47 protein-coding genes, 1 tRNA gene and 4 pseudogenes (2 of these 52 running past the window's edge) are annotated in these 57,671 nt (G+C 67.4%); 34 read left to right on the forward strand and 18 right to left on the reverse strand.

All coding sequences use genetic code 11. The annotated features are described in order from the left end of the window. From dpdH to dpdD, 5 genes are all read left to right on the forward strand, one after another. Positions 1-603 carry the 3' portion of a protein DpdH gene (gene dpdH, locus IEZ15_RS19320; RefSeq protein ID WP_189278388.1) on the forward strand. It extends 2,460 nt beyond the left edge of the window, so 603 of the gene's 3,063 nt are visible here — the last part of the coding sequence; the start codon falls outside the window, past its left edge; the stop codon is at positions 601-603. Continuing rightward, a complete protein-coding gene (locus IEZ15_RS19325; protein ID WP_189278390.1) occupies positions 600-1,280 on the forward strand; it encodes a hypothetical protein in 681 nt (226 codons plus the stop codon). Before dpdH ends, IEZ15_RS19325 begins: the two co-directional genes overlap by 4 nt. A 111-nt stretch (positions 1,281-1,391) precedes the next feature. Then, entirely contained in the window at positions 1,392-5,789 is a 4,398-nt protein-coding gene (dpdJ, locus tag IEZ15_RS19330; protein ID WP_229845969.1) for a protein DpdJ, read from the forward strand. Further along, positions 5,786-6,304 carry a phospholipase D-like domain-containing protein DpdK gene (gene dpdK / locus IEZ15_RS19335; protein ID WP_189278392.1) on the forward strand — a complete coding sequence of 173 codons (519 nt, stop codon included), beginning with the start codon at positions 5,786-5,788 and terminating at the stop codon, positions 6,302-6,304. Before dpdJ ends, dpdK begins: the two co-directional genes overlap by 4 nt. After that, positions 6,301-8,364 carry a protein DpdD gene (gene dpdD, locus IEZ15_RS19340; protein ID WP_189278394.1) on the forward strand — a complete coding sequence of 688 codons (2,064 nt, stop codon included), beginning with the start codon at positions 6,301-6,303 and terminating at the stop codon, positions 8,362-8,364. The genes dpdK and dpdD overlap by 4 nt, the downstream gene beginning before the upstream one ends. Before the next feature lie 48 nt (positions 8,365-8,412). Here dpdD and dbpB (IEZ15_RS19345) read toward each other — a convergent pair whose 3' ends face one another. From dbpB (IEZ15_RS19345) to IEZ15_RS44830, 4 genes are read right to left on the reverse strand one after another with little or no spacing between them, the layout of a single operon-like run. Further along, entirely contained in the window at positions 8,413-9,531 is a 1,119-nt protein-coding gene (gene dbpB / locus IEZ15_RS19345) for a DGQHR domain-containing protein DpdB (protein ID WP_229845970.1), read from the reverse strand. Positions 9,532-9,554: 23 nt separating this feature from the next. Beyond that, positions 9,555-10,775: a tRNA-guanine transglycosylase DpdA gene (gene dpdA, locus IEZ15_RS19350; RefSeq protein ID WP_189278396.1), complete on the reverse strand. Its 1,221-nt coding sequence runs from the start codon at positions 10,773-10,775 to the stop codon at positions 9,555-9,557. Next, positions 10,772-11,905 (reverse strand): DGQHR domain-containing protein DpdB, encoded by a 1,134-nt coding sequence (dbpB, locus tag IEZ15_RS19355; protein WP_189278398.1) that lies wholly within the window; start codon positions 11,903-11,905, stop codon positions 10,772-10,774. The genes dpdA and dbpB (IEZ15_RS19355) overlap by 4 nt, the downstream gene beginning before the upstream one ends. Continuing rightward, entirely contained in the window at positions 11,905-12,465 is a 561-nt protein-coding gene (locus tag IEZ15_RS44830) for a hypothetical protein (RefSeq protein WP_229845971.1), read from the reverse strand. Before IEZ15_RS44830 ends, dbpB (IEZ15_RS19355) begins: the two co-directional genes overlap by 1 nt. 456 nt (positions 12,466-12,921) lie before the next feature. Between IEZ15_RS44830 and queC the strand changes: the two genes are divergently transcribed. From queC to IEZ15_RS19405, 10 genes are all read left to right on the forward strand, one after another. Beyond that, a complete protein-coding gene (gene queC, locus IEZ15_RS19365) occupies positions 12,922-13,617 on the forward strand; it encodes a 7-cyano-7-deazaguanine synthase QueC (protein WP_189278402.1) in 696 nt (231 codons plus the stop codon). Between the two features lie 2 nt (positions 13,618-13,619). After that, positions 13,620-14,255 (forward strand): 7-carboxy-7-deazaguanine synthase, encoded by a 636-nt coding sequence (gene queE, locus IEZ15_RS19370; protein ID WP_189278404.1) that lies wholly within the window; start codon positions 13,620-13,622, stop codon positions 14,253-14,255. Next, a complete protein-coding gene (gene queD / locus IEZ15_RS19375) occupies positions 14,255-14,611 on the forward strand; it encodes a 6-carboxytetrahydropterin synthase QueD (protein WP_189278406.1) in 357 nt (118 codons plus the stop codon). Before queE ends, queD begins: the two co-directional genes overlap by 1 nt. A 3-nt stretch (positions 14,612-14,614) precedes the next feature. Next, on the forward strand, positions 14,615-15,391 hold the full coding sequence (locus IEZ15_RS19380; RefSeq protein WP_189278408.1) for a GTP cyclohydrolase I FolE2: 777 nt from the start codon (positions 14,615-14,617) through the stop codon (positions 15,389-15,391). Between the two features lie 498 nt (positions 15,392-15,889). Beyond that, positions 15,890-16,321, forward strand: a complete 432-nt coding sequence (locus IEZ15_RS19385; protein WP_189278410.1) for a hypothetical protein — start codon at positions 15,890-15,892, stop codon at positions 16,319-16,321. A gap of 392 nt (positions 16,322-16,713) precedes the next feature. Next, positions 16,714-19,488, forward strand: coding sequence for a cyclophane-containing RiPP biosynthesis TPR protein HaaT (gene haaT / locus IEZ15_RS19390; RefSeq protein ID WP_189278412.1), 2,775 nt, complete (start codon positions 16,714-16,716; stop codon positions 19,486-19,488). Positions 19,489-19,595: 107 nt separating this feature from the next. Further along, positions 19,596-19,790 (forward strand): HaaA family cyclophane-containing RiPP peptide, encoded by a 195-nt coding sequence (gene haaA / locus IEZ15_RS46770; RefSeq protein ID WP_308427424.1) that lies wholly within the window; start codon positions 19,596-19,598, stop codon positions 19,788-19,790. Positions 19,791-19,803: 13 nt separating this feature from the next. Beyond that, complete coding sequence (locus IEZ15_RS19395) at positions 19,804-20,955, forward strand: FxsB family cyclophane-forming radical SAM/SPASM peptide maturase (RefSeq protein ID WP_189278414.1); 1,152 nt, start codon at positions 19,804-19,806, stop codon at positions 20,953-20,955. 78 nt (positions 20,956-21,033) lie between these two features. After that, positions 21,034-21,507: a cyclophane-containing RiPP N-acetyltransferase HaaN gene (gene haaN / locus IEZ15_RS19400; RefSeq protein WP_189278416.1), complete on the forward strand. Its 474-nt coding sequence runs from the start codon at positions 21,034-21,036 to the stop codon at positions 21,505-21,507. A 1,347-nt stretch (positions 21,508-22,854) separates the two neighbouring features. Next, positions 22,855-23,526, forward strand: a complete 672-nt coding sequence (locus tag IEZ15_RS19405) for a hypothetical protein (RefSeq protein WP_229845973.1) — start codon at positions 22,855-22,857, stop codon at positions 23,524-23,526. 217 nt (positions 23,527-23,743) lie between these two features. Here the strand turns inward: IEZ15_RS19405 and IEZ15_RS19410 are convergent, their stop codons facing one another. Continuing rightward, positions 23,744-24,106: a helix-turn-helix domain-containing protein gene (locus tag IEZ15_RS19410; protein ID WP_229845974.1), complete on the reverse strand. Its 363-nt coding sequence runs from the start codon at positions 24,104-24,106 to the stop codon at positions 23,744-23,746. A gap of 195 nt (positions 24,107-24,301) precedes the next feature. Between IEZ15_RS19410 and IEZ15_RS19415 the strand changes: the two genes are divergently transcribed. The 4 genes from IEZ15_RS19415 to IEZ15_RS19430 all read left to right on the forward strand — a co-directional run bounded on the left by IEZ15_RS19415 (position 24,302) and on the right by IEZ15_RS19430 (position 28,097). Further along, positions 24,302-25,174 carry a hypothetical protein gene (locus IEZ15_RS19415; protein ID WP_189278421.1) on the forward strand — a complete coding sequence of 291 codons (873 nt, stop codon included), beginning with the start codon at positions 24,302-24,304 and terminating at the stop codon, positions 25,172-25,174. A gap of 218 nt (positions 25,175-25,392) precedes the next feature. Continuing rightward, a complete protein-coding gene (locus tag IEZ15_RS19420; RefSeq protein WP_189278423.1) occupies positions 25,393-26,307 on the forward strand; it encodes a site-specific integrase in 915 nt (304 codons plus the stop codon). Then, a complete protein-coding gene (locus IEZ15_RS44835; RefSeq protein ID WP_229845975.1) occupies positions 26,304-27,815 on the forward strand; it encodes a hypothetical protein in 1,512 nt (503 codons plus the stop codon). The genes IEZ15_RS19420 and IEZ15_RS44835 overlap by 4 nt, the downstream gene beginning before the upstream one ends. A gap of 206 nt (positions 27,816-28,021) precedes the next feature. Next, positions 28,022-28,097, forward strand: a tRNA-Arg gene (locus IEZ15_RS19430). 66 nt (positions 28,098-28,163) lie between these two features. Here the strand turns inward: IEZ15_RS19430 and IEZ15_RS19435 are convergent. Then, a pseudogene (locus IEZ15_RS19435) lies at positions 28,164-28,964 on the reverse strand (tyrosine-type recombinase/integrase); the annotation flags it as partial. A 9-nt stretch (positions 28,965-28,973) separates the two neighbouring features. Continuing rightward, on the reverse strand, positions 28,974-29,594 hold the full coding sequence (locus IEZ15_RS19440; RefSeq protein WP_189278425.1) for a nuclease-related domain-containing protein: 621 nt from the start codon (positions 29,592-29,594) through the stop codon (positions 28,974-28,976). 88 nt (positions 29,595-29,682) lie between these two features. Between IEZ15_RS19440 and IEZ15_RS19445 the strand changes: the two are divergent. From IEZ15_RS19445 to IEZ15_RS19455, 3 genes and pseudogenes are all read left to right on the forward strand, one after another. Beyond that, a pseudogene (locus tag IEZ15_RS19445) lies at positions 29,683-29,784 on the forward strand (GntR family transcriptional regulator); the annotation flags it as partial. Positions 29,785-30,808: 1,024 nt separating this feature from the next. Continuing rightward, positions 30,809-31,093, forward strand: a complete 285-nt coding sequence (locus IEZ15_RS19450) for a DUF7336 domain-containing protein (RefSeq protein ID WP_114245052.1) — start codon at positions 30,809-30,811, stop codon at positions 31,091-31,093. A gap of 362 nt (positions 31,094-31,455) precedes the next feature. Next, the gene (locus tag IEZ15_RS19455; RefSeq protein WP_189278426.1) at positions 31,456-32,022 is read left to right on the forward strand and encodes a YcxB family protein; all 567 of its coding nucleotides are present in this window, start codon (positions 31,456-31,458) and stop codon (positions 32,020-32,022) included. A 118-nt stretch (positions 32,023-32,140) separates the two neighbouring features. On the opposite strand, the pseudogene IEZ15_RS44840 reads toward IEZ15_RS19455, so the two are convergent. Next, positions 32,141-32,348, reverse strand: a pseudogene (locus IEZ15_RS44840) (IS630 family transposase); the annotation flags it as partial. Positions 32,349-32,491: 143 nt separating this feature from the next. Continuing rightward, a pseudogene (locus IEZ15_RS19460) lies at positions 32,492-33,704 on the reverse strand (globin domain-containing protein). A gap of 516 nt (positions 33,705-34,220) precedes the next feature. Between IEZ15_RS19460 and IEZ15_RS19465 the strand changes: the two are divergent. Then, positions 34,221-34,787 (forward strand): Uma2 family endonuclease, encoded by a 567-nt coding sequence (locus tag IEZ15_RS19465; protein ID WP_189278428.1) that lies wholly within the window; start codon positions 34,221-34,223, stop codon positions 34,785-34,787. A gap of 189 nt (positions 34,788-34,976) precedes the next feature. Further along, the gene (locus IEZ15_RS19470; protein WP_189278430.1) at positions 34,977-36,908 is read left to right on the forward strand and encodes a glycosyltransferase family 2 protein; all 1,932 of its coding nucleotides are present in this window, start codon (positions 34,977-34,979) and stop codon (positions 36,906-36,908) included. A 529-nt stretch (positions 36,909-37,437) separates the two neighbouring features. On the opposite strand, the gene IEZ15_RS19475 is transcribed toward IEZ15_RS19470, so the two are convergent. From IEZ15_RS19475 to IEZ15_RS19495, 5 genes are all read right to left on the reverse strand, one after another. Beyond that, positions 37,438-37,926: a hypothetical protein gene (locus IEZ15_RS19475; RefSeq protein ID WP_229845976.1), complete on the reverse strand. Its 489-nt coding sequence runs from the start codon at positions 37,924-37,926 to the stop codon at positions 37,438-37,440. Positions 37,927-38,410: 484 nt separating this feature from the next. Further along, positions 38,411-38,869 carry a hypothetical protein gene (locus tag IEZ15_RS19480; RefSeq protein ID WP_189278550.1) on the reverse strand — a complete coding sequence of 153 codons (459 nt, stop codon included), beginning with the start codon at positions 38,867-38,869 and terminating at the stop codon, positions 38,411-38,413. A 191-nt stretch (positions 38,870-39,060) separates the two neighbouring features. After that, the gene (locus IEZ15_RS19485) at positions 39,061-39,342 is read right to left on the reverse strand and encodes a hypothetical protein (protein ID WP_189278432.1); all 282 of its coding nucleotides are present in this window, start codon (positions 39,340-39,342) and stop codon (positions 39,061-39,063) included. A 408-nt stretch (positions 39,343-39,750) separates the two neighbouring features. Next, a complete protein-coding gene (locus tag IEZ15_RS19490; RefSeq protein WP_189278434.1) occupies positions 39,751-41,595 on the reverse strand; it encodes a DUF8823 domain-containing protein in 1,845 nt (614 codons plus the stop codon). A 170-nt stretch (positions 41,596-41,765) separates the two neighbouring features. Continuing rightward, positions 41,766-44,276 carry a serine hydrolase gene (locus IEZ15_RS19495; protein WP_229845977.1) on the reverse strand — a complete coding sequence of 837 codons (2,511 nt, stop codon included), beginning with the start codon at positions 44,274-44,276 and terminating at the stop codon, positions 41,766-41,768. 164 nt (positions 44,277-44,440) lie between these two features. Here IEZ15_RS19495 and IEZ15_RS19500 point away from each other — a divergent pair, with 164 nt between their 5' ends. The 3 genes from IEZ15_RS19500 (at position 44,441) to IEZ15_RS19510 (ending at position 46,722) form a co-directional block, all read left to right on the forward strand. Further along, complete coding sequence (locus IEZ15_RS19500; protein WP_114245059.1) at positions 44,441-45,163, forward strand: GOLPH3/VPS74 family protein; 723 nt, start codon at positions 44,441-44,443, stop codon at positions 45,161-45,163. A 258-nt stretch (positions 45,164-45,421) separates the two neighbouring features. Beyond that, on the forward strand, positions 45,422-46,291 hold the full coding sequence (locus tag IEZ15_RS19505; protein WP_114245060.1) for a helix-turn-helix domain-containing protein: 870 nt from the start codon (positions 45,422-45,424) through the stop codon (positions 46,289-46,291). Positions 46,292-46,515: 224 nt separating this feature from the next. Beyond that, positions 46,516-46,722: a DUF397 domain-containing protein gene (locus tag IEZ15_RS19510; protein ID WP_189278436.1), complete on the forward strand. Its 207-nt coding sequence runs from the start codon at positions 46,516-46,518 to the stop codon at positions 46,720-46,722. Between the two features lie 177 nt (positions 46,723-46,899). Here the strand turns inward: IEZ15_RS19510 and IEZ15_RS19515 are convergent, their stop codons facing one another. After that, positions 46,900-47,739 (reverse strand): hypothetical protein, encoded by an 840-nt coding sequence (locus tag IEZ15_RS19515; RefSeq protein ID WP_189278438.1) that lies wholly within the window; start codon positions 47,737-47,739, stop codon positions 46,900-46,902. Positions 47,740-47,819: 80 nt separating this feature from the next. Between IEZ15_RS19515 and IEZ15_RS19520 the strand changes: the two genes are divergently transcribed. Both IEZ15_RS19520 and IEZ15_RS19525 read left to right on the forward strand, forming a co-directional pair. After that, positions 47,820-48,602 carry an SDR family oxidoreductase gene (locus tag IEZ15_RS19520; protein ID WP_189278440.1) on the forward strand — a complete coding sequence of 261 codons (783 nt, stop codon included), beginning with the start codon at positions 47,820-47,822 and terminating at the stop codon, positions 48,600-48,602. A 386-nt stretch (positions 48,603-48,988) separates the two neighbouring features. Continuing rightward, positions 48,989-50,560: a sodium:solute symporter family protein gene (locus tag IEZ15_RS19525; protein ID WP_189278442.1), complete on the forward strand. Its 1,572-nt coding sequence runs from the start codon at positions 48,989-48,991 to the stop codon at positions 50,558-50,560. Between the two features lie 145 nt (positions 50,561-50,705). Here IEZ15_RS19525 and IEZ15_RS19530 read toward each other — a convergent pair whose 3' ends face one another. Further along, positions 50,706-51,821: an ADP-ribosylglycohydrolase family protein gene (locus tag IEZ15_RS19530; protein ID WP_189278444.1), complete on the reverse strand. Its 1,116-nt coding sequence runs from the start codon at positions 51,819-51,821 to the stop codon at positions 50,706-50,708. 116 nt (positions 51,822-51,937) lie between these two features. Continuing rightward, positions 51,938-52,321, reverse strand: coding sequence for a hypothetical protein (locus IEZ15_RS19535; RefSeq protein ID WP_373302585.1), 384 nt, complete (start codon positions 52,319-52,321; stop codon positions 51,938-51,940). A 145-nt stretch (positions 52,322-52,466) separates the two neighbouring features. Between IEZ15_RS19535 and IEZ15_RS19540 the strand changes: the two genes are divergently transcribed. Together IEZ15_RS19540 and IEZ15_RS19545 are read left to right on the forward strand one after the other, a co-directional pair. After that, positions 52,467-53,291: a helix-turn-helix domain-containing protein gene (locus IEZ15_RS19540; RefSeq protein WP_189278446.1), complete on the forward strand. Its 825-nt coding sequence runs from the start codon at positions 52,467-52,469 to the stop codon at positions 53,289-53,291. Continuing rightward, the gene (locus IEZ15_RS19545; protein ID WP_189278447.1) at positions 53,288-53,488 is read left to right on the forward strand and encodes a DUF397 domain-containing protein; all 201 of its coding nucleotides are present in this window, start codon (positions 53,288-53,290) and stop codon (positions 53,486-53,488) included. The genes IEZ15_RS19540 and IEZ15_RS19545 overlap by 4 nt, the downstream gene beginning before the upstream one ends. 260 nt (positions 53,489-53,748) lie before the next feature. Here IEZ15_RS19545 and IEZ15_RS19550 read toward each other — a convergent pair whose 3' ends face one another. Continuing rightward, positions 53,749-54,540 (reverse strand): DUF2785 domain-containing protein, encoded by a 792-nt coding sequence (locus IEZ15_RS19550; RefSeq protein ID WP_189278449.1) that lies wholly within the window; start codon positions 54,538-54,540, stop codon positions 53,749-53,751. A 471-nt stretch (positions 54,541-55,011) separates the two neighbouring features. Between IEZ15_RS19550 and IEZ15_RS19555 the strand changes: the two genes are divergently transcribed. The 3 genes from IEZ15_RS19555 to IEZ15_RS19565 all read left to right on the forward strand — a co-directional run. Continuing rightward, positions 55,012-55,596 carry a helix-turn-helix domain-containing protein gene (locus IEZ15_RS19555; RefSeq protein WP_229845978.1) on the forward strand — a complete coding sequence of 195 codons (585 nt, stop codon included), beginning with the start codon at positions 55,012-55,014 and terminating at the stop codon, positions 55,594-55,596. After that, entirely contained in the window at positions 55,593-56,870 is a 1,278-nt protein-coding gene (locus IEZ15_RS19560; RefSeq protein ID WP_189278453.1) for an MFS transporter, read from the forward strand. The genes IEZ15_RS19555 and IEZ15_RS19560 overlap by 4 nt, the downstream gene beginning before the upstream one ends. Before the next feature lie 344 nt (positions 56,871-57,214). Then, positions 57,215-57,671, forward strand: the 5' portion of a protein-coding gene (locus tag IEZ15_RS19565; RefSeq protein WP_189278455.1) for a DUF6973 domain-containing protein. The gene runs 50 nt beyond the window's last position; the window shows 457 of its 507 coding nt (coding positions 1-457); the start codon lies at positions 57,215-57,217; its stop codon lies beyond the right edge, outside the window.

Consider the following 57,671-nt stretch of genomic DNA (forward strand, 5'->3'; position numbering starts at 1 on the left):
GCGGCCCGGGCACGGCCCCTGCTGCGTCGTGCCGCCGAGCAATGGGTTTTGGATGACCTCGAGTTGCCCAGGTGGGCGCAGGAGGCTGCGCAGCCGCTGACAGGGTGGCGCGTACTGGTGCCCGCTCAGCATGCTCAGTTGGCTTCTCTCCTGCAGGAACTACGACAGTGGTTCCCGCGGGGAGAGCGCTCGACTGACATGCTGAGCCAACTGGATGCCTCGCTGCGAGTGGCGGCAGAGTTGGGCCTGGAAGGCGGCAACCAGGTTCCAGCAATTCGCCAACTGTTTAAGAAGATCGAGGACGCTGATTGGGCCAGTTTGACGGCCCTGGAACGGGACCTGACCAAGCTCACCCTCGACCTTGAGGTGCCTGCCGCGATATCCGCCGCGCTGCAGGGCGTCGTCCCGATCAGGGATCCCCACCTGGCAGACATGCATCAACTGCTTCAGCAGGCGGATGCGTTCCTTGGTGATGCGTTGCAGGCGGCCGAAGCGCGCGGGCAGACAGCCGCTAGCACCGCCAGTCAGCAAATGGAAGGGTTGATGGACGCCTGGCAGCAAATCGCTCAGGACGCCCAGGTGGCTTCGGAGGGCGAGGCATGAGCACATCGGTTCTGGACAAGGCGCGCGCTCTTCAAAATCAGGCGCGGCACATTGCCGAAGCGCAGAAGGATGCCGCCCAGCAGGAGCGCGTGGTGCGGCGCATCGAAGAGGTACGCAGCGCGCTGGAGAAGGCCACCGGGCAGGTGGAAGTTGCTGCGCTCCTCAAGGAGCGCACGGGGCAGTCGGTAAACCTGGCGTCCCTGGTGAGCGCGTATGAGCGTTTTGAGAACAAATCGCGTGGTGGCCTTCCGGCCGACCGGGTGTTCACGGAAGCCCAAAAAGCCCTCGCGGCCTGCACCAAGGAGTTCGCTTCCGTGATCCGGGAGGCCTGGGTGGTATGGGCGCGGGTATGTGTGAGCGGTGTGTCATCGGTGCGTTTCGCGGCCCTGGCTCCGGCGGAACGCCGTGAGGCGGAGGCATTGCTGCAGGACATGCGCCGGCATGCCGAGCGCAAGACCGTCGACGGTACTGTGATCCGTGCCTTTTATACCGCTTACGCGGATGTGGCGCGCCTTTTGGAGCACGCGCCCAGCGATGTGCCAGCGGAACTCGCCCAGTTGATTGAGCGGATCGACGGAGGTGGGCTGACGCTACGCGACCTGAGCACGGGTGACATTGCGTTGCTACGTGAATACGATCAGGACGCTTGGATCTCTGTCACCCGGAAGGCGGATTGACGGTCGGTGGCTTCGCAAACGGTTCCCAGTCGCGCTCTGCTTGGACGTGCGCTCACGGTGCTTGAAGATCTCGAGTTGCCGTTGCTGTCCTGGGGGGTGACGGAGGGGGCCTTGACGCACGATGAGGTGGTGCGCGCGCTGTGGAAGCTGGCCGAAGAGGCCCCTGAGGCTGCTCAGATGGGGGGCGAGGGACTGCTGGAAAGCCTGGTGCAGCGGCATCTGCTATTCCGCTTGCCCAGCGGTCCCGAACGCTACCGCACGCGTCTGGCAGAGGGTGTGCGGCTGACCGCGACCTTGCGCCAGTCTTTTGCCCCGCGGGGTTTTCGGCCCGGGTCGTCGCAACTCCCGGAGCGGTGGTGGGAGCAGGGCCGGCGTTTGGTGGCGGACTACCGTCTGCACGTGGCCGAACGCCGTTATCCCAAGCGGAACATACTCGCCGCCGACGCGATAGCCGAGATGGCCCAGGTGCCCGGGTGGACGAACCTGCACGCCGAGGTGGCGCGCAGCCAGATCGGCAGCTACTCCCTGTCCCGGTTTCAAGTCGACGCTACCAAAGCGGTGCTGCAGGGCCTGCAAGCTGCCGACTCACGCGGCATCGTGGTCAGTGCCGGCACCGGCAGTGGCAAAACGCTGGCGTTCTATCTGCCCGACTTTGCGGCCCTGGCGCACGATCAGCGCCGCAACGCGGTGCATACCCTGGCGCTGTATCCGCGGGTGGAGTTGTTGCGGGACCAGTTGCAAGACGCAGTGGCAGGAAATCTCCGGCTGATGCAGCAAGGCTTGAGCGCGCCGCGCATCGGCGTGCTGTATGCCAAGACCCCGTGGGAGGCGACAAATCTTACTCAGCCTGACGCCAAACGCGGGGGTGCAGCCTGGCCGGTGTTGGGGAATGGATTCGTCTGCCCCTACCTGGAGTGCCCCTCGTGTGATGGCGGCCAGTTGGTGTGGTCTCGTCGCGACATCGAGCAGCAGCGGGAAGTGCTGCAGTGTGCGCAGTGTCGACGCCAGTTGCCGGCGGGGATGGTGGCGCTGACGCGGCAGTCGCTGCGCCAGGACGCTCCAAAGTTGCTCTTCACCACTACCGAGATGCTCAACCGGGCCAGTTCCGGATCGGCGCTGGGGCGGGTGCTGGGCTGGGTGCCGGGGGCGGGGCCGCGGGTGGTGCTGCTGGACGAAGTACACACGCACTCCGGCTCGACCGGCGCGCAGACCGCCTTGTTGTTGCGGCGATGGCGCCATGCCCGGCGCACCCCGGTGACGTTTGTGGGGCTGAGTGCCACGCTGCGCCATGCCGATCAGTTCATGGCGCAACTGACTGGTCTGGCGCCGGAGAAGGTCACCTTGATCGAGCCGCATCCGGCCGATATGGAGAGCGAGGGACGCGAGTACGCGCTGGCGCTGCGGGGCGATCCCGTCTCGGGCGTGAGTTTGCTGTCGGTGGCGATCCAGACCGCCATGCTGCAGGGTCGACTCCTTGACCACAACACCCCTTTGCAGCAGTCCCTTCACGGCAGCCGGGGCTTTTTGTTCACCGATGACCTGGACGTCACCAACCGGTTGTACGACGACTTGCGGGATGCCGAAGGCGGCCAGAAAGGTCGGCAAGGGCAGCGCAGGCCCCTCAAGCCGGTGTTGGCGGCGCTACGCAGTCCGGACCTGCCCGCACAGGATGTCCGGTATGCGTTGGGCCAGTCGTGGAACCTTCCCGAACGGATCGGGCATCACCTCAGCCAAGACCTGACTCAGAGGCCGCTAACGATCGGGCGGACCTCATCGCAGGACGCCGGTGTGGATGCAGAGGCCCATCTGGTCGTGGCGACGGCGTCACTCGAGGTGGGCTTCAACGATCCCCGCGTCGGATTGGTACTGCAGCACAAGGCCCCCCATGACGCTGCTTCCTTCCTTCAACGACGTGGGCGTGCCGGGCGTGAGCGTGGCACGCGGCCATTGACGGTGGTGACGCTGTCCGACTTCGGGCGGGACCGGTTGGCCTACCAGGGCTACGACGCGCTGTTCTCCCCCGAGGTTGCCGCGCGGACTCTGCCGTTGGGTAACCGCCACATCGTCAAAATTCAGGGTGCGCAGGCGCTGGTGGACTGGCTGGGCATCCGGTTGCGTCAGCGCAGGATCGAGGTGGATGCGCGGCATCTTCTGACCGGGATGGCTACTCCGACGCCGGGTGAGAAGTATTCGCGGGCCCGGGACCAGATACGGGTTGATCTTGCTGCTTTGCTGGACGGCGACGATAGGTTGCTAGCCGAACTGACCGTGCACCTGCAGCGGTCATTGGCACTGGATGACGACGGTGTGCTGGCGCTGCTGTGGGAACAGCCGCGGTCGCTGATGCTCGCGGTCGCGCCGACCATCCTGCGGCGCCTTCAGGTGGGCGACGATGCTGTGCACAACGATGCCGGAGCAGCTTCGTCCGCATTCTTGCCGGAGTTCATCACTCGCTCGCTGTTCGATCCACTGAATCTGCCCGAGGTGGAGTTCGAACTTCCCTTCCCCACCGACGGCGAGGAACGGTTGCCGGTGGGACGGGCGCTAGCGGAAGCAGTCCCCGGCCGGGTCAGCCGCCGCTACGGCTACCAAAGCGACCGTCACCGCACCTGGCTGGCGGTGCCAGCTGGCACGAGTGACGCCACCATCGATTTGAAGAAGATCGTCAAGCTCGATTTTCCGCAGGGCCGGTGGAACAGCGGCCGAGGAGATGTGGGGACGCTGCTAGTCACGCGTCCCCACACGTTGATCCTTGCCGCACCTGATGAAGATGTGGCCAGCCACTCCCAAGGGCGTCCAGTGTGGGCGAGCGAGTTTGTACGCAACTGGTCGGGCGGCCCCATCGAGGCCACCGTGCCGGAGTTGGCTGCCTGGCAAGGCCGCATTGCGCGGGTGGGCTTTGCCACGCACGCGTCGGGCAACCCCATCGAAGTGCGGCGCATGACCTACGGTGCCGAATGCGATGTCGCGCGTGGCACGCCGGTGAAACGGGAACGGGTGTCGGTCCGTTACACCCTGGATGGCGAAGCCGCCGCTATGGGGTTTGCCTCCATTGTCGACGCGCTCCAGGTCGGGGTTACGGCTTTGGATGTCACTGCGCCACGGATCGTGGAGCATCTTCACTCACGGCAGTGGCGGACGAAGGCGTTCACCCGCATCGTCGCTGAGGATCCGCGTATCAGCGCGCACGCCAATGTGTTCCAGCGGGGTTGGCTGGCGCTGGTCTACCTGGCCGCATTCGCCGTGCGGGGGCTACACAAGGAGACACCGGAGGCAATCCATGCGGCTCTGACCGGTGGGGCGTGGCGTGAGCAGGTGGAGCAGGTCATCCAGATGCTGTACCGGCAAGACCCGACAGCCGGTGGTCCACAAGCAACGGGTGGCGGAGCTGCCGACAGGGTGACAGCAGATCTGGAAGCGCTCAGCCAGCAGCCAGATGTGGCGCAGGCCATGGATGAGGCGGGTGCACTGCTGTTTTCTGCGGAGGTTGCGTCGGCCACCAGCGATCTGGCCCGTCGCACCTACCGTGACACGCTGGCCGCGGCCATTCTGGAGGCTGTGTTGCGTATATGCCCCGATGCCCAGGACGGTGACGTGACGCTCGATGTGGTGGCCGGCAGCGACGACATCGACACGATCTGGATCAGTGAGACGTCGGAAGGTGGCCTGGGCATCATTGAGGCTCTGGCCTACCGCTACGGCGAAGATCCGGCCCGCTTTTGGACGCTGGTGGCGTCTGCGTTGCGGCCCAACGCCCATGAGTACACCGATCGGCGGCTGACGGACCTGCTGCGGCATGTCATGGATGAGGAGCCGGGCGGGGAGTTGGCCCACGCAATGGGACAGGTGCGGGCTGCGCAGTCGGCAGGCAAAGCGACGAAGGCGCTAGAGCAGGTCCGCACGGCATGGTCGGGGTTGGATGGCGCGCCTCGACATGCTGATGTGGCGGCGTTGGCGACGCGGTTGCTGCGTCCGGGCTCGGATCGGATGACGGATGCCTCCGCATGGGCGCTGATTCAAGCCTGGGATGGTCTGGAAGAGGCCCTCGGTATCGAGGTCGATGCCCGGGTGGTGGCGTATGCGGCGGGGGCCGGTGGGTTGCCGCTGCCGCGGCCTTTGACGTCGGATCAGGCGTTCAGCATGCTGTGGCCGCGTGGTGATCAGGCCCGCAACCATCACCTGGAGTCGTATCAGCCCTACCGGGACAGTGAGCGGCCGGCCGTACTGGATCGGCTGCTGGTAGCGGCGGTGCATGCGCAGGATGTGCCGCGGATCGACGGCACGGCCAAGGACTGGGTTGAGCAGTATCAGAAGATGCTGGCCCAGGTCAGGGAAGTAGATGTGGTGCTGCCTCTGAACCGGCCGGAGGCGCTGCGTACGGTGATGCTGCAGGTGCCGCTCGTAAACGTGGACCGCGACGTGATGAGCCTGTTTGGAGAAGTTACTCAAGTGAGCCGCGATCCCGAGCACGTGCTGGTGCGATGCGTCATCAAGGAGTCGGAGCAGTGATCACGCCGCGGACTCTGCGCACCAATGCGCGCAGCGCGTTGCGCGCGGACTCGCTGATCCGCACGGCGTTGTTGGCGCAGTTGGCCGGTGGGCAGGGCGAGCTGTGGCTGGTGTCGGCGTGGATCAGCGATGTGGAGTTGGTAGACAACTCCGATGGCTCCTTCGACTATCTGCTCGGCGAGGACCCGCCAGAGCGCTGCCGTTTGTCGGATCTGCTGGTGCTGCTGGCACGGGCCGGGATGACAGTGCGTGTGGTGACTCGGCCGACCATGGCCAATGATGCCTTCGTGCAACGCTTGCACGCGGGGGCGGACTCCACCTGTGACTTGCGGGTGGTCGAAGACGACGACGTTCATGAAAAGTGTTTGGTGGGTCCGGGATGGATCTTCCAGGGCTCGATGAACTTCACTCGCAACGGCCTGGCCCGTAACAAGGAACAGATCACGTATGCCGTGGACGAGCGCGCCGCTGCGCAGGCTCTGGTGGAGTTTCAGCACGAGTGGGAGCAGGCGTGAAGAGCGCTAAGGAGACCCAGACAGGCCAGGACGGGACGCTTAAGGCGTTCGTCGATCTGTTTCTCAATCCGGTGCACAACGCCGCGGGCAAGCATCCGGAATGGTGCGCGGTGTTCCGGGACAGTGCCCTCCAGGCCCAACGGGCACCCCTGGTGCTGCCGCGCCTGTGGGATGCAACAACTGAGTCCGCCTATTACGTGATCGCCCGGCGGCCGAACGAGGCAGCCGTGGTACGTGATCTTCTGGTGGCTTTCGCCGGCCCGTCCATTGTGAAGGTCGGCTATGACGTTCCCATAGACCTGGATGACGCTGATGTGATCGAGGCGGCTATTGCCGCCCGTTACGGGCTTGCCAGCACGTTCAAGCTGCGGGCTCCGCGCGACAAGCGCAAGGAGTTGCACGGGGCGCTGACGCGGATGCTGGCGTTGGTGGAGCACAGTCCGCAGCGCGCGTGGTCGGCGCCCAAGCCGTTGGGCCGGTTGCTGACGGATTTTGAATCAGCGCTGGTGGGCGGTGCTCCTCAGGTGGTCACGGAGATTTTGGAACAGATAGGCCGGCAGGGCGGTCTGTCGGTGGCCAACCTCAAACATCTTCAGATCAAGCGGCTGGCGGTGCTGGGCCGGGCTCAGGAGTTGCTTAACCTGCCGGGGTTGCGAGAGATCCTGTTGCAGGACCCTCCCCGGGCCGTGAAGGACATGGTCCTCAGCGCCATCTATTCCACCTGCATCGAGCCTGCGTTGGCCGAGGGATCTTTGGAGGAGGCCTGTGCGGCGCTGGCGCAGCCGCAGGTGCCGATAGCGTTGCTGGCCGAAGAAAATCCGGTGCACTTCAGTGATGCAGCCGCAGCGGCCCTACTGGTCGGGTTGCTGGCACGCGGGCAGGAAACGGAGTTGGCCCGCGCCACTTCGGCCTTGGATGCGGTGCAGCGGTCGTCGGCGGTGCCGGCCGGCATGGACTCCTACCGCGCGACTGCTTCTGGCACCACTGCAGAAGAGGCAGACCTGGCAGCGGATGCCAGCGCCGCACGCTCCGCCCGCACAGCAGAAGCACCCCACACCGGTGGCGTGGCGTGGCTGCCGGCATCGTGGGAAGAACTGCTCGCAGCCGTGGCCGACGCAGACAAGGCCGCGCTGCAGGTCTGCCGGGACATGGAGGCCGGCGGCAGCACCGAGTTGCCCTTGGCTGCAGATGCCAGCGTGGATGCGACTTTGGCCGACCTGCTGTCCGGTTTGAGTGATGCGGGCTACGAGAACGTGTGGCGGTACGCCCTGTCTCCGTTCTTGCAGGAGGTCGCCCGCAGCGCTACCTCCCTACCGTTGACTCTGTCGCAGATCACCGCCAGCAGTATCGGCCAGCGGCGCGATCCAGCGAATTTGGCTGTGCTTGATCTGCTGCTGGAATTGTTCTTGCGTACGTCGCCGTCCGCGGACGACTACGACGAGTTCCTTGAGTATCTGACCATGCGGGTGCAGGAGTGGGTTGCCTCGGAGACCGCCAGCCAGACACTGGACTTCGTCGACCGGTTGGCCGCCTTCGCCACCCCGGATCCGCAAATCCGCGCGCAGGCCGCACTGGAGTTGCTTGCCCCGCTGAATCGGCACGCCCAGCGACTCGACGAAGCGTGCCTGGCCTCGGCGCATTCCCTGTCCGATGAGTTGGAGTTGGGCCTTGTCTGGCCCGCCTGGCAGGCGGAGTCCAGCAGCGAGAGCGCCGTCACCATCTTGCCGGCGCATGTGCTGGTGTATGGCATGGATGCAGGCGTGCTGGAGCGCGTGCAGCAGTGGATGGCGGATCACTACCCTCAAGTAAAGATGTCGCTGTCCGGGGACAAGGTGGGCTCCAGCCGACTGCGGGAGGTAGCGCGCCATGCGGACTTCAGCCTGCTGATCACGCAGTGCGCCACCCATGCCGCCACCAATTTCATCAGCCAGCATGCGCAAGCGGTGGTGTATCCGAGGGGGGCCGGGTCGGTATCCGTGGTGCGTGCCATCGTGGATGCGCTGCAGGATCGCTCCGCCCAACTGGCAGCTGCCGAGGACGGGCGCAAGCACGGCAGATGAGGGGCATTCACCGTGTCCGATCCAGGCACGGTGAACCCAGTCGGCCGGTCAGCCCCGTACGGTGCGCACCAGCAGGTCGGTGAGCAGGCGGATGTCGTTGGGGGTGTTTTGCAGGCCGTTCCAGCGGCGCTGTTCGCCGTCGGGGAAGCGCCACATGCCAGAGGTCCAGGCGGTGACCGGCATCAGGCTGAGGATGGCGTTGCGGACGCGGTCGCAGTCGACGTCTTCGGCCGCCATGCCGTCGGTGAGGCTGTCCATGACGAAGCCCATGGCTTGGATGCCTGCTCCGTGGGTGAGGCGGGACTGGCGGGGCGGGAGTTTCCAGGCGTCGCTGAAGGTTTCCTGCACGATGGTCCAAAAGGAGCGCAGGTGCAGGAGCATGCGTTCGACGTCGCCGGAGCCGTCTTCGGGGTTGCGGTACTGGTACAGGGCCCCTTCGAAGAGGCTGTGCTCCAGCATGCGCAGCAGGCTGGTGTCCTTGATGTTGCCGTGGGGGGAGGTGGGACTGGCGACGCGGCCGTAGAAGGGCCCCTTGCCGTCGGTGTTGAGGCGGGTCATCAACTGGGCCGGCAGGCGCTTGCGGGCGTAGGAGGGAGGGAGGTGTCCGCTGGTTTCGGGCAGCAGTTCGTGGATGAGGCCCTTGGGGAGCGGTTTGGTGGAGTTGACCAGGATGAACTGGGAACGCTGGTCTTGTTGATCGTCGGCGATGAATCCGACGGCGGCGACGGGGAATTCGGCCAGGTCCGCGTCGCGGATGGCGGCGCTGCGCTGCTGACCGTCCACAATCAGGGCGGGCTTTCCCTCATCGGGAAGGGATTCGTCGACGGGGATGACCAATTCTCCCGGGACGGAGTAGTCGACGCCGGCAGCTCGGCGTGCTCCGGTCTCGAACCTGACGGACTCGTCGAACGCCAGGACCAGGGCGTTGGGGAGCATGGCGTTGTCGGACTCGAGGTAGCGGCGGATGCCCCGGATGTGGCTGAGGACTTCGGGCCGCTGGTAGCCCTGCAGGCTGCTGCTGTCGTCCCGCCGGACGCGGGAGACGGCGGCGAACCTGTGGATCTTCTTTCCGTCGACAGCGAAGCAGTAGATTTTTCTGTCTCCCTGACGCACTTCAAGTGCGGGGAGCCTGAGTTCATAGCGGTCGGCCATCGCATCTCCTGACATGGTTAAAAAGTAGAGGGCGGATTTTACCCGAAGGTGAGTGATCGCATTTTCGCTTCGAGCACGGTCAAATTATGGAATCCGCGACGCTTGTTTCGCTCACTCCCCCGGAATATCACGATCTCAATTCCGTGCTTCTTGCACAGGGCGCAGGGGCAGATGCGCCAAGGCGCATCGCTCAGGGTGCGCTCGTACACTTCGAGGTAGCTTTTCTTTTTCGGCCCGAGTACGAGGGATTCGTAGGTTCCGAGGGCAGTCAGAACCTCCTCTTTGGAGGTTTCCTCGCGATCGAATTCGCGCAGGGCGCGCAGGCTGGCTCGCTCGGCGGTGATTGCTTCTGCCTGCGAAACGTTCCCGGACAGGATGAGCCGCTTGAGTGCGGGGTTTCCGTCGACCTGGGGGACTCTGATCGCCGTGTAGGAGTCGGTAGCCGAGTGGTAGTTGTTGCGGTCATCCATGAAGGCCTGACGGAAAGCGGAGGTACTGTCGAAGCTGGTCACGCCGTGGCGGGCGAACTGTTCCATGCTGTCCACCCGGTTGATGCCGAGGAGATGCAGTTCCGTTTCCGGGGAGCGGATGTCGTCGATGGCGCGCAGGCAGGCGAGGATTTCGTGTGATTTGAGGGGGACCATGCCACCCAGTGCGATGCGCCGGTAACCCATCTTCTGCAACTGCTTCACGCTGTGCGCGTAGCTTTGCGGGCCCCAACCCTGCGCTGCACCGACCGGTTCGAAGCGCGCGCCTGATTTTTGTGTTGCGGTGATAAATTCTTCGGCGAGTTCCAAGGAGATTTGCTGCCGGGTGATCCAGGCGTCCTCGGGTTGTGTATCGGACTCTTCGGGAATGTATCCGAAGATGATGTGGTCAATGCTGATGCCCGCATCGAATCCGCAGCGGCCGTAGAAGTCCATGACTTCGTCCACCTCGTAGGGCGGGCGCTCTTCGTCGATGTAGTTGAAGGCGCCGCAGTCGCCGATGGTGGCGCAGGCTTCGGGGAGGCGGAAAAAGGTCCTCACGCCCAAGCGGTAGAAACGCTCACGCTGCGGGGTGGAGTACTTTCCCGCCCCCTTCACGGACCCGTCGACAACCGCCTTGCTGACGAGGATCCCGTCGTAGGGGATCGGCGTCACGGCCTGGTGAGCGTAGACGTCGTCGCGTTGGCGTACTCGGTAGGGCGAGTACTCGTCGTTGACGAAGTCGTAGGTGGGACTCACCAGGTCCTGGCTGTCAGGGAAATAGAATTTCACGCGGCCTTTGCCTTTTCCTGCACATAGATACGGAGGAGGTAGTTCGAGAGCGTGCTGATGTGGCGCGGGTTGTTCTGAAGTTCGTTCCAGGGGGTATTCAGGTCCGGCCAGCGCCCTTCGGTCCAGCGGCAGTGCGGAACGATCAGGGCGAGTTCGGCCTGTGCCTGCTCGAGCGCGTGGGGGGAGTGGGGGTGGATGGCCATCATCACGCGGTCCATGAGGCGTCCCATAGAACGGATACCCACGCCGTGCATCAGCCGACTGCGGGTCGCAGGCAGGCCCCATGCTTCGGGGAAGGTGTCGCGGACGGCGCTCCAGTAGATGACGAGGATCTGCCGGATGGTGGCGGTGTCGACGGTGCCGTTGGACAGGTTCTTGTAGGGGAAGAAGACGCCCGAGGGGGAATTGAGGGATTCCTGGATGGCCGTGGTGAGGCTGTTGTCGGTGACGACGGCCTCCACTTTTTGTTCGGCAGTGGTGGAGGGGCGGCGCACCAGTCCGCGGAAGGGTGAGTCTTTGTCGTGGTTGAGGGCTTCGACCAGGACGGAGGGCAGTTTGCGAGCGGACAGTTTGGTCGGCAGGACCGTGCCGACCTCGGGAAGCAACTCGGTGACGAGGTTGGTCGGCAGCGGGGAGACCGTGTTCACGCGCAGGAACTGGTCTCGCTGGGTTTCCAGGTCTTCGGCGACAAAGCCGGCAATGGTCACGGCCAGGCGGGAGTTGCTGGTGCGGGCCAGAGCGAGGCTGCGCTGCTGGCCATCGACGATCCAGGCCGGACGGGGGGCATCGGGGGAATCCGGCAGAGGGATCTCCAGCGTCCCGGAGGTGCACAGGCCGTCGCTGCTGCTCGGGCCGGGGCTGGACTTGAACCGCACGCTGGAGGGCAGGGCGAGGATCAGTCCATTGGGGAAGAGGACCTCATCACCGTCAAGGTACTCCAGGATCTGCTTGACGTGCTGCTTCTTCTCGGGGCGCTGATAGCCGATGAGTTTGCCCGCTTCGTCCCGAGAGATCCGCGCCACGTCGGCGACCTGGCGCACCTCTTCGGCCGCCAACGTGAACACATACAGCGGGATCGTGGGGTGCTGCTCGATCCGCAGGGCCCGACGCTTAAGCACAGTGAAAGTCATCAGCGGCCAATCGTTGATGTGTACAGGTCTGCGAAGCGCTTCTGTTCACAGGCCATCCCCTTGTCTCTGAAGAGACGCAGTAGACGAGTGCGGGAGGAGTCGGGGTGGAGGGCCTTCATCTCTTTGATGAAGGCGATCACCAGCTCGTCCGACATAGGTGTGCGGGCGTAACGTTCGGGCCGGGCCGCCTGAGAGGCCCAGGCATCCCAACGCGCCTGTGCCTCAGGGCTGATGAGGCGGCCCGGCGTGCAGTGCTCGAGCCAGGAGGCTGCCATGCGGGTGTTCAAGCTGGTGAGGGTTCCGCCGAGGGCCTGCCGCAGGGCGGCATTGGCCGGCACACGCAGCACCCCGTCCAGATCGCAGGCCCCCCCGATCAGCACCACCTCGGCGTCGGCGGCCGCGAGCCCGCGCAAGTCCCGCTGCATGGCCTGGGCGTAGGTCTCTGACAGCACCACCAGTGCCCGTCCGGCGGCCGCGGCGATCTTAGACAGATCGCTGGTGCCATCCAGGTGTTGCAGGTGATCCCACCACCGGGATGCCTCAGGACTGGAGAAAGCCACGGAATCTGCGTGGCGTGGTACGAAAGTCGCTGCATACGACGGCGCCAGGCTGGAGACTTGCCGTAGGCCCAGGCCGGCCGAGGCTACATAGAGGCGAGGGACAAACCCTGCTCGAACTGCGGCGTCGGTGAGAGCGAGCGCACGCCGCCACTGATCCCCCTGGTAGAGGTCTTGCAGTTTCGCCTGCCGGCCCTGGACTGCCTGCAGGCGACGTGCCCATTCCGCGGCTCGCTGCGGCAGGTCGCCGGTGGGCAGGGTGCGGGCTTGCAGGTCCGCGGGGGGCGGTGAGGCCTTCCGGTCCGTGCACGTGACCACGATGGGCAACTCGTTCACTGCGACTCGACCCCTGGCTTCCGTAACTCGATTTTTGTTGTGGTTACTGTAGCCGGTAGTTAGGGGGGTAGGCTGCACCTGCCTCAACTGAGGAAACTGGACTGCAGATAGGGGAGTGACAGCATGGACCGTCCCGCGATCGTGTTGCTGAGCGGCGGCCTGGACTCGACCACGGTGCTGGCCATCGCCAAGGACCAGGGATTCACTCCCTACGCACTCAGCTTCCGCTACGGCCAGCGGCACAGCATCGAGTTGGAGGCGGCTCAGCGCGTGGCGCAGACCCAAGGCGTGGCCCGGCACGTCATTGCCGACATCGATCTGCGGGTCTTCGGCGGCTCTGCCCTGACCTCCGACATCGAGGTGCCCAAGCACGAGACGCTGGAGGACGTCGAGGAGGGTGGGGTGCCGATCACGTATGTGCCGGCCCGCAACACGATCTTCCTCTCATTCGCGCTGGCGTTCGCCGAGACGGTCGGTGCCAGCGACATCTTCACCGGGGTCACAGCCGTGGACTACAGCGGCTACCCCGACTGCCGCCCCGAGTACATGGAGGCCTTCGCTACCATGGCCAACCTGGCCACCCGAGCCGGGGTGGAAGGAACCTCCCAGATCACCCTGCATTCCCCCCTGATCGCGCTGTCCAAGGCCGACATCGTGCGCGAGGGCCTGCGACTGGGCGTGGACTACTCCCTTACTTCCTCCTGCTACGACCCCGACGAGCAGGGGCGGGCCTGCGGTAAGTGCGACACCTGCCTGCTGCGCCTGAAGGGCTTCGCTGAAGCCGGCGTGAAGGACCCCGTCCGGTATCAGAGCGTCTGAGCATGACCTATCTGATCAAGGAAATCTTCTACACCCTGCAGGGAGAAGGCAGCCACGCAGGGCGTCCGGCGGTCTTCTGCCGCTTCTCCCGCTGCAACCTGTGGACGGGCCGGGAACAGGACAGGGCCCGCGCCATCTGCCAGTTCTGCGACACCGACTTCGTCGGCACCGACGGTGAAGGTGGCGGCCGCTTTCGCACCCCGCAGGACCTGGCCGATGCCGTGGAGGCCGCCTGGCCCACGACCGATCGAGCCCACCGGTTCGTGGTGTGCACCGGCGGAGAGCCCCTGCTGCAACTGGATGAGGAAGCCATCGAGGCTCTGCACGAGCGCGGCTTCGAAGTCGCAGTGGAAACCAACGGCACTCGCCCGGCCCCACGAGGAATCGACTGGCTGTGCGTCAGCCCCAAGATCGGCTCCACCCTGGTCCTCACCCAGGGCGACGAACTGAAACTGGTCTACCCGCAGGCCGGCGGTGACCCCGCCCAGTTCGAAGAACTGGACTTCCGGCACTTCAGGCTGCAACCGCTGGATGACGCTCACCGTGAAGCCCATACCCGTGCCACCGTCGAATACTGCATGAAGAACCCGCGCTGGACTCTCTCCCTCCAGACGCACAAGTATCTGGGAATTCAGTAATGGAAATCTTTCGCGAGTTCACCTTCGAAGCAGCACACCGCCTGCCGCGCGTACCTGAGGGCCACAAGTGTGCCCGCCTCCACGGCCACTCCTACAAGGTGATCGTGCACGTCGAAGCCCCCGTCGATGCAGAACTGGGCTGGGTGATGGACTTCGGCGACATCAAGCGGGCCTTCAAGGCCATCGATGCTCAACTCGACCACTACTACCTGAACGACATCGAAGGCCTGGACAACCCCACCAGCGAGAACCTGACCCGCTGGATCTGGGACCGGCTGATCGGCGAACTTCCCGCGCTGTCCGCGATCACCGTGCGGGAAACCTGCACCTCCGGTTGCACCTATCGAGGCGTGTAAGGCATGCACGACATCCAAAACGAACCCGACCGCCGCGGCATTGCCATCGACGAGGTGGGTATCAGCGGCCTGCGTTACCCCCTCACCTTCGACGACGGCTACACACGACAGCAGGGCATTGCTGACATCAGCGCCACCGTCGGCCTGCAAGCCGACCGGCGCGGCACCCACATGAGCCGCATGATCGCGCTCGTGCACGAGGAAGTCTCCACGCTGACCCCGCAGGAGTTCCCCATCGCCCTCAAGCGTGGCCTCGCCCTGCTCGATGCACCGGCTCTCACCCTCACTCTGTCCCTGCCCATCGCCACCGCTGTCACCGCCCCCGCCAGCCAGCGGGAATCCTGGCAGACCCACGACGTCACCGTCACCGGCCGCATCACCGCTTCCGGATGCACTGTCACCACCTCGGTGACCACGCACGTCACCAGCCTGTGCCCCTGCTCCAAAGCCATCTCCGACTACGGCGCCCACAACCAGCGCAGCGAGATCACCCTGGAGATCACCGGCACCAACGACACCCCTTATCCCCTGCCCGTCCACGAGATCATCCAACTGCTGCGCGCCACTGGCTCCGCTCCCGTCATCCCACTTATCAAGCGGCCTGATGAACGCGTCGTCACCATGCAGGCTTACGACCACCCCGTCTTTGTCGAAGACATCATCCGGGACATAAGCCTCACCTGCCGGGGTAAAGGACTCACCCACACCGTCACGGCGAAGAACCTGGAAAGCATCCACAGCCACGACGCCATCGCCACCCTCACCTACAACCACTGCTGACCCGCCACAGGCGGCCCCGACCGCCACCACGAAACGATCAATGTGGCGACTGCCCGCCCGGGTCGCACCAACCAACGGTCCGGTCACCGCCAAGGCGAGAAGCCAACCCCCGTGCACGAATCCAGCCCGAGCAGCACCCCTCGCGCGTCCGAACATGCCCGGCCCGCGCCAACCTCTCACGTCCCGCCGCGTGCCGTGTGCGTGCCCGCACACGGCACGCGGCGGGGCCGCCGACAGGCGCCAGGCGCTTGCGCTACATGAATCGCTCCGGCTCAGATGAAGGCTCAATCGGGGGCCTGCCCGGCGATCGCATGTTGACCACATTGGTGGTCAACCTTGGCCGCCCTTCTACCGGGTCGCTCAGGGTGGCACACCTCAGCCCGGCCCTCCCTGCATGACAGCTCACCCGTCCGATGCGTAAATATTGCTACTCAAGCAGCACCCCCTCAAGATTGAGGCATGCCGTCCTCCACTGCCCCTTGGGTCCCATGGCCCCGCTTGGACCGTCGCACCTACCTCCTCCTGCTGGACGACCAGCGTCGGCTCCTTCTGTGCGGCGGATGCTGCGGCGGCTGGACCGTCCCCCAGGTGCGCATGACAGCCAGCGCCAGCTTCCTGGAGTCAGCCACCCGGTTCCTGCAGGAGCGATTCAAAGTGGCGGCTCCACGCTATGGATCGGTGTATGGCATCCGCCAGTCGCGCAACGGTGAAGACTGGGAGTTCGACCGAGCCACGGCTACGCGGGTCTTCATCGTCCGCATCAGCGACGGCGAAGGATCGGCGATTGAGAAGCAGTCGGTCACACACGCCCGATGGAGTATCGAGGAACTGCGAAGGCGAAGAAGAGAGATCTCCCCAGAGGGGATCGTCTTACTGGTCACCGGTTACGTCGAAGGATGGATTCCCGATGGCCCCATCACTCTCCACTGAGAGTGGCGCCGCAGCGCCAGCCGACACGCCCTGGTCAGCGATCTGCTTACCTACGGGCCATCACGAGGATCCCATCTGTGTGACCGGCGAGATCGGGCCCTGGGCAGATAGCGGCGGCGCACCCTGCATCGAGTTCGATGACCACGGGCATCCTAGCTCCGGAGCATTCAGCGCATTGGGCGTCTTCTTCCTCTGAGGCAGGCGGCCTGAAACAGGACGTCTATTGGCGTAGAGGCGGCCTTGACCAAGGTCCTCCATAGCTGATGCGCTTGGGGAGTTAGGGCGTCGGACTCGGGGGGCTTCGTGATCAGGGCTGTTCTAGGTTCGATGTGTCGTGCCCGTGGTAGCAAGACGGATTCGGTCTTTCCGCTCGGTGGACGGGCGGCCCGCGCATGAGGCTCCGGCGGGGGATCACGATCGGCGTCGTGGCAGCCGGGGGTGCCGTGACAACGATGCTCGTGGGACTCGTCACGAACGCGGTGTCCGAGTCGGAGTGGCCAGGCTGGTTGGGGTGGTTACAGCGGCATGCCTGGTTCTCGTTCGCAGTGCTGGGCGGGGCCACGGTCGGGCTGACCATGCTGCTCGCCGCGCTGTCGGAGACCCGCACGCCCCTGCGGTCCCCTGAGCCGCATCAGCCGGGGAACGGGTCGGATCCTCCAGGGGCCGCCTTGGTGCTGCAGTCGCTGCCACGCGACACCGCGGCGTTCACCGACCGGAGCGCCGAACTCGAGGCGCTGGTCCGGTCCGTGAGAATCTCGCAGGAGAGCGGCTCGGCGCTGCCCGTGCATGTGATCGACGGAATGCCGGGGGTCGGCAAAACAACGTTCGCCGTGCACGCCGGCCATGTGCTGTCGGAACGATTCCCGGACGGGCAGCTGTTCGTGAACCTCAACGGGCACACGACGGGGCGCGCGCCGGTGCAGGCCACCGAGGCGCTGGCTTCGTTGCTGGCCGCGACCGGGGTGCCTGTGCAGCGGATTCCCGTCGGCGACGACGTGGGCGCGGTCGCCGAGGCGCGGGCGGCCATGTGGCGGAGTCGGCTCGCGGACAAGAAGGCGCTACTCATCCTCGACAACGCGGCCAGCTATCGCCAGTTTGAGCCTCTGCTCCCGGGCGGGAGCGGCTGTCTCGTGCTGGTGACCAGCCGGAAGCGGCTGGCGGCGTACGAGGAGGTGGTCCTGCCGGTGGCGGCGTTGCCGCCGGAGCACTCGGTCGACCTCTTCGTACGCCTCAGCGGGCGGTCGGCGGACTCGCTCGACCATGCCGTGCTCGCGGAGCTGGTGGGGCTGTGCGGGTATTTGCCGCTGGGGGTTTCGTTGCTTGCAGCGCGGCTGCGCCATCATCCGTCGTGGAGCGCCGAGGACCTGCGGGCGCGGCTGGTGGCGGCACGGGACCGACTGGGAGAACTCCGGGCCGGGGAGCGCGCAGTCGCCGCGACGTTCGACCTGTCCTACCGGGACCTCGCGCCGGAGCGGCAGCGCTTCTTCCAGCGTCTCGGCTTCTACCCTGGTACCGACCTCGACACCTATGCCGGTGCCGCGCTCGGTTCAGTCTCGGTGGCCGCGGCGCGCGAGCAGCTCGACGCGCTCTACGACGCCCATCTAATCGACGAACACCCTGGAAGCCGATACCGGCTTCATGACCTCTTACGCGACTACGCCCGCGGTCTCGCCGACGAGGGAGGCACCATGGAACAAGTTCAGGCAGTTCAGCGCGTATGCACCTACTACTTGGCCGCCCTCTCTGTCGCGAACGGACACATCCTTCGCGGTGGCGCCGCCACACCGACGCCACCAGGCGCCGCCGCGCAGGTGGAGACGCCACCCATGGAGTCCCGTACCGCGGCCCTGGGCTGGCTGGAGAACGAGCGTGCGAACGTCCTTGCCTGCATCCGGCGAGCGAACAATCTCGCGCTGCATGAACTGGTCATCTGTATGGCCGCGGCCATGGCCCCCTTCCTACGGCAGGCCGGCCCCTGGGACCAGGCCGTCAGCCTTCACCGCACGGCCGCAGAGGCCGCCCGGCACACCGGCGACCGGCACGCGCTGGCGGACGCGCTCGCCGAGGTCGGAGTCGTACGGCGCTTCATGGCCGCCTACCCTGAGGCGATCGAGGCCCTGAACGAGGCAGTGACGGAGTACGAGGCAGTCGGCGAGCGACGCGGCAAGGCGGACGCTCTGAACCAGGCGGGCATCGTCTCTTACATGATCGCGGACAACGACGCCGCGGCCCGCGCCCAGACCGAGGCCCTCGCCCTCTACCGAGACATCGGCGACCGGCTCGGCCAGGCGAACGCGCTCGCGGACCTCGGCATGGTGCGTCGACAGACAAGCCAGTTCGACGTGGCGATGGAGGAGCAGACCGAGGCCCTGTCGATCTATCGCGAGCTGGGCGACCGCTACGGAGAGGCCAACTCGCTGCGGGACCTGGGCATCGTGCACTGCCTCATGGGTGAGTATGAGCTGGCCACGCGTCGGCACCGTCAGGCGTTCGACATCTATCAGGAGCTCGACGACCGGGTCCACCAGGCGTACGCCCTCAACGAGATCGGCGTCGTACGGCGGCTGACCGGCGACCTGCCCGGGGCGCGGGAGGCCCATGCCCAGGCGCTGGAGCACTACACCGAGCTCGGCGAGCGGTTCGGGCGCGCGAACAGCGTCCGCCACCTCGGGGTGCTGGACCGCATGGAAGGCAACGTCATTGAGGCGATCCGTGTGTTGGAGGACGCCCTGGGTTCGTACCGTGATCTCGGTAGCCGTGGCGGCGAGGCCGCCACGCTGGGCGAGTTGGGTGTGGCGCACGGAATCGTCGCGGAGCAGGACCACGCTGTCGAGGCGTTCCAGCAGAGCCTGGAGATTTTGCAGGAGCTCGGCGACCGGTGCGGGGAGGCTGAGGTCCTGAACCACTGGGGGATGCTGCTGCACGCTTCTGGTGACTGGGCCGCCTCGCGGGGATATTTCGAGCAGGCGCTGGGGTTGGCTCGGGACATCCGCTGTCCGTTGGAGCAGGCGCGGGCACTGGAAGGGATCGGACGCTGCGACTGGATGGCAGACGGACCCGCGCAGGCTGAGGGCTCGCTGAGCGAAGCACTCGCCGTGTACCGGCAGTTGGGCGCGAACGGGGCCGCCGACACTCTCGAGCGGCTGCTTGCGTCGCAGGCGGGGTGAGCCGAGCTTGTGGCCGGATTGGGTATGCCATCGTAGGTAGTGGGACTGCTACGTTGCGGGCCGATCTGCCGACTCAACCGCCGTCGCACTGTTACGAGGAGCGTTGAATGCTGTCACGCACGTCCGTTCCCACGCCGCACGCCCCGGTGACGCCCGTGGCCCCGGAACCCACGCAGAGCTCGGTTGTCCTGGACCGCGTCGCCGCCCGTGTACGGCAGCGACTGGCAGCCGAGCGGACCGCGGCGAACGGTACAGGCGAAGGTGGTCACCAGGCTTCACTGATCTGGACCTGGCCCCTGTGAGCTCTCCCGCTCGATGACGCCGCGCGAGAACATCGCTCCCTTTCGGTCCTTCATTCTCAAGGTCGCCAATCGCTGCAACATCGACTGCGACTACTGCTACGTCTTCAACTCCGCGGACCAGGCGTGGCAGCGTCTACCCGCCCGGATGAGTGTGGATGTTGCCCAGGCTGCCGGGCGGAGGATCGGTGAGCACGCCGTGGCGCACGGCCTGCCGGGCGCGCATGTCGTTCTGCACGGTGGAGAGCCCCTACTCGCCGGCCCCCGACACATGGCTGACCTGCTCGGCGTCGTACGGGAAAGTGTTCCGGCCGGTGTGGAGGTACGTTTCGAGCTCCAGACCAACGGGACGCTTCTCACGGAGCCGTGGCTGGACCTCTTCGAGCGGTACGAGGTTGTCGTGGGCGTCAGCCTCGACGGGCCGCCGTCCGCGAACGATCGACATCGGCTGACCCATGCCTCCCGGTCGAGCGCCGCCTCGGCCGTACGCGGCATCGACCTCCTGCGGTCCCGACCCCACCTGTTCGCAGGAGTGCTCGCCGTTGTGGACCTGGCCAACGACCCGGTCGAGGTCCACGACTACCTGGCGTCGTTCGAGCCTCCGGTGATCGACTTCGGTCTGCCGCACGGGACGCACGACGAGCCACCGCACCGCGGCGATCCGAGCGTGCCCGAGTACGGGGTGTGGATGAGCCGCGTCTACGACGCCTGGCTTGCCCGGCCCGAAGACAGGCACGGCATACGGATGCTGGAGGACATCGTGGCGCTCAGCTCCGGCGTGCGCGGCTCGGTGGAATCCCTGGGTCTGGCCCCGCCAACGGGTGTCGTGATCGAGTCCGACGGCACGATCGAGGGCGTGGACACCCTGCGGTCCGTCGAGGAAGGCGCCTCCTGGCTGGGGCTCGACGTCTTCAGGCAGTCCTTCGACGAGGTCCTTCACCATCCAAAGCTCCTGCACCGGCAGTACGGGAAGGTCGCGCTCGCTGAACAGTGCCAGAGCTGCCCTCTGGTGGAGGTGTGCGGCGGAGGCTACCTCCCGCATCGCTTCAGCACCGCCCGTGGCTACCAGAATCCCTCCGTCTACTGCGCAGACCTGGAGTACCTCATCCGGCATGTCCAGGGCTCCCTACGCCGGCACGGCTGGGACCCGGCGGCCCCACCCCCGTAGCCATGAGCCGTGCCGCCACGGCAGGATCATGCGTTGGAATGAGCGAGTGAAGCGATGGAAGAGCGACAGGAGATGTCGATGACCGTGACGATCCGACCCGCCGACAGGCGGGACATCGTGGCCGTAGCCGAACTGATCGAGGAGATCGAGCGGTTCTACGGATCGGCCGAGATCCAGCCGCTCGAGGAACGCCACTCCCAGGTGGAGGAGGCGCTCTTCGGCTCGCCGCCGCTGGCGTCCGCGCTCCTGGTCGAGGACGGGGCCGGCAACCTCGTCGGGCTCGCCGCCTACTCGTTCCTCTGGCCGGCGGCCGGCTCCTCCCACTCCCTGTTTCTGAAGGAGCTCTACGTCCGCGACACCCTCCGCCGCCAGGGCGTCGGCGCCCGCCTCATGGACGAGCTCCGTGCCCTGGCCGCCGCACGCCCCGGGTGCAGCCGTGTCGAGTGGATGACGGACCGCGACAACCCGAACGCGCGTGCCTTCTACAAGTCGCTGGGATTCGCGGAGTTCGATGGGAAGATCGTCTACCGGGTGGACACCAATACGGGCTGAGGGCGGGGTGCGGCTGTGCAGGAAGAACGGTGCGACCGGTGTGAATGCATCGTCGGGCTGGGATGCGCCTGCTTGCCAAACGGGGTCGTATCGGAAAGACGTGCTGTACCGCAGCACAGGCAGGAGTGGCGGCGCTTCCTCGCGGACACGATCCTGATCTCGCCGACGCGGTACGCGCACCTGCCCGGGGCCTGCGCCCACCTGACCGAGGAGTTGGTGACGGCCCCGCGCTGGGGCTGGATCCCCGAACCGCCGCACGGGCTCTGGGACCGGTTGAGCAGTAGCCACCCGGCGACCGCGACAGAGGGGAACACCACACGGCAGGCGGTACGACGGTGCGAGGAGTGTCAGTCGGCATTCGTGATGTAAGCCGCCGTGGGCGCGGTCGCGCGTGACCGACCTGGGCTCGCCAGGTGACCGCGCACAGGGCTGCAGCCGGACGCTGCAGCCCTGCGGGTTTGGGTGTGGACAGGCCTTTGCTTTCCGGTCGGTGGTCCGCGCCGTGCAGCCGCCTTTGCCCTGGTAACGGCCTTGCCGTTGGCGGCGGTAGCGGCCCTGGTGGCAAGCGCCGGTTCAGGCCAGCTATCGGGCTTGCGAAGCAGAGTTCCAGGCCGTGTCTCGGCTGGCGGCTACCCCTCCCTTCAGCAGGCGCATCACATGGAGGGTCCTGTACGTGGCGAGGAACGCGCTCGGAGTATCAACCCGGCAACCAGGGCACCTCGCGCCCTTGTCCTTGCCCAGGTTCACGCCGGGCGGGACATAGACACTGGAGCCCAGGGGCCCGTAGAGAGCGCGGGATGACTGACCGTAAGTCATGTAGGGCTTGCGCCCCTCACGATGCAACACGAATTCTGTCTGTCACCTACGTACCCCTCTTGCCCCTCTATAGGGTGAAGGGAAGAATCAGGGCGCTGAGGGGTCGGAAGATGAAGTGGGAATGAGCCTCTCAGGACCCACGCGTGGTTGCTCACGATTGTTGAGCCCAGGTGGTGTTCAACCCTTCAGGATGTGAGCACCTGTCACTACTGCCCTGCGGCAGGAGCCAGCTAGCCGAGCGAGCCCTCCGGTGGCTGTCTCCTATCCCGCCTAGGGAATCCGGGCTGGGCCGTTCTCCTGAGTGCCTCTCACAGACTGAGCTGTGGTCGGGTTCTCAAGTACCCGCACACAGGAGTCGCGTCAAGTTTTAGGGGCCGTCACACGAGGTCAGAGCTACCGTGCTCCGACGATTTTCCGGGGCCTGAGGCATCACGCTCCCGGCCTCTCTGACGCGCCCTGGGCTGCTGGCGGATCCCTCGATAACTATCAAAGCGGGCGGGACTGTGCTGTCGAGGCCCTATGGTGATCGCCATGCAGCCCACCGACAGTGGCGCCGCGTCCGCCAATCCCAGCTGGGTCGCGGTGGATATGGGTGCCCTGATTCACCAGTGCGATGCCGAGTTGGCTCAGCACGACGCCATGCTCGACCGACTGACGTCGGGAGTCGCCGCGCTGGAAGCTGAGAAGCAAGCGGTGCGCTCCGCGCGCCAGCAGGTGGTGCTCACTCGCGAGGAGGCGCTGCGCGTTCAGGAGGTGCTCCACGCGGCGGCCCGGGCTGGAGCCGCTCTTCGTAGCGGGCAGCGCGAGGGCGGGTCCAGTTTCAAGGACGTGCCGGATCCTGACGAATGCAAGGGGACCGACGCCTGCGCCGATGAGGCTGCGGACAGTTCGGATGCGGCGGCCACGTCGGCTGAAGAAGGCAGCCACACCGGCAAGGCTTCGACAGCGTTTGACGCATCGAAGCTCGGCCCTCGCGGCATGCAGGCCCTGCAGATCATCAACAGTGAGCCCACGCTGCAGTGGACCGGGAAGCTGCTCGCGGTACGGCTGGAAGGCCAGGAGGTCGAGGCCGACGGGAAGGCGCACAATCGCGCGCGGACGCTCATGGACGACCTGGCAAAGAAGCAGCTCGTGGCGAAGATGTACTCGGATGATGGTCGTCGCTGCTACTTCGTCGCGGCCGCGGCAACGGAGGCCGCCTAGAGGCACCCCAAGGCGACCGCCTCCCGCGCTGGCATGGTTCCTAGGCCGACGCATCAACGCGGGAGGCGGTCTGACGACTCTGGGCCGTACCCCCCACGCTACCGGGCAATTCCCGGGCGAGGGGCAAGTTCGGCCTGCGTTCCCTCGATCGAGAGGCCGACCCTCGCATGACAGGCGCATCATCGGACTTTTCCCGGCTATCCGACCCGGCCGGCTACTACTCCTCGCCGCTTCGCCGATGCGAGGGAATGGGCTGGTGACGGGCACCGTCATCGCCTGCGGGCCAATCGGTGTGACGCGGCCAGAGCATCTCGTCGAGCGTCTCCTCGATGCTTGCGAGCGTAAACATGTCGGGCCAAACGGTTCCGGCAAGGATGTTGGAAATAACTTGCCGGTTGACGCCGGACGCAGTCGCCAGCGCGTTGGCCGACAAGCCGCGCCGCTCCATCGCCTCCGCCAGGGCCCGGGCTACGGCCTGCCCGACCTGTGCCTGCCGGGCGTTGTCCATCACTGCGTACGGCCAGTGGCCGGACACGGCATAGTCGCGCGGCTTCTTTCCACGTCTCGTTCCTCCGGGCATGCGACCAGTGTGACGGACGGGATGCCGACTTGCGCACCCCGCCCAATCATGGGTTGCTATAACAATAGCAACCCATGATTGGACGCGCTTCCATCCCAGCCGGTTTGAAAGGAATTGGTATCTACAGTGTCGACTCGCCAGGCGGGAACACCGCCAGCCAACGGCCGCGCCAGGCTGAGGCCCGAAGAGCGGCTGATGCCGTCTCCCAAGCTGCGGGCGGAGCAGTACCTCCTAGTCACCGTGGCCGCCTGCTCGGCAGTCAACCCGGTAGGGGCCGAGGAACTGGCAGCGGCGACTGGGGTCTATGCCAAGAACTGCGGACTGGTGCCGGTGTTCATCATGAACACCGGACTGCTCACCAAGGGGCACCGGCGAGCAACGTATCTGCCCAGCGAGAAGGGTCGGTACATCGCACGTGCCTTCGCGCGCGGTGAAGCCGAAGGGCTTGGAGCGCTGAGGACGAAGTGGAGGGGGCAATGGTTCGCGCGAACAGTCAGAGACCGTTGCCGACACGGCCCCGTCTCCCGTGAGGGCCTGGTGGCCGCCCTCATGGTGGCGGCCAAAGCCGAGCCTGGGCGCATCAAGCAGGCCCACGTTCTACTCGATCTGATGGTCGCGGTCGGTCTCGTCACGGTGGAGAAGTCCGGCGAGCTGAACTATTTCGAGGGCGCCAGTCACACAGACGCCCCGCCCACAGGCGCCCAGAGCACCGACACGCCTCACGAGGCACCGCAGACTGCCAACGAGGACGACGAGCCGAGTGCAGCCGGGGAACCGTTGCCTCAGGACGAGTGTCAGTCCGGCAGCACCCGACAGCCTGACTCCGAGGGCGTGCAAGACGGTGACGAGCAGTCGCAGACGGAGGTACCTCGCCCGCGTACTGAGGCCCCCGGCGGCCAGCCGCCTGGGGGAACGGGCCCCGATCAGGATCTCTTGTCACTTCTGCTGCCACCGGTTCTGCTGGCGGACTTGACTCATCTGACTTCGGCGGAGGTCCTCGAACTCCACAGTCATCTGACGGCCGTCACGGCCCTCACCGCCAAACTCCGGGGCCATCGCGTCACCTAGGCCCCGGGACACAAAAACAGTCCGGCAGCGCCAGCTTCCTTGGCCGGTGCGGCGCTGCCGGACTCCCACCTCCACCCGACGACCCGCCCGGCAGCGCCGTGCAGGAAGGGGCTTCGGCATGTCCTCACACAAGGCGAGGAACAACCACCGTAGCGCGATCGATCGCGGGCCCGCCCACGTTCGCGCGAGTTCCGGCCCTCTTCAGGGGGTGGTCCGGCATGGCTAGGCCCACCATCCGCCGGGTGCTGCTCGAAGTCAGCCGTCAGTGGCTGCAGCAGGCAGCCGACGGCGACATGGCCATCGAGACAGTCGACCTCTACATCCAGATCAGTGAACGGTTCGACGTCTTCGCCGACGCCCAGGGTATCCACCGAATGGATGATGTCACCGGACAACTGACCGACTCGTTCATGGACGCGCCCGGCCGCGACCGCCACGACGACATCACCCTCGTTCCGAAAGACGGCACACGGCGGCAGCGCCGCTCCGCCCTCGCCTCCCTCTTCGCGCACGCCCGGGCCCTCGGCATGACCCAGGCCGTGCCCCTGCTCGACTCCCCTCCCATCCCGCGGCCGCCTCGCAGCACAGGCGCCGAACTGACCGACGCGGAAATCGAGGAACTCCAGTTCCACTCCGAACGCGGCATGCCTGCGACCCGGCATGCTGCCCTGCTGGCCCTGCTGCTGTCAGGCCTCGGCAGCGCCGAGACCGCTCAGGCGACCCCCGGCGACCTGGACCTCGCACTAGCCACCGTGACCACCGAAGGCAGCACACGCACCACCCCCAGAACCTGCCCGCTCAGCCCCTGGGCCGTCCGCGCCCTCCGTCTGCGCACCGACTACCTAGCCGAGCACCGGCCGGGCCGGCGCCGCCTCGTCACCAGCGACTCCTCCACCCCGTACGCGGCGCAGGCCAGCGTCGGTGCTGGCTTCAACGACATCGCACGGCTCTCGGGCCTCGCCACCACCGCCCGCAGGGTCGAACCCCGCGACATCACCCGCTACGTCGCCCGCCAGGTGCTGCTGCAGACCGGCCAGATCTCCGAAGTCGCCCGAAGGCTCGGTCTCTCGTCCCTAGACAACGCCGCCGACCTCGCCGGACTGGCCTGGAAGATCGGCGGAGATCCGCGATGACACCCCACAGGGCCACGCGCCCCAAGCGCACGTCCAAGACCACCCGCAAGCCCAAGAACACCCCGCCGCCGTACATCTACGGAACGATCCCCGACGACACCTTCGGAGCAAAGAGCGACCCACCAGAACCGCACGGGCCGCAAGCCCCGCACCTGATCACCGACCGCCGTTTCGCCTTTCTGATCAACAACCCGGACCTCTACACCGCGGCCGATACCCTGCCCGGGCCCCGACCGGTCGGCCGACCCCCGCACCATCCCCCCATCATCTACCTGATCTTCCTGTGCTCGATCTCCGTCTTCGGCTCCGCACGCGCGACCGCTGCCCACTTCCAGGACGAGGACTGGTGGAATCGCATCCGCTCAGCGATCCGCACACACCTGGGCGACGAGGCCGCAGATGCACTGCGGTCCGCCGGCCCCACCCGCAGCAACTGGAATCACTACTTCCGGCGGTACCTCAAGCCCGCTCACGACAAAATCCGTGACATCAGCAGCGACCTGTGGGTCGAACAGGCCCTGGCGCACGGGATGCTCTGCGAAACCACCAAGAGAACCAGCCGTGTCCGTCCCGAGCGCCAGCAGGTCATCCACGGCGACGCCACCGTCGCAAGGCCCCCCTCCGGGCACTCCAGACACGAGACGCACGACAAAAGGACCGGTGAGATCCGCCGGCACCGCGTGGACGAAGACGCCGGCATCTGCGTCGAAGGAGGCGGCAAGCAGGTCTACGGCAACAAGTTCCTCTCCACCGCCGTACGCCTGGCCTCCACCCCCCACAGCCGCGTGATCCTCGCCCTGGAATCCATCCGCCACAAATCTGTAAAGGAAGACCCAGACCGCGAATCGGAAGGTGTCGCCCTGGTCGCCATGGTCAAGCGCATCCTCAAGCGCGCCCGCGGCACCAAGGCCGTCACCTACGACGCCGCCCTACGCGGCAAGCACCGCGCACCCCTCATCGCCGAAGGCCTCGTCGTGTTCACCCCACAGCACGACGGGCTCACGCCCCAGTCGCTCCTGCGGTACAAGGACAAGGACTGCACCTGCTCCCACGACCTCTACATCGCCGAGGGCAGAGTGTGCGAGCGCCGCTTCATCGACGGCAACGAGACGCTCTACACACCTCTGCCCGTCGAAGAACTCGAGTGCCGTGACGGAAAGAACGGCACCCGCTTCTACCACCGAATCACCATCCCCTGCCCCGCCAAGACACACCACCTCCGGATCCGCGTCGACGAGACCGACGAGGACAGGCAGGTCGACCCGAAGACGAAGAAGCAGCGCTTCAACCGCACCGAGCATCTCCGCCAGGTACCTCCCCGCACCCCCGCCGGCCGCCGCCTGAAGGGCTTTCGCCAGGACAGCGAGGCCGTCCACTCCCGCTTCGACCAGGCCTACCCCCATGAGCGAGTCCCGGCATATGGCGCCCGGGGAGCCTTGTTGATCTACCTCGGCTACGCCTGGCTGAACAACTCGATCACCCGAGCACTCAACGCACTCCACTCCTGAACACCCTCCGCAGGCCGCCCCACCCCAGCACCCGGCCCCAGGACAAGATCCCCAGCCCGCCACACACCCCGTACATCGAGCACGCCACCCGCTACACTGGCGGCGGCGAGCAGACCCTCACAGGTCGATCACCAACCTGTCCAAAACATGTCAAGAATCGGCTCCATGCATTGCGCCGTTTTAGACACATTTTTGTACAGATCCCCGCCTTCGTAGCTCAGGGGATAGAGCACCGCTCTCCTAAAGCGGGTGTCGCAGGTTCGAATCCTGCCGGGGGCACCAGGGGAAAGGCCCGGACCGATCATGGTCCGGGCCTTTTTGACGGCACCATTTGACGGCAGTCGCGCCTCAGGCGTCCGGCAAGCGGCGCTTGAGCAGGCGGTCCATGTGACTGATCGCCTCCCGCTGGGTGTCGTGGACGACGTGGGTGTAGACATCCATCGTGATGCTGATCTGGCTGTGGCCGAGGATCTCCATGATGACCCTCGGCGCGACGCCGGCCGCCGTCAGCAGCGTGGCGCAGCCGTGCCGGGCATCGTGCAGCCGGACCACCCGCAGACCGGCACCGGCAGCGACCCACGTGAACGAGCGGTAGACGTTCCGCGGCTCCACCGGCCGACCGTTCCTCGTCGCGAAGATGTAGCCGCCCTCGGACCAGACGACGCCCGTATCGGCGAACGTCTCCCGCTGCCTCACCGGTGCCAGCGCAGCGGTGCGACGCACAGGGCGGGCATCGGGACGACCTTGCGGCGCCGACTCTTGGGGTCGTCGTCGTAGAGCGTGCCCCGGCGACGCTGGGTCTGGTGGCGGACGTGCAGCACCCGGTTGTCCAGGTCCACGTCGGACCAGCGCAGGCCCACCAGTTCGCCACGCCGGAGGCCCATGCAGATGGCCAGCATGAACGCGGCGTACAGCGGGTCTCGGCGCGCGGCCTCAAGGAAGGACAGGGTCTTTCAGGGACCACGGGTTGATCTCGCGCTGTTTCACGCGCGGCGGCTCGACCAGTGATGCGACGTTCCGGGCGATCAACTCCTCTCGGACCGCAGCCGTGAGCGCGGTCCGCAGCACCCGGTGCGCTTCCTTCGCCGTCGCGGCTGTCTGGGCGGTCTGTACCCGGGTGATGAACCGGCGCACGTCGGCGACGCTCAGCGGCGATCCCTATCGTGGCAACCAGGTCTCGGGCCGACGAGCCACGTTGAAGATCTGCTCAACCTCGTCCGGGGTGAGCACTGGCGTCAGTCCGGAAAGAAGCGCGTGCACCTGGGTGCCCTCCACCACGAGGACAGGGGGCGCCGCGTTCTTCACAGAAATCTTTGAAGCGCCCACAACTGCGATGACCGGTCGGACAGACACCGAGAATCCACAGCCGGAGGAAAGGGCGCGTGCTGTGCGTCGCGCCTCTCCCTCACTGGTAGCGACGTGCCGGGTGGGGGATCGATTGACGGTGATCGCACGGTCTCCGTACCAAACAGTCTTACCTTTATGGCGTTTTGAGTTGATCGTGAAGACGCCGGAGGGGCCTATGGCCAAGTGATCGATGTCCGACTTGCTTGGCCACTGGATGGCGTGCAGGATCCTCCAGCCGTGGCGCCGCAGGGAGTTCAACCGGCGACCCGTTGTGCGCTCTCCGATCAGGCCTAACGCCCAGCTTCGCCTATCTGGGTCCGGCGACCAGCGGACGAACTGCCGCTTGAGTCTGTTGGGTTCCAGTTCTGCGAGCTTCCGACGTATCGCATCTCCAGGCCTGTTTGAGGCCAAGTCGCCCTGCGGAAAAGCCATCCACCCTCCCGGATTCGGTGCCAGAGCACCACACGTTCGCCAACTTGCCAAGACGTCGCATCCGGCCACCGAGGCGGCTGTTACAGGTTTGCAGCCGCCCTATCTCCGCATCGCCGACGAACTCCGGCGGCGGATCGTGGAGCACGTGTGGGAGCCGGGAGACCGCCTGCCCTCCCGCACCCAGATCGGCCTGGCGGACATCGTGGTGCCCGCCGCTCATTGCGAGATCGTCTACGAGATCCCGATCAACCGGTAACTGACGGCATCCGCCGTAGCTGCGGCTCCCCTCGACCCGCCCGCCAGCTGCCGATTCCATTCGCCAGGATTCGCCACCCCCCACAAGGCGCTCACCAGGCACTTCTAAGTGATCTACGTCAGCCGGAGCCTGCGCCAGCCCTCAACGCCACGGTTCGCTACGGGTTTTCGCCATGATTTCGATCATGGTTCTGGTTCGGAGGCTTGATGCTCCTGGTGACTTGGGGTTTCCTCCTCGTGGAGCCGAAATGCTCCCGCCCTGCGCATAGGGCCTGGCTCCGGGCGACACCCCGAAGCCAGGCCCACATGCGGGGCTACAGGCGGGTCCGGCCGAGTAGATCGCGGCCGGGCTCGCTTGCCGCCCAACCAGCCGTCCGGACTACCTCTGGCGCATCACATAAAGTGCTCGACGCACCCCGCGATGGCAGTGACCGCCGTAAGAATCAGGGCCGCTAACTGAACCCAGTCCGGTAACTGGCTTTGTCTGCGACGCCGTCTCCGCCGTGTCGATCGCTCCATCTGATCCGATCCCATCTCTCAATGTTCCCAACAGGGTTGGGACCCACCCGATTCAGGCAGGCGTGCGGGAGAGAGAAGCATCGGACCCTCCACAAGTTAACCGGCGCTCCAGTGGCGCCAGCGGGAGTTCGGGGTGGCGAATGCTGGCGAACGAGCGCACACCAACTTCACTTCCCCCGTGTAGGGGAGGGGCCCTTGGGCTGACTCCGCCCGTGCCCCACGCGTGCCCCTTCCGCGCCCGATCGGGCGGGAAGCCACGGGGAGACACGGTGACTGGCAGGCAGCGCACAGCACAACGGCCCCTGACCGTTTCACCTGGTCAGGGGCCGTTCTGCCTGGCGGTGGGTGTGGGATTTGAACCCACGGTGACATCGCTGCCACGACGGTTTTCAAGATGGCTGAGGACTTGACTCAGCTCAAGCGCTGATAGCTTCGGGAGCGTGATCGTTTACCCGCTTTGGCATGTTGGCCACCAGAACGAGGCCGGCAACAAACACTCGACCGTTCATGTCGACGAGTGCGGCGTCTTCATCGACGAGCAGGACGGCGACGACGTGAAACTGCTCGGTATCTACTCGACACGGGAGCGGGCAGAGGAGCGCATGAAGCGAGCCCAGCTGCTGCCGGGCTTCCGGGACGAGCCGGAGTGCTTCATCCTCGACGGTTACGAACTCGATGAAGACACCTGGACCGAGGGCTTCGTGCGGATCCCACCAGGCGAATAGCGGCAGTGACTGCCGCGAGAAGTACAGCAGCAAAGTACAGCAACCCCACCAACCGCAGCCGACCGTCACCAGCCCCAGATGTCGCCACCTGGCCAGTGCCTCATTCATCCGCCGAACTGCATGGCTTGGCTGCACTCAGGACAGGTTGGGGCATCTGAACCCCCCATCTTCGATAGTTCTGTCCTGCCGGTACCTCCGCCCTACCTGCTCGCCGTGCACTATCTGCCGAAGCGCGCCATAGGCAGGGACGACACCGACCGGCTGCGTGGCGTCCTCGATCGCCACATGCCCCACCTCGGCAGGCGTCCGCCCCAGCACTGAGGTTCGGTAGGATCCGCGGGTCTTCGTACCGGGGAGGGATCATGGCCGAGGGCCGCAGCGCCGAAGGCACCGACAACAACACCGGAACCTCTGACGATGTCGTGGACGAGCAGACCGCGGTTCAGCTGGTGTACCGGCCCCAGTCCGCCGACACACTGGCCGGCCTGCGGGTCCACGAGCGGATCAAGCGGACCGGGCTACTGCTGAGGGGCGTGTTCCTCGCACTGTGGGGAGGGCAGTGGCTGCTCGCCACCGTGGGCCGCGGAAGTATCGACGCGGTCTCGACCGCTCTGTTCTTGTTCGTCGTCCTGGTGGTGTGGGGGTACCCGCGGCTGCAGGCCGCCCAGGTGCAGCGGATCACCGGATGGCAGGGCGAGTACCGCGCCACCGTGTCTCCGGCCGGGATCACCTGCCGCAGCGACCACAGCACGTTGGTCCAGAAGTGGTCCGTCTTCCAGGGCTACCGGGAGACGGCAGGTCACTTCGTCCTGCTCAGCCGGGACCCCAACATCATGTGCCTCGATGTCCTGCCCAAGCGGGGCGTGCATGAGGCCGGGGACCTCGACCGGCTACGGGCCATCCTGGACCAGCACACCACTCGCGTGTGACGCACTCGAAAGGCACCCGGCGCCGGCTGGTCGATCCGGCTGCGTCCGCTGCCGCATGGCTTTCCACCGCGCCGGGAGGTGTGAAGTTTCCCTGTTGGCAGGGTTACTGACGTTGAATTCATGCTGTCGGTCGGGACGTTCGTGGATTGATGGTCAGGCCGGTCCCGGCGAGGCAGCCGTCTGTGAGGTGGTTTCGGTACTGGATGTGCCGTAAGCCTCGTCCGATGTGCTGGATGAGGTGCTCCGGCCTGGTGAAGGCCACGTTGGAGAGCCGGCCTCGCCCGCAGCAGGGACCAGATCCCTTCGACGGTGTTGATGTGGGGCGCCGAAAGGAATCGGTGCCGGCCGGGAGGGCGGACGCTCGGCTTTTTCGGCGTGCGCACCCACTCTCGCGGGATGTCCGAGTTCTGCCGGCTCGCCGCAGGCCCGACGGGAGGGGCCGTACACGCGGCACCGTCGCCGCACGTGGTCAGTCCAGGTCGGCCTGCCACAGGTCCGGCCCGAAGACCTCGTACTGGATGTCGCGCGCGGCCACCCCGTGCTCAATCAGCCGGCTGCGCACCGCCTTCATGAACGGCAGCGGGCCACACAGGTAGTACAGGGCGTCACCGGGGATGTCGACGGCGGTGGGGTCCATCAGCCCTTCGAAGACGCCGTCCACGGGTTCCAGGCTCTGCGCGCCCTTTTCGTACCAGAGGTACATCCGGGCGTTCTTCAGTGCCAGCACGTCGTTGACCACCTGCCGGCGCAGCGGGAAGGACGCCTCGTCGAGATCGGCGTGCAGCACGGTGATCGGCAGCCCGGACTCGGCGGCCACCAGGTGGGAGAGCATCCCGGCCATGGGGGAGATGCCGATGCCCGCGCTGACAAACACCACCGGGCGCCCCGAGTCGTCGAGGACCACGTCGCCGTACGGCAGGGACAGCGTCAGGATGTCGCCCACCCCCACCGTCTCGTGCAGCAGCGTCGACATCTCGCCGTCGGGGTCATCGCCCTCGCCGCTTACCCGCTTGACCGAGAACTGGCGGTGCTCCCCGTCGTCGGCCCGGGTCAAGCTGTACTGGCGGGGCTGGAGCTTGCCGTCGGGCATCCGCATCCGCACGGTGACGTACTGGCCGGGCAGTGAGGTCTTCACCAGGCGGTCGTCGATCCGCTTGACCACGAAGGTCACCACATCGCCGGCCACCTGGACCTTCCGCACCACCTGCCAGTCCCGCCACACCGTCTCCGGCCGGACCCCCCCGGGCGCTGTACAGGCCGCGCTCCTGGTTGATCAGGGCGTTGGCCATCAGCCAGTAGACCTCGTCCCAGGCCGCGGCGACTTCCGGAGTGACCGCGTCCCCCAGGACGTCACCGATCGCCCACATCAGGTTGTCGTGAACGACCTGGTACTGGTCCGGACGGATGCCGAGCGAGGCGTGCTTGTGGGCGATCCGGCGCAGCAGCTGCTCCGGCACCCGCTCCGGCGTCTCCAGCAGCGTCGTCGCGAACGCGGCAACCGACCCGGCCAGCGCCTGCTGCTGGTGGCCGTGCACCTGATTGCCCCGGTTGAAGACACCGTCGATGAGCTCGGGATGCTCGTCGAAGAGATGCCTGTAGAAGCGCTGGGCGATCTCACCGATGTGGTCGCCGACGACCGGCAGTGTCGCGGCGACAACGGGACGCGACTTGTCCGAAAGCATCTGGCCTCCCTCGGGGCAAGAAGCGGAAATCTCCCGTCCGTCCGCTCTTGGTATCCGGTTACGACCCGTCCACCAACGCTACCCGGTCACGCCCCGTACGGCACCGCGGACCGGACCGGCCCGCCACCCTCGGAGCGCGCAACAACCTCGCCGTCTCCTGCAGTGATGCCGCAACAGAGGTACAGCAACCGGATACAGCAACGCCCGCAACTGCTTCCGGCCTTCAGCGCTCTTCAGCTCCCCCCGAGCAACCGGATTGACTCTCAGCGACCGTTCTGGACAGAGCTACGGATCAGAAGTTCCTCGTGCCACAACCGCGCCGGATGGGGCGGGGACTCACGGGGAACTGCGGCCGGCACGGACTCCGGACCGGCTTTCCCCATGCCGTCGCGCTCGGCCTCTCCGATGACCGTGGTCGTATGCCGGAGATGATGTGTCCGGTGTCCGGGGCCGCGGGGACAGTACGCTGATTCCAGCGGGATCGGGCCCGCCCGACGGATGTCCGGGAGGAGCGTCATGACTGCCGAGACGGTGGCCCCTGCGTGGATGCATGAGCAGATCACGGCGGAGCAGTACGACTCTTGGTCCGAGGAGCAGTGTGCGGGGATCGAGATCGTGGACGGGATGGTCGTCGTGAGTCCCAGTGCGTCCAAGCGGCACAACCGCCTCGCCCGGATCCTGGCGAACGCGCTGGATGCCGCGGCCGGACCGGACTGGAACGCCGACACGGACTTCGACGTCCGCCTACAGGACGTGCCGCTCACCAACCGCCGCCCGGACGTCGTGGTCTACCGCGCGGACACCATCGACATCACACCCACCCGCCCCGAGCACGTGCTGCTGGTGGCCGAGGTCGTCTCGCCGGGGTCGGAGACCACTGACCGGATTGTGAAGGTGGACCAGTACGCCAAGGCCGGTATCGCCTTCTACTGGCGGATCGAGCAGGCCGCCACCGGCGTCCCGCTGATCTACACCTACGTCCTCGACCCGGCGACCAGGAGCTACCGGACCGGCGACATGTTCACCGGTGTCGTCAAAGTTTCCGCTCCTTTCTCCGTGGAGATCGACCTCGACCGGCTCTGACCCAGCGCTCAAGCATCACCAGCGCGAGTTTCCGCGCGTGAGCGATGCGTGAGCGCACGGTCCGGCACGGGACGTCATGAGGAGGCCACGCCGCCCCCGGCCGCCGCCCCAGGGTTCGGGCTCGCGCCGTCCGGTCCTGCGAGGGGTCGCCCGGATGCACTGCGACCGGCGGCAGGTAAGGTCCGTGGAATGCCGAGAGTCAAGGTCAGCGTGATCGTTCCCGTCTACAACACCGGGAAGTACGTCGACGAGTGTGCGCCGTCGCTGCTCGGGCAGAGCCTGCCGGCCGACGAGTACGAGGTCATCTACGTCGACGACGGGTCGACGGACGACACGCTGAAGCGGCTGGAGAAGCTGACGGCCGGGCATCCGAACGTCCAGGTGCACACCCAGCCCAACTCCGGCTGGCCGGGCGCACCGCGCAACCTTGGCATGAAACACGCCAAGGGCGAGTACGTGCAGTTCGTCGACCACGACGACATGCTCGGGACCGAGGCCCTTGAGCGGCTGTACGAGCACGCGACGCGGACCCGGGCCGACGTGGTGCTCGGCAAGATGTCCAGCACGATGGTGCGGCCCCGGCGGCTGTTCCGGCAAACTCTGGACGCCTGCACGATCGAGAACGACGAACTCATGCAGAGCATGTCACCGCACAAGATGTTCCGGCGGGCCTTCGTCGAGGAACACGGGCTGCGCTTCCCCGAGGGGCCGTGGATCATGGAGGATCTGGCCTTCGTCAGCGCCGCCTACCTGAAGGCGGAACGGATCTCGGTCCTCGCCGACTACCCCTGCTACTACTGGATGAAGCGGGACGACGGCGGCAACAACACTCGCCACCGGTTCAACCCGCGGCACGGATTCTGGCCCAACCTCCGCACCGTCATCGGCCAGATCAAGGACGGCACCACCCCGTCCGACGACATCGACGCGTTGCAGAACCGGCTCCTGCACCGCCTGTACCACGTCGAGGTCCTTTCCCGGACCCGTGAGCCCGAGATCCTGCGCGAAGACCCGGCCGAGCAGCGGCAGCGCTTCGCGACGGCCCGGCAGGTGGCGCTGGAGGAGTTCCCGGCCGCCGTGCGACGAGGGCTGCCCGCGGTGAGCGGGCTGAGGGCCGAACTACTGGAACGCGGCGACTTCGACGGGGCGTTCGCGTTCGCGGAGCACGTCCGCGAGGTGAAGGCGAGCAGCGAGCTCGGCGCACCGCGCTGGCAGGACGGCTGCCTGGTCGCCGACATCACGCTGGGACTGCTGCGCGGCGACGGTGAGCCGCTGGTTCTGACGGAGCGGGACGGGAAGTGGTGGCTGGATCCGGAACTGCTGACCGGCGTACCGGGGACGGAAGACGGATGGGAGGTCCGCGACCCGTTCCGGATGGCGTACGCGGAACTGATCGTCAAGGACCGGGACCGGCAGGACTGGTGGTACCCGGAGGGCGACCTGGAAGTCCGGCTCCAGCCCATCGGGGAAGGCCGGTCGCAGCTCCTCGCCTCCGGGCGCCTGCGACTCGACCCGCAGCGGCTGGCCGGCGGCCGGCCGCTGGAGCGCGGGGTGTACGACGTGTGGGCGTTCGTCAACGTGCTGGGCATCGACCGGATGGTTCGCGTGACCGGCCACGGCACCCCGAACGGCCCGGCCACAGGCCCGGCACTGACCGGCGGTCGACTCGCACTCCCGTACTGGACCACCGGCGTGGGCCAGCTCGCCCTCGACGTGGACCAGCGCCTGCGCGGGTTCGGCCCCGACACGGCCGGCGCCGCCGCCGCGAACGCCACGCGCGGCAAGCAGTCGCTCCCGCTGCCGTACGTGGCGGCGGAGTCCGGCGTCCCGGCTCCCGTCAAGGTCACCGTGTCCGCCCTGACGGTCACCGCCGAACTGGTCCCCGCCGCCGACGGGTCGACGGCGCGGCTGCGCCTCCCCGGCCGCCTCAAGCTCCCGGCCGGACGCCACCCAGTCACCCTCCCGAAGGCGGACACGCCGGTCGCGTACGCCGTCGTCCGCGACGGCACCCTGCTCCGTCTGGAGGGTCCGGCGTACGAGGCCGACACCGGGCGCCGGATCCTCGACGCGGTCGCCGACAACCGCCAGGTCCGCCGCGTACGGCGACGGCTGGGCCGGTAGGGCCGAACCCGCACTGTGCCGGCGCGATGGCCGGGCGGTCAGGACGTCCCTTCCGCCTCCCGGAGATCGAATCCGCCCGCCACCGCACCGGTTGACGACCTGCTGCGACGGGCGAGGACGCGCCGGCGGATCGGGCACGGCCGCCGCGAGCTCGAGCACGGACCCGGACCCGGCCGTTTCGAGGGCCGCACCCGGCGCGGCCGGGCATCGCCATGTCGTCCTCGTCACCGCCGCCCGGCCCTTCCTCACTCTCCGGAGGCCCGGCCCGGGCGCAGCCTCCCCACCGGATTGGCACGTGCGGTTGCTTGCCGCATCCGGTGCCAGCGCGTGCTCAATCCTGCGGCGAGCAACACCTGCGTCCTACCGGCCCGGCCGTTTCTCGTCGCGAAGATGTATCCGTCCTCGGACCAGGCGACGCCTGTCGCCGCGAACATCTCCCGCTGCCGCAGGCGGTGCCATCACAGCGGCGCGATGCACAGGGCCGGCACAGGAACGCGACCCGGCGGCGGCTCTTGGGGTCGTCGTCGGGTCAGCCGTGCATCGCGGTGCTGTAGGCGTACAGGGCGATCACACCGGCGACGCAGGCGAGGATCACCCATGAACCGAAACTGGTGTGTTTCCCAGTGCCTTTGGACCGCGCGGCCTTCCCGGACTGCTTGGACCGCTTGGACCGCTTGGACCGCTTGGACCCCCCGGGCGCTGCCCGTCCTGGCGCGACCGGCGCCACATCGGCCGCCGTCTCGGCGAGCAGGCGACGGCAGGTCGCGGCGAGCACGCCCGTACCGGCGGAGAGGGGAACCACGGCCTCCGAACGCGCCGGAGCGGTGGTGCCGCCGTCCAGGATGCGCCCCGCGCGTACGAGAACCTCGTCCCGGCCGCCCGCCAAAGCAAGGCTGATCCACCGCCGCACATGCTCACCCCGGATGACCACACCGCCGGACCGCTCCCGGTACACGGTGTGTTCCCGCCACAATATCTCCGCCAACTCACCGGCGGTGTCTCTAAGTTGTGCGCTCACAGCGACTCCCCCTCCGCCCTGCGGCGAATCGAACAAGCATCGCACTCTAGCGACAGACGCAGAGCGGGGGTCCAGCAGTCCCCCCGTGCCCGCCCCCGGGCATGGATCCAGTACCACGGGGACACATCAGCCTGGCCACGCGGGAAGGGGCCAGGAGGCGGCGGCCTTGCGCATCGCCGCAGGTCGCGGCCAGATGTGTCCCTGTAGTACTGGCCAGTTCGACCGACTACCGCGAATGTGGTGGCGGGCGGGACGAAGGAGTTGCTGACGGGAGCGGGTCGGCCCGGCCAGGAAGTGCGCATGCGAGTCTTACCGGACCTGTATGCCGCGGCTCACCGCCGGGGGCGACGCTCCTGTCTTCGTCCCGCTCCACCCCCGGCTCGACCGGTCACGCGGCTGGAGCGAATCACTTGACCGAGGAGAAGAAAGGCCGTCGGGGGTGCCGGACGGCTCCGCGGCGGGGTGGTTGCCGCGGGGACGGGCGTCATGGCTTCGGGGTTCGGTCGGGCCGGGAGGCGGACGCCCCGTCCGCGGCCAGGTCCCCCACGGAGTCCGCGTAGTACGCCGACTCCCCCAGGTGGAAGGCGAGTTGGCGGAAGGTCCACCCCGTTCCGGGCGACTTGTCGAGCTGGTCGGGCGTCAGGGCGTCCAGACGGTTCGCCCAGATCCTGGCCAGCCGGGTGAGCCGGCTGCGCGCCTCGTCGAGGTCGGCCTCGGTGAACGGAGCGAGGTCCGCCTCGGTGGTGGTCGCCGAGGCGTGCCAGCGGTCGGGCTGTGTCTCCTCTCCTACGAGCCTGGCCTCCATCTCCGCGAGATGGTCGACCATGTGGTCGGCTACGCGGCGGATCGCCTTGTGCGGGGTGTAGATCCGGTCGTCGGCGGGGACGGGGCGGCCGTCCCAGGCGGTCCAGGTCGCGGCGAGGTCCAGGACGTGGCCCACCATGGCCGTCAGGATCTGCGCGGGGTCGCGGTCGTCCGTCGCCGGGGCGTCTTCGAGGGTGTCGGGGGCGTCATGGGTATCGGGGGCGCCGGGTACGTCGAGTACGTCCGGTGCGTGCTTCGTTTCCGTCATGGTCCGACGCTAGATCCGGGAAGCTTCGGTCCCGGCCGAACCGTTCCGGACCCTTCCGTGGTTCAGGACGAGGTGACGCCCTTCGACCTCGGACGCCGGCCCGGTGAGGCGCAGTTAGGGCACCAGTAGCCCTCCTGCTGGATGAATATCCATCCGAGCTCCTCGATGTACGGGGAGGCAACGGTCGCACTGTGCAGCACATGGCCGAACAGGTCGGTCTCGATGTCCGGCGGTGGCTCCGCGATGACCAGGTCGAACACGGCCCGTGCCCGGCAGCCGCTGCGGTCGCACGCGAGGTAGAACCGCACAGGGCCGGGTGGCTCTCCGTCTGTGGTCAGGCTCATACGACAACTATGGAGGCAGAGTCGGCCCCGCGGTGGCGTTTCCCGGCCATCGAGCCGCCTGCCCCCCGAACCCCCGCGCCTTGCGGCTGCGGGGCAGCGTGGATATCTCGCTCGCGAGCGTCTCACGGGCGATCCAGGAACCACCCGGCCCATTCGGATCGTCCGGGCCATTCGAACCACCACGGCCGCCCCGATCTCCCCGTCCGCCCCGTCCGGGGCGACCGTCCCATCTGCCCGTGCGCGTCACCTAGCCGCAGTCCGTACAGGTCATTCCCGGGCGAGCGCGCCCCGTTGTTCACCGTCGCACCGTTGGCATCTCATGGCGGCACACCGTGCCAGGGCATCGCGCCCGGAGGGAGGGATCGCGCACGACCGGCTCGCACTACCGCGCTGCGGCGGCGGCCGGGTTCAGCGCAGTTCCTCCGGGCACGGCGTGCCGGGTGACAGCTGGTAGGGCGCGGCCAGCCGGTACACGCCCGGCCGCGGCGCGAGCAGTTCCGTCCACTCGTCGCCGTCCTCGTCCTCCTCGACCTTGTTCAGACAGCCGTTGGTGTTGACGAAGGTCCGCGGGCTGTTCTCGTCCTCGCGCTGCTTGGACTCCTCGGTCTCCTGCGGCCGCTCCAGGCTCTTGCCCTTGTCGTCGACCAGGGCGAGCCAGCGCGAGTACGGGATACGGATCAGGATCCGGCCGGGCGTCTTCACATGGATGGTCAGCTCACCCGCATCCGCCCGGTCCACCGTGGCCGGCGGATCGGCCAGTGGCACCGGACTGTCGACCTCGAAGAGCCGCCAGTTGGCGTCCGACCAGACCGGCTTCAGATACGGCAGCCCCTGGTCGACCAGCTCCGCCTCCTGCACCGCGCCGGTGGAGTCCGGTGTCCCCTTGGGCAGCACCACGTAGCGCACCGCCCAGCGGTCGAGCCACTCGTGGTAGCTGGCGCTGTTCAGGGTGTCGTCGTAGAAGAGCGGGTTGCGCTCCATGTCCGCCTGCCGGTTCCAGCCACGGGCCAGATTGACGTACGGCGCGAGCGCGGACGCCTCCCGGTGGCTGCTCGCGGGCACGACCTCGACCCTGCCGCGCTCCGCGCCGGCCTCCTGCAGCTGATTGACCAGCGGGGCCAGCTCACGCGTCCAGGAGGCAGCGGGGGCGGTCCGGACGATGTCGTCGACGCCCTTGAAGCCGATCCAGAAGTTCAGTCCGACGAACGCGAGAACCAGCGCGTACCAGCGCCGGGAGCGCGGCTCCGTGTACGGCAGCGCGGCGAGCAGCACCACACCGGCGAACAGCATCGCCATCCGCGTCACGTTCGAGCCGATCTGCGAGTCGACCACATAGGTCAACAGCGTCCCGACGCCGTACACGCCGGCTGCGGTACGGACTGTCTTCCAGTCACGCGGTACGAGGACGAGGACGAGGACCGCGAAGAGGAACGGCAGCGACAGGGTCGCGATCGACATCGGCTGCGTACCGGAGAAGGGGAACAGCCACGCGGACAGTGCCACGACCGCGACCGGGGCCAGGCCCAGCGCGTACGCCCCGGGGCGCCGCTTGTTCAGGAAGAGCGCGGCGGCGACCACTCCCAGGAACAGTCCGGCCACGGGGCTGCTCGCCGTCGCGAGCCCGGCGAGCGGGGCGGCGACGGCCGCCTTCGCCCACCTCTTGTACCGCCAGCGGTGGGGCCAGCAGAACACCGCGGCCACCGCACCCACCGCGAACATCATGCCGAGCCCGAACGTCACCCGCCCCGACAGCGCGTTGCACAGATACGCGAACACCCCGGCGAGCGAGCAGGCGAGCGGATTGCGAACGGCCCGCACCCGGACCAGGATCAGCGCGGTCAGCGCCGCCGACACGGTCCCGGCGACCATCATCGTCGTACGCACGCCGAGCACCGACATCAGGTACGGCGACACGACGCTGTACGAGACGGGGTGCATACCCCCGTACCAGGCGAGGTTGTACGCCGTACCGGGGTGCCGGCCGACGAATTCGGCCCAGGCGTCCTGGGCGGCCAGGTCGCCGCCACTGTTCGCGAAGAAGAAGAACCAGAGCAGGTGGGTGACGGCGGCGGCGGCCGTCGCGATCGTCACCGGATGCCGTAGCAGTCGCTCGGCGCGGGTCCGCCGGGACGGGGCGGTGCGCGGCTCGGGGGCGTCCGGGGCGGGCGCGGCCGTCCGCGTGTTGCCGCTGCTGCCCCTCATGCCTGTGCTGTCGGCCGCCTCATGGCCGGGCTTCGGCTCCGCGGTGGTCACTACGGCTCTCCCCGTCTCCCCGTATCCGCCGGCCCGTATCCCGTACGCCTGTGAGGACGCCTTCCAAGCGTCCTTGAGTTGCTCCGGGACGCTAACACGTACGCAGTAGGGAAGAGGGTGCCGGGATCGGCACCCTCTTCCCTACCGGGCGGTTTCGGCCATCCGGCCGGTCAGCTGATGCGGGTCAGCTTTTTCCCGAACGTCGGCTCCGCCAGATCGCTCTGCAGCGCGACGGCCACCTTCACCTGGCTGGTGCCCTCACCCACGGTGAGCGTTCCGACGTGGGTGCCTGCTGCCGCCGAGTGCGGGATCGTCTTTCCGTCGTCGGTCAGTTCGAGCTTGACCGTGAGACCGGGCCAGCCGACCGCCGACACGTCCTTGGTCGCGACCACCGGGGTGCTGCCGCCCAGCCCGTCGGAGACGGTGCCGACCACATCGCCCTTCTTCACGACCTTGGCGCTCGTCAGCAGATCCTGGGTGGCGACCATGGCTTCCTTGCTCACCGCGTTGACGGTGTCGATGATGGCGGGCTTGTGCTGGCCCAGCACGGCGCCGACGATCAGCTGGTCGGTGTCGCCGACCATCTTGTGCGCGGCGAAGAGCAGGTTGCCACCGGCCTTGGTGGTGGAGCCGGTCTTGATGCCGAGCGCGCCGTTGTACGGAACGAGGGTGTTGTAGTTCCGATGGACCTTGCCCGACGGGTCGGTCCACGACGGCAGCTTGGTGATATCCATCAGCGCCGGGATCTCCACCAACTTCTGGCCCAGCTTCACCTGGTCCTCGGCCGAGCTCACCGTGGTCGCGTTGAGGCCGGACGGATCGGTGTAGGTGGTGTTCGTCATGCCGAGCGACTTGGCGGTGTCGTTCATCTTCTTGACGAACGCCTCTTCGGAACCCGCGTCCCAGCGCGCCAGCAGCCTCGCGATGTTGTTCGCGGAGGGGACCATGATCGCGGAGAGCGCCTCCTGCTCCGTGAGCTTGTCACCGGCCTTGACGGTGTTGAGCGTCGACTCGCCCTCCGAGTCCAGCTTGCCGTCCGACTCCGCCTTGGCGTCGATCTTGATGGAAGGGCCCTTCTCGCCCCTCTTCAACGGGTGGTCCTTGAGCACGATGTATGCGGTCATCGCCTTGGCCACGCTGCCGATCGGCACGGCCTTCTGCTCGCCGAACGAGTCCACCTCGCCCAGTCCGGTGGCCGCCATGTAGCCCTGGCCCTCGTCGGGCCACGGCAGCGACGGCTTGTTGCCCTTGAAGGTGTACGTCGGCTTCGCCGACATCTGGAGCTCGGGCTCCGGGAGCGGCCGCACCATCTGCACGATCGCAAAGACGATCAGCAGGAGCAGCACCAGCGGGGTCCAGATCTTGACCCGGCGGACAGCGGTACGGACCGGCGTCTGAGGCGGCGGAGGCGTGTTCGTCAGCTCGGCCAGCAGGTCGAGCGGCGGCTTCGGCGGCATCGGCTGCTGCGTGGTCCGCTCGGCTCCGGAGAGGGAGACGGCGGGCGGCGGTGTGCCGGGCCTCGCGGCGGAGGCGGCTGCCGGTGCCTCGGGCTTGCGGGGCGCGGGCGCCGGTCGTATGTCGTCCCCGCGCAGCGGCACGAACTTGCTGGTCCGCTCGGCGGCGGACTCGGGCTTCGACTCCGCGCCCGAATCCGGCTTCGAGGTGGGCGGGATGATCTTCAGCGCGGTCGTCGGCTGGTCGACCTTGGCCGCGGCGGGCGCCCTGAAGACGGCGGTCGGCTGATCGATTCCGCGCTTGTCCTCAGCGGTTTCCGGCTTGCCCGGCTTGCCTGCCTTGCTGTCCGCGTGAGCGGTGTTCGCAGCATCGGCTTCTGACGCTTCGGCGTCTTCGGAGTCTTCCGCGTCCTCGGATGCGTCATCGGACGGCTCGTCTGCGGCATCGGCATCATTCGACGCGGTCGCCTTGTCCGAGGCTCCGTCGGCCGGGGTGACCGGCTCAGACGCATCGCCCCCCGCCACGGCGTCGGTGTCCGCATCCGCGTCCGCGTCGGGCGCGCTCTCGTCCTCGGACGTGGCGGCCTTCGCGTCGTCGTCGCCCTTCGGGCCCTCGTCGCTCTGGTCGTCGTCCTTCGTCACCCACGCAGCGACCGCCGCACGCAGCCGCGTGTCGCCCTCCTCGGGCGCAGCGGCGCCAGCGGGCTCGGCGACGCCCGCGTCCTCCGAGGGCTCGGCGACCTCCACGCTCTCCGCGCTCTCCACGCCCTTCGAGGACTCGGCAGCCTCGGAGGACCCATCGGAGGACTCAGAGGCCCCCTCCGGGCCCTCAGTGACCTCCCCCGCCCCCCGGGCGTCCTCGGCACCCTCAGCGCCCTCAGCGCCCGAGGAGCCTTCCGCAGCCCCGGAGGCCTCCGGCTGCTCCGAGCCCTGACTGTCCTCGCCGCCCTCGCCGTCCCCGGACGGCCGCGCCCGGAAGACGGCCGTCGCCGAATCCGCCTTGACGCTCTCGGAGCCCTCGCCGTCGCTCGACGGGACCGGCCCCGTGCGGAAAACGGCCGTCGCCGTGTCCGTCCCGCCGCCGGCTTCGGACCCGGCGGACGGTTCACGGAAGACGGAGAGTCGCGGATCACTCTCGCTCCGAGCCGTTCCCGACGACTTCTGCTGCTTCGACCTGTCGGGGGACTCGCCCGCCACCGATGCCTCCTCCATGCGGCGCGGGGACATCCCCGCGCTGTCCGAACCATCTACCAGTGTCCCGTGTGAACCACCGGCCCGGCTGCTAGACGAGAACGACATACCTACTGGTTCCCGCATAAAGCACCCAGGCGCCCTCGACAGACCAATGTGAGAGGGGTCACCCTGTCATTCATCCACGCGGGGAGGCATGGATGGGCAGGAGCCGCAGAACAATTCCGGAGGAGCTTCTGCTGCTCGCTCTGGACCCGGCCACGGGTACCACAGCGCAGCCGCAGTCGCTCGACCTCGGCCTCGCCGGAGCTCAGCTAGTGGAGCTGGCTCTGGCAGGACGGATAGCCCCTGACGGGGATCGTATCGCCGTGGTGATGCCACGGCCGACAGGAGATCCGACTCTGGACTCCGCACTGGAACTGCTGCGCCGACGCGGCAGCCCGGTTCGGGCGGTCCACTGGATTGGCGGGCCCCGGCTGGGGCTGCGTCAGATCTACCTCGCTCATCTGGAGCGATGCGGCATGGTGCATGCCGTGGCGGGCCAGATGTGCGGAGTGCTGCCGACGACTCGCTACCAGGCGACGGACACGGCAATCAGCCGGGACATCAGATCCAGGCTGGACAGTGCGATCCGCACCGGCGTACCGCCGGACCCGCGGACCGCGGCGCTCGCCGCGCTGGCCCACGCGGTCGGACTCGGCAAGCATCTGTATCCCGGGAACGAGGGGCGTTCATCACGCTCCCGGCTCCGGGACCTGATCAGACACGACCCGATGGGCGGACTCGTGGCGCATGCCGTGATGGACGTCCAGAACGGGGCGGTCGCACAGCCACGCCGCAACCAGGCGGCCGGAGTTCCGTTGCAACCGCAAGTGCAGTCGCAATCACGCCGCAGCAGCATGGCGCACACCGCGGCCCACTAGGACCGCACCCGTCACCACACGCACCGCAGCACCGCAGCACCGCAGCACCGCAGCACCGCAGCACCGCAGCACCAACCGAATACCGCCGCACCGTCGTCCCCAAGACCCGGTTCGGGAGCCGCACCAAGCGCGGGGCAGCCGGAATCACGGCTGTCCCGCGCGCCTGCGTGTCGCCATTTCCCAGCGCGGCCGGGGGCATGGGTGGCAATCTGCTCAGCAGTAGATACGCACAGCTACAAAGCCGGAGGTGCCGTTTCCGTGCCGTCCAACGTCAATCCCACCGTCAGGCGACGCCGGTTGGGCCAGGAATTGCGCCGACTGCGCGAACTCAGGGGCATGACAGCCGAGGAGGTGGCCGAGCGGCTGCTGGTCTCGCAGTCGAAGATCAGCCGCCTGGAGAACGGCCGCCGCTCCATCAGCCAGCGCGATGTACGTGATCTCTGCGGGGTGTACGAGGTCGAGGATCACCGGATCGTCGACTCGCTCATGCAGATGGCCAAGGACTCGCGCCAGCAGGGCTGGTGGCACGCCTTCGGCGACATCCCGTACAGCGTCTACATCGGCCTGGAGACCGATGCCGAATCGCTGCGGGTGTACGAACCCCAGGTGGTCCCCGGCCTGTTGCAGACCCGGAGTTACGCCGAATCGCTGATCCAGGGCGCATTGCCTGAAGCGCCGCCTGCGGACATCGACAAGCGCGTCAGCGTCCGGGCCCGCCGCCAGGACCGGATCACCTCCCCGGAGCATCCGCTGCGGCTGTGGGCGGTGATCGACGAGTCCGCGCTGCGCCGGCTGGTCGGCGGCAAGCAGGTGATGATCGAGCAGTTGGAGCAACTGGTCGAGCTGTCGCACCTGCCGCATGTGACCGTGCAGGTGCTGCCGTTCGAGATGGGCGCGCACCCCGGCATCAACGGGCAGTACGCCATTTTGGAATTCCCGGACGCCGCGGACTCCAGTGTCGTCTATATCGAGGGTGTCACCAGCGACCTGTATCTGGAGAAAGCCAATGATGTGCAGCGGTACAGCGTCATGTACGAGCACCTGCGGGCACAGGCACTGAATGTGGAGCAGACCCGACACTTCATCAGCGACATCGTGAAGGAGTACGCCGGGCGCTCGGGCGCGTAAAACCGGACAGCCCACAAAGTCCGGTATGCGGGAAATAGAGCGATGTTACGGGAGGGTCGGCGGCAAGGTACACCGCCGCCCGTCCACAATGGAAGACCTCGGTGGTTTATACCATCCGGTCGAGTGAACGACCCCTTCACTCCAGAGACTTGGCGAGTAGCGTCGATCACGCCAACCGGAACGCTGTTGGCGTTTTCCACACGACTCTCTGAACCGGAGTGAACATGGCCATTCGTCAGGGTGCTACGGACAAGTGGACGAAGTCCTCGTATTCCGGGGGCAACGGCGCCTGCGTCGAAGTCAAGTCCCCTCTCACGCAGGCTATTGCCGTACGCGACTCGAAGGCCCCCGAGGGCCCTTCGATCACGTTCGTCCCCGCCGCGTGGAACGCCTTCGTACGTGACGTCGGCAAGGGTGCCGTCGACGCCTGACCGATGCTTTCCACCGTTCGCATCGCAGCATCGATTCCGGTGTTGCCGGTAGCCCTCTCGACCGGTCCGCCGTCCTGGCCGAGGGGGCTCGATGCCCGACCCGGAGAACGCCACCCGGAGAATGCCCGGCCCTGAGATTACTTGACCGGGAAATACCTCCCCGGAGTTCCGGGGCTCTCAGCGCAACTGATCGACGTAGAGATCCGTGCCGGGCACGGTCGGAATGAACGGCGCCACCAACTCCACCCGCCCCAGGCCGGATTCCTCGACCATCGCGTCGAGCCCGGTGAAATGCGCGTCCCAGCAGTCCTGCGGGTCCTCCTGAAGGAACCACAGCAGGGTCAGCCGGGTGTCGACGCCCTCGACCTGCTTCACATAGGTCATCCGGTCACCCGGCAGCGGCGTGGGACGGAAGACGGTCACCATCGCAGCCGGGGAGCCGCCCAGCCGCTTCGGCAGATGCCGCGAACGCAGCCATTCCAGCAGCTCGGCCCGCTGCTCAGCCCCTTTGGCATCGATCACCTGAAGGACCAGCCCGCGGTAGGGGTGGTCGAGTGCGTGGAAGTCCCGGGGCCCCGCGGCGCCGTCCCGGTAGACCGTCGCCTCGTGATCCTGGAACGACGTGAACACGTGGGTGCGGTCCTGGTAGACCCGGCCGTCCCGGTTCAACCGCTTGTTGATCCCGACGGTCCACTTCATGTGGTCGTCGTAGCGCCCGTCCGTCACCCAGTACGTGGACAGGTAGCACCCCGCGCCCACCGGCTGCGCGACCGCGGACTTCTCCGGGTAGCGCAGTTCCCGCAGTTCCCTGGTGGCGACCCAGCGGCGCCCCGCGAACATCCAGGGCATCGCCATCGCGCCCGCGTAGTAGTGGTCGTCCTCGTACCAGCGGTTGTACGCGTACTCATGGCCCGGGTGCGGTTCGACCATGGTGATCAGTGCGTGGCCGGGATGGACTCCGTACGGCCCCAGCGCGGCCAGTTCGGCGTAGGTGTCACTCCGGGTCTCGTCGCTCATGCCGTTCCCCTTCCGTACTCCGCAGCAGCGTCCTACTCTGACGCCCCGTCAGACGAACTGCCAGAGCCGGGAGGCCACCGATGTTGCTCGCGGGGAAGACCGTCATCGTGTCCGGGGTGGGCGCCGGGCTCGGGCACCAGGTCGCGGCGACGGTCGTACGGGACGGGGGCAGCGCGGTGCTCGGGGCGCGTACCACCGCGAATCTCGCCAAGTCGGCCTCGGAGATCGACCCGGAAGGCCGGCGCACCGCGCATCTGGCCACCGACATCACGGACGAGGCGCAGTGCGAGGCGCTCGCCGCACTGGCACTGGAGCGGTTCGGACAGATCGACGCGGTGGTCCATGTCGCCGCCTGGGACAGCTACTTCGGCGGAATCGAGGACGCCGACTTCGCCACCTGGCGGTCGGTCATCGACGTCAATCTGCTCGGCACGCTACGGATGACCCGCGCCTGCCTGCCCGGCCTCAAGGAGCGGGGCGGCTCGGTGGTCGTCATCGGCACGCAGTCCTCGGTGGCCGCACCGTCCCAGGTGCAGCAGGCGGCGTACGCGGCCTCGAAGGGGGCGCTCACCTCGGCGATGTACTCCATGGCACGGGAGTTCGGCCCGCACCGGATACGGGTGAACACGGTGCTGCCCGGCTGGATGTGGGGACCGCCGGTGCAGGCGTACGTACGGTTCACGGCGCACACCGAGGGTGTGCCCGAGGCCGAGGTACTGGGCAGGCTCACCGAGCGCATGGCACTTCCGGACCTTGCCACGGACGGCGATGTGGCCGAGGCCGCCGCGTTCCTGGCCTCGGACCGGGCGCGGGCGATCACCGGACAGTCCCTGCTGGTCAATGCCGGCGAGCTGATGCGGTAGGGCCGGTTCGCAGGACCAGTTCACGAGAGCGGTTCACAAGACCGGTTCACGAGGCCGGCCCTCCTCCTTCTCGGCCGCACGGGACCCGCATCCCGTGCGGTCTTTCTGCGCCCCTCGGTACTCCTGATGCTCTGCACAGCCTGACGAAGTGCCCGCTCATCGTGTGGCCGCCGTCATGTTCGCGACAACGCTTACGTGAGTCAAGAACAAGCAAAGCCGTTCGACTTGTTGATCTGCGTTCACATCCCTGATCGCGAAAATCCTTGACCGAGGGACCGGGTAGGCGGTTCAATCCCCGAAGTCCCCGCTCCCGCACGGGGCCCCGCTGAGCGGCCGTACTGGCGAAGTGCGAACCCGTTCATAAGGCGGACCCCAGGAGGGGGCACATGAACAGTCTCGACTGGGTCGTGCTCATCGGCTACTTCGGCGTGGTGATCGCGATCGGACTCTGGTCCCACAAGCGTGTGGACAACGTCAGCGACTTCTTCACGGCGGGCGGCAAGATGCCGTGGTGGCTGTCCGGCATCTCGCACCACATGTCCGGCTACAGCGCGGTGATGTTCACCGGGTACGCCGGTATCGCCTACCAGTTCGGCGTCACGTCGTTCGTGACCTGGTCGCTGCCGATCGCCATCGGCATCGGCATCGGTGCCCAGCTCTTCGCACCCCGGCTCAACCGGCTGCGCTCGCGGCTGCATGTCGCGTCCCCGCTCGAATACCTGAAGAACCGCTACAACATCCAGACCCAGCAGGCGCTCGCCTGGTCCGGTCTGCTGCTGAAGATCGTGGACGTCGGCGCCAAGTGGGCAGCCATCGCCACCCTTCTCTCCGTCTTCACGGGCATCTCGATCACGCAGGGCATCTTCATCACCGGCTGTATCACCGCCGTCTACTGCACGGTCGGCGGACTGTGGGCCGACGCGCTCACAGAACTGGGGCAGTTCGTCATCCAGCTCTTCGCCGGCGTCGCGATGCTCGTCACCGCCATGGCGAAGCTCGACGGCTTCAGCACCCTGTGGACGGTCTGGGACAAGCTGCCCGAGGGCCACACGAACCCGACGGCCGGCCCGTACACCGTGACCTTCCTGCTGGCGTACCTCTTCATCAAGACCTTCGAGTACAACGGCGGCATGTGGAACCAGGCCCAGCGCTACATGGCCACGGACTCCGCCGCCTCGGCCAGGCGCTCGGCCCGGCTCTCCGCCGTGCTGTGGCTGGTCTGGCCCACGGTCCTGTTCTTCCCGATGTGGTGCGCTCCGCTACTGGTCCACGCGCAGAAGCCGGACGCCTCCGACAGCTACGCCCTGATGACCGAGCAGCTGCTGCCGCACGGCCTGCTGGGCCTGGTCGTCGTCGGCTTCTTCTCGCACACGATGGCCATGTGCTCCTCGGACGCCAACGCCATCGCAGCCGTCTTCACCCGGGACATCGCCCCGGTCCTCTCGAAGGCGGCCCGCACCTGGAGCAGCCGCACCGGTCTGCTGGCGGCCCGGGTGTCCACGCTCGGCTTCCTCGGTCTGTCGATGGCGCTCGCCACCCAGATCAACTCGCCGACGTTCAAGGACATCATCTCCGTCGTCATCAAGTGGGTGGCCGGTCTGATGGGTCCGATCGCGATCCCGTTCATGCTGGGCCTGCTGCGCAGGTTCCGTAAGTCGGGTCCGACGGCGGCGCTCACCAGCTGGGCTGCGGGTCTGCTGGCGTTCTACTTCACCAACTACAACTTCGACGGTTCGGTGAAGACGGATGTCGCGCTGCAGTACCAGGTGGCGCTGCCGCTGGCGATCTCGCTGGTCCTCTACATCGTGATCGGCCTCATCAAGCCGGAGGACACCCCGGAGCGCGACGCGATCATCGAGCAGATCAACTCGGACGGTGACGGCTCGGATGCCCGGGCGACGGTGCCGGCTCAGGCCGGTCCGGGAGGCGCGGCGGTCACAGAGGGCGTGAAGGACTGACGCTTGCCGCTCTACGGGGTGGGGTGGGGAAAAGAACGTGACAGAGAACCGTTTCACTGTCACGTTCTTTTCCGCACCCCTGCCCTCGCCCGTGCTCCGCGTGCCGGCCGCATGGGCAGCGCGCGTCAGCCGTGAGCAGCGCGGGTCAGCCGCGCGGGTAGCGGGTCAGCCAGCCCGGTGCGGCGGCCGACGGACTGTGCAGGGCCGGGCCCTGGGTCATCTCCATGGCGAAGTCGTCGGCGAGTTCCAACAGCGTTGCCCGGCCCTCCAGTTCGGCGAGCCAGGCAGGCGGCAGCGCGGTCTCGCCGTGCAACGCGCCGAGCAGCGCCCCGCACAGGGCCCCGGTGGCCGCGGAGGGTCCACCGTGGTTGACGGCCAGCCGCAGCCCGTGCCGCACGTCCTCGCCGACCAGGGCGCAGTACACGGCAACGGCGAGGACCTCCTCGGCGGCGTCCGTGGTACCCAGCGACTCGATCAGGGCCGGTCCCGGAATGCCCTGGCGTACTGTGCCGAGCGCCTGCTTGAGCGCCTCGGTGACCTGTTCATGCCCCGGACGCTCGGCGAGCAGGGCCAGGGCGTGCTGCACGGAGCCGTCCAGGGTCTCGCCGCGGGCCAGCCCGTGCACCATGACGGCGAGGGCGCCTGCAGAGAGCAGGGCGTTGGGGTGGCCGTGGGTCTGGGCGGCGCATTCGAGGGCCAGTTGGAGGACGAGCTGGGGTTCCCAGCCGACGAGCAGCCCGAACGGGGCGGACCGGGTGAGGGCCGCCGAGTCCCGTGCGGTGGGGTTCTTCGGCTGGTCGAGGGTCCCCATGGTGGAGTCGCCGAAGCCGGTGAGGCATTCCCGGGTCGGGGCGCGGCGTGCGTAGAGCCACTCCTGCAGAGCGAGCCAGCCGTTGTCCTTGCGGCGTTCGTCGGGCCCCCAGTCCCGCTGGGTGGCGGCCCAGCGCAGATGGGCGCGGTGCACATCGGTGGGCGGATGCCAGGCGCCGGTGTCGCGGCGGACCTGGGCGCGGATCAGCCCGTCGACGGTGAACAGGTTCAGCTGGGTGACGGCGGTGACGGTGCCGCGTCCGCCGTGCGCGGGGACGAAGTCGGTGACGCCATCGGCGCCGTGTGCCGCCCGGATCTCTTCGAGCGTGAGCCTGTCGGCGCCCGCGCCGAGCGCGTCCCCGATGGCCCCGCCCAGCAGAGCGCCGCGCACCCGGCTGCGGAAGTCCTGCTGCTCGGCACGGCCCCAGACAGCTGTGGTTCGCGTGGTCACCGTGGTCACCGTGCCCCTTTCCCCGTCGGCCCGCCCGGTGCGACTGCGCAGCACTGTAATCGAATGGGAACGGTGAGCTGTGGGCCTGAACCGTATGTACGGAGTAGATCCTGCGATCACTTTTGAACGGCATTCTCCGGGGATTTCCGGGTCTCGGAACGGCAGTCGCCCATGGGCCAATCCCGTTCGACGGTCCCCGGGCCGTCGGTGGCGCAGGGCTCGTCCCGAATGCGCGCGCCCCTGCTCTCCGCGACCCGGAGCACTTCGCGCAGTGACTCGATGGCCCTGGTGAGCGCGAACCTGAGCGCGAGCTCACCGGCCGCCCGGTCGGCGAGCACGGCCCCGGCTCCCGCCACGACCGCCTCCCCGCAGTCGAGTTGATCGTCCTCCACCTCGTCGGCCAGCCGGGAGAGCCTGCTGTGGGGGTTGTCCGTGCTGAGGTAGCAGGGCCTGCCTTCGGGGGACGTCCAGGGGAGCAGACGGAGCGGGGCATCGGCCATGGCGGTTCCTTACGGCGGGGATCGGGTGGGGGAACGGCCCGCAGGGGTGGTGATTACCGTTCGTCCCCTCATCGTCACTCCCGCCGCCCTACGCTCGACAGAGGCACGCGATTGCCTGCGAACGGGGCAACAGGAAGGGGCCGACATGGCCGACGTCGGCGATGTGGACGAGGAGTCGGGGCGCGCGGCGCTGGGGCGCGCGTTGCGCTACCTGCGGGAGAAGACCGGCAGATCGCTGGGCCGGCTCGCTGAGGAGACGCGCTACGACAAGAGCTATCTGTACCGGCTGGAGATGGGCCAACGGCTCTCGAAGCTCGCCGTGATGGAGGACCTGGACCGGCACTACGAATCCGGGGGGCTGCTGGTCCAGCTGTGGAAGGTGGCCCGGAGGGAGGTCTTCAAGGACAAGTACAAGGAGTTCATGCGGCTGGAGCCGACGGCGCGGATCACGCACAAGTACACCTTGGGGATTCCTGGGCTCCTCCAGACCGAGGCAGTCGCCCGCGAATTGTTGTCCGGAGCACAGGAAACGGACGATGAGGCAGAGTTGGTGGAGGAGCAGGTCATAGCGCGGATGAGCCGCCAGCAACTGCTGCACCGCAAGCCCGCCCCTTCCGTGAGGATCATCATGGACGAGTACGCCCTGCGCCGCCCGGTGAAGGACGCGAAGGCGTGGGACGAGCAACTGGTCCATCTCATCGACATGGCGGAGACGTCGACGGTCGTACTCCAGGTTCTCCCGCTCTCTGCGGGGGCACACCACCTGATGGACGGTTCCTTGACGTTGCTGTGGCAGGAGGACGGGAGCGCCGTTGCCTACACGGAGGGCAACAGCTGCGCCGAGTTGATCGAAGATCCGGCCGAAGTATCGCGCTATCGACTGTCCTACGATCGCCTCCGGGATCTGGCGTGGCCCCCGTCGGACTCCATCGCGTTCATCAGGGGCGTCCTGGAGGAGCACCGATCATGAGCCGAATCCCCGACCTCTCCACCGCGGTGTGGCGCAAGTCCAGCTACAGCGACGGCGGCGACAACAACTGCGTCGAGGTCGCCGACAGCTACCCCGGCCTCGTCCCCGTACGCGACAGCAAGACCCCCACCGGCCCCGCACTCGTCATCACCGCCCCCGCCTGGGCCGCCTTTGTGGGGTTTGTCGCCGGTCACTGAGCCTGGCGTTCGACCTCCGCCCGTGGTCAGCCCGTTGACCACGGGCTTCGCCGTTCTCCGGACAGCAGGGCGGCCTTTACGTGATCAGGTCTGCCCGGGGCGGCGGCGGGGGCCTGCGGCCGCTGGGCGACCCGGCGGCGACGGGGCGGGCAAGGGTTGAGCGGAGAGGAGGACGAGGCCGGTGTGCGCGATCAGCGCCATCCCCGTCGTCCGTGGAGGGCGTGCGCACCGGTCTGCCGGGCCGAACCGGGTGCCGTCGGTCAGCGTCTGACGATCCGGTCGAGGACGGTGGCTATGCCGGACTTGACCGCGTCGCGGTGGTGGAGGGGTTCCGCGGGCATTTCGCTGGTGGGGCGCACGCCCCGGTCGGCAAGGATGTAGAGCAGGCGCAGGGTGCGCAGGCAGTTGCTGATGTGAGCGGGCACTGGGGTGCTGATGCGGTCGGCCCCGAAGCGGTCGGCGATCGGATCCAGCCAGCCGACGGCGTCGCGTTCGCTCAGGTCGGTGCGGGTGAGAACCCGGGCGATCGCCCGGGCCAGGCGGTCGTCCTCCATCTGGTCGTAGACGTGGTCGGTGGGCGCCATCAGCCGCGCGGCGGCGAGGTCCAGCATCCGCACCGGCGCCACCTCGGGGTGGCGACCGAAGCCGGCAAGCAGGTCCGCGCCGTGCGCCACGGCGTGAAGCCAGCCGAGCGTCTCGTCGTGTCCACGCAGGTCCTGCTCCGCCGGGTACCAGCGCTCGAACGCCTCCACCCAGCCGGCCTTGAAGTCCCCCGCGGCCACCAGCATGTCGAGCACGAGGGGCGCGAAGGTGCGGGCCTCGACCCGCGGATCGGTGAACCGGGTGGCCATCTCGTCCCCCAGCTCCAGCCTCCGGGACGTCTCGATCGCCCCGCGGGCGATCCAGGTCGCGAGGACGGTGTAGGGCGCGCCGTCCCGGACCAGTGGATCGGGATCTGCCAGGGCACGGGACAGCTCGCGAACGAGGTCGTCCATGGGCCGGTCAGCGGGCACGGCACAGTCGGCGGCCTCGACGCTCTTCCAGTCGGTCATGACGGGCAGATTAGGTCCTTGCCGTTGCCGCACGCCTGCGAATTATGTCCAGGTATCCATCTCGACCCGTCAACTGCCCGACCAGAGGCAGCAGTTCCGGCTTCTGCATCACCCTGCCCACCGAAGCCGGAAAGAGTGATGCGCAGCGGCCCGGTCCAGCGCGCGATCGCCGAAGGTCCGCGACCGGCCGAAGCCAGACCACCGGCCACGCGGCGGTCGGAACATCGGAACGAAAGCCGGCGCCAAGCCCCGGGCGCCGTCCACGGAAGCGTGATGCCGCCCGCGCGGCGCATCCGGGTTCCGGCATCCCGCCGTCGACCGCCTTGCCGCCCTCGCGGTTCCACAGTCATTGATAAAGAAACCTTGCTAAAGGAATCTTTCTAAAGATACCTTTAGATGGTGAGTGGAGACCAAGCCGATCAGGCACGCGAAGCATGTAAAACCCGTGAGCCCCACGAGCAGCGCACCGGCGTGCCGGATACGCCGGTGCGGGAGACCGTGCTCAGCGACCCCCGCGCATTGCGCGCGTACGCGCACCCCACGAGGATGCGGCTCGTCGGAATGCTGCGCCGGGAGGGACCCTCCACGGCCACCAGGGCCGCCGAGCTGATCGGCGAGTCCGTCGCCAGCTGCTCCTACCACCTGCGCATGCTCGCCAAGTACGGGCTGGTCGAGCAGGCCGGCGGTGGGCAGGGCCGGGAGAAGCCGTGGCGGGCCGTCGCCAAGTACACGTCGTGGCCGGCGCACTCCGACGATACGGCCGTGGACGAGGCGGCGGTGGCGCTGAGCACAACGGTGGCCGAGCTGTACTTCGAACGCCTGACGCGTGCCATGGAACAGCGTCATCGGCTGCCGCGCGAGTGGCGGGAGGCGGAGGAGTTCGGCGATCACCAGTTGTATCTGACCGCCGACGAACTGGTCGAGCTGCGCGAGCGGATCAGGGAACTACTGGGGGCGTACGACGGGCGCAACGACGATCCGGCGCTGCGGCCCGAGGGCGCGCGCATCGTGGAGTTCCTGCGGATCGCCCACGTGGCTCCCGAGGACGCGTTGTGAAGCGGCCTCGAGCGCTGATACCCGCGCTGCTGCGGGACCGGGCGTTCCGGCGGTACTGGACGGGACAGGCAGTCTCGCTGGCGGGGGACCAGATATCACTGATCGCCATCCCGCTCGCCGCCGTGCTCGTCCTGGGGGCGGACGCGGCGGAGATGGGCTGGCTGAAGGCCGTCGAGCTGCTGCCCGCGCTGCTGTTCAACCTTCCGGCGGGGGCCTGGGCCGACCGGTGCGGGCGGCGCAGGGACGTCATGATCGCCACCGATCTGGCACGAGCCGTGCTGCTGGTCTCGCTCCCGGTGGCGTACGCGCTGGACGCCCTCACGCTCTGGCAGCTGTACGGCGTGGCCTTCGGGATCGGTGCGCTGACGGTGCTGTTCGAGGTGTGCAACGCGACACTGTTCGTGTCGCTGGTGCCGACCGAGCAGTTCGTGGAGGGTAATTCCCTGGTCAACGGCAGCCGCTCGATGGCCTGGCTCGCGGGTCCCGGTGCGGGCGGCGTGCTTGTGCAGATCCTGACCGCGCCCGTGGCGCTGCTCGCGGACGCACTCACGTACGTCGTCTCGGCCGGGCAGCTCGCGCGCGTCCGGTCCATGGAGCCGCCGCCAGTCGAGCGGGCCAAGGGACACTTCACGGCGGGGATGCGCTGGGTGTTCCGGGAGCCCTCGATGCGCGCGATGTTCATTGCGTCGGGCAATGTGCAGTTCTTCAACTACATCTTCCACACCCTCTTCGTGCTTTACGCGACACGTCACCTGGGCCTCAGTGCAGGCATGTTCGGAGCCGTGCTCAGTGTCGCGGCGGTGGGTGGGCTGATCGGGGCGGCGATCAGCGGGGCGGTCGTCCGGACGATCGGCGTCGGGCCGTCCATCGTCGCGGGCTTCGCCCTCTTCACCGTGCCGCTGATGCTGGTGCCGCTCGCGGGCGGGGCATTGCCGGTGGTGCTCGGGACGCTCTTCGTCGCCGAGTTCGTCTCCTGCGTCGGCGTGATGTTCGTCGACATCGCGGCCGGTTCGCTCCAGATGGCGCTCATACCCGACGCGCTGCGCTCTCGCGTGACGGGCGCCTACCGAACTCTGAACCATGGCTTCCGGCCCCTCGGAGCCCTGGCGGGCGGGGCGCTGGGGGAGGCGGCCGGGCTGCGGACCGCACTGTGGGTGGGCACGACCGGGGCGGTGCTGAGCGTGGTGTGGATCCTGTGCTCCCCGGTGGCCGGGATCCGAAAGCTACCAACTCGTACTGCCGCGTCAGGCAACGATCGCCCTGTTGTGACGTGACGCGCCGCATGGGTCCTACAGGGGGCCGGTGCGGGGTCGGACCTCTTCGGGGCGGGGTGGTCGGCCCGGGCCGAGCGCGGGCCCAGCAGCGGGTGCATGTTGTGATCAGTGTCGGCTTCAGCGAGAAGACGTGATCACGCAAAGGCCGCCCCACTGTCCGGTGAACGGCGAAGCCCGTGGCCAATGGGCCTACCACGGGCGGAGGTTGAACGCCGAGCTCAGACGCGGGGGCGTCTCACCTCGTCGCGGCCAGAGCGGTGGCAGCAGGCCGAGCAGGGGGATGTGACCACTTTCGTCACCGCCCCGCCGGCTCTGGACGCCAAGGGGAACTCCATCCCGTCTCGATGGCGCTGTCCGGCGACGGCATCGTCGTCTCCGTCGCCCCGGCAAATGGTCAGGCCGTCTCCTATCCGGTCCTGCTCGACCCGGGCTACGGCTACGGCGACATCACTTCCGCGGAGCGCAACTACTGCTTCTGGAACCCGTACAACTGCTCCGTCGCATGGGACCGGGCCAACACCGCGTTCAAGAAGGCGCAGGAGCTCTACCCCGACCGCACCCTGTTCCAGGGCACGGGTGACGCGTTTCGGCACTGCTCCTGGAACGCGCTGATGGAAATCCGCCTCTCCACCAAAGACGCCTACGAGATCGCCACGCGTCACGAGTCCACCTCCCGGGGCAACGACAAGGAGATGGACCAGCGCAACAGCTCCATCGGCCGTCAGCTCGGCCGTGACAACACCGGCAAGGCGAGTGCGGGCATCCGCAGCAGGGATGCCTGCAAGAACGGGACGAGCCGTG

It is taken from the genome of Streptomyces atratus, assembly GCF_014648655.1.
GTDB classification, from domain to species: domain Bacteria; phylum Actinomycetota; class Actinomycetes; order Streptomycetales; family Streptomycetaceae; genus Streptomyces; species Streptomyces atratus.

Bases quoted from the DNA above. Each gene is read 5' to 3' on its own strand.
- IEZ15_RS19405 (WP_229845973.1), top strand. From the start codon at position 22,855: ATGCAGCCCACCGACAGTGGCGCCGCGTCCGCCAATCCCAGCTGGGTC.
- IEZ15_RS19325 (WP_189278390.1), top strand. From the start codon at position 600: ATGAGCACATCGGTTCTGGACAAGGCGCGCGCTCTTCAAAATCAGGCG.
- queE (WP_189278404.1), top strand. From the start codon at position 13,620: ATGACCTATCTGATCAAGGAAATCTTCTACACCCTGCAGGGAGAAGGC.
- IEZ15_RS19535 (WP_373302585.1), bottom strand. From the start codon at position 52,321: ATGGCCGATGCCCCGCTCCGTCTGCTCCCCTGGACGTCCCCCGAAGGC.
- IEZ15_RS19510 (WP_189278436.1), top strand. From the start codon at position 46,516: ATGGCCATTCGTCAGGGTGCTACGGACAAGTGGACGAAGTCCTCGTAT.
- IEZ15_RS19515 (WP_189278438.1), bottom strand. From the start codon at position 47,739: ATGAGCGACGAGACCCGGAGTGACACCTACGCCGAACTGGCCGCGCTG.
- IEZ15_RS19410 (WP_229845974.1), bottom strand. From the start codon at position 24,106: ATGCCCGGAGGAACGAGACGTGGAAAGAAGCCGCGCGACTATGCCGTG.
- IEZ15_RS19415 (WP_189278421.1), top strand. From the start codon at position 24,302: ATGCCGTCTCCCAAGCTGCGGGCGGAGCAGTACCTCCTAGTCACCGTG.
- IEZ15_RS19455 (WP_189278426.1), top strand. From the start codon at position 31,456: ATGGCCGAGGGCCGCAGCGCCGAAGGCACCGACAACAACACCGGAACC.
- IEZ15_RS19420 (WP_189278423.1), top strand. From the start codon at position 25,393: ATGGCTAGGCCCACCATCCGCCGGGTGCTGCTCGAAGTCAGCCGTCAG.
- IEZ15_RS19540 (WP_189278446.1), top strand. From the start codon at position 52,467: ATGGCCGACGTCGGCGATGTGGACGAGGAGTCGGGGCGCGCGGCGCTG.
- IEZ15_RS19495 (WP_229845977.1), bottom strand. From the start codon at position 44,276: ATGTCCCCGCGCCGCATGGAGGAGGCATCGGTGGCGGGCGAGTCCCCC.
- IEZ15_RS19395 (WP_189278414.1), top strand. From the start codon at position 19,804: ATGACGCCGCGCGAGAACATCGCTCCCTTTCGGTCCTTCATTCTCAAG.
- queC (WP_189278402.1), top strand. From the start codon at position 12,922: ATGGACCGTCCCGCGATCGTGTTGCTGAGCGGCGGCCTGGACTCGACC.
- haaA (WP_308427424.1), top strand. From the start codon at position 19,596: ATGCTGTCACGCACGTCCGTTCCCACGCCGCACGCCCCGGTGACGCCC.
- IEZ15_RS19470 (WP_189278430.1), top strand. From the start codon at position 34,977: ATGCCGAGAGTCAAGGTCAGCGTGATCGTTCCCGTCTACAACACCGGG.
- IEZ15_RS19545 (WP_189278447.1), top strand. From the start codon at position 53,288: ATGAGCCGAATCCCCGACCTCTCCACCGCGGTGTGGCGCAAGTCCAGC.
- IEZ15_RS19525 (WP_189278442.1), top strand. From the start codon at position 48,989: ATGAACAGTCTCGACTGGGTCGTGCTCATCGGCTACTTCGGCGTGGTG.
- queD (WP_189278406.1), top strand. From the start codon at position 14,255: ATGGAAATCTTTCGCGAGTTCACCTTCGAAGCAGCACACCGCCTGCCG.
- IEZ15_RS19480 (WP_189278550.1), bottom strand. From the start codon at position 38,869: ATGGTGGGCCACGTCCTGGACCTCGCCGCGACCTGGACCGCCTGGGAC.
- IEZ15_RS19440 (WP_189278425.1), bottom strand. From the start codon at position 29,594: ATGGCTTTTCCGCAGGGCGACTTGGCCTCAAACAGGCCTGGAGATGCG.
- dbpB (WP_189278398.1), bottom strand. From the start codon at position 11,905: ATGACTTTCACTGTGCTTAAGCGTCGGGCCCTGCGGATCGAGCAGCAC.
- dbpB (WP_229845970.1), bottom strand. From the start codon at position 9,531: ATGTCAGGAGATGCGATGGCCGACCGCTATGAACTCAGGCTCCCCGCA.
- IEZ15_RS19380 (WP_189278408.1), top strand. From the start codon at position 14,615: ATGCACGACATCCAAAACGAACCCGACCGCCGCGGCATTGCCATCGAC.
- haaN (WP_189278416.1), top strand. From the start codon at position 21,034: ATGACCGTGACGATCCGACCCGCCGACAGGCGGGACATCGTGGCCGTA.
- IEZ15_RS19485 (WP_189278432.1), bottom strand. From the start codon at position 39,342: ATGAGCCTGACCACAGACGGAGAGCCACCCGGCCCTGTGCGGTTCTAC.
- IEZ15_RS19550 (WP_189278449.1), bottom strand. From the start codon at position 54,540: ATGACCGACTGGAAGAGCGTCGAGGCCGCCGACTGTGCCGTGCCCGCT.
- IEZ15_RS19465 (WP_189278428.1), top strand. From the start codon at position 34,221: ATGACTGCCGAGACGGTGGCCCCTGCGTGGATGCATGAGCAGATCACG.
- IEZ15_RS19520 (WP_189278440.1), top strand. From the start codon at position 47,820: ATGTTGCTCGCGGGGAAGACCGTCATCGTGTCCGGGGTGGGCGCCGGG.
- IEZ15_RS19500 (WP_114245059.1), top strand. From the start codon at position 44,441: ATGGGCAGGAGCCGCAGAACAATTCCGGAGGAGCTTCTGCTGCTCGCT.
- IEZ15_RS44835 (WP_229845975.1), top strand. From the start codon at position 26,304: ATGACACCCCACAGGGCCACGCGCCCCAAGCGCACGTCCAAGACCACC.
- haaT (WP_189278412.1), top strand. From the start codon at position 16,714: ATGAGGCTCCGGCGGGGGATCACGATCGGCGTCGTGGCAGCCGGGGGT.